Annotated in this window: 51 protein-coding genes and 1 pseudogene (1 of these 52 running past the window's edge); 51 read left to right on the top strand and 1 reads right to left on the bottom strand. The window is 60.6% G+C overall.

The window, feature by feature from the left end:
• The 37 genes from rffA to flhB all read left to right on the top strand — a co-directional run.
• Positions 1 to 999, top strand: the 3' portion of a protein-coding gene (rffA, locus tag HGO40_RS03970; protein WP_250961960.1) for a dTDP-4-amino-4,6-dideoxygalactose transaminase. It extends 153 nt beyond the left edge of the window; only the last 999 of its 1,152 coding nucleotides appear in the window; its start codon lies beyond the left edge, outside the window; the stop codon is at positions 997 to 999.
• A gap of 174 nt (positions 1,000 to 1,173) precedes the next feature.
• On the top strand, positions 1,174 to 1,911 hold the full coding sequence (locus tag HGO40_RS03965; RefSeq protein WP_186704642.1) for a flagellar basal body rod protein FlgF: 738 nt from the start codon (positions 1,174 to 1,176) through the stop codon (positions 1,909 to 1,911).
• Between the two features lie 49 nt (positions 1,912 to 1,960).
• Complete coding sequence (gene flgG / locus HGO40_RS03960) at positions 1,961 to 2,746, top strand: flagellar basal-body rod protein FlgG (protein ID WP_250961959.1); 786 nt, start codon at positions 1,961 to 1,963, stop codon at positions 2,744 to 2,746.
• Positions 2,747 to 2,813: 67 nt separating this feature from the next.
• A complete protein-coding gene (gene flgH / locus HGO40_RS03955) occupies positions 2,814 to 3,509 on the top strand; it encodes a flagellar basal body L-ring protein FlgH (RefSeq protein ID WP_250961958.1) in 696 nt (231 codons plus the stop codon).
• A gap of 45 nt (positions 3,510 to 3,554) precedes the next feature.
• Entirely contained in the window at positions 3,555 to 4,625 is a 1,071-nt protein-coding gene (locus HGO40_RS03950; protein ID WP_250962009.1) for a flagellar basal body P-ring protein FlgI, read from the top strand.
• A gap of 11 nt (positions 4,626 to 4,636) precedes the next feature.
• Entirely contained in the window at positions 4,637 to 5,944 is a 1,308-nt protein-coding gene (gene flgJ / locus HGO40_RS03945) for a flagellar assembly peptidoglycan hydrolase FlgJ (protein ID WP_284738987.1), read from the top strand.
• Between the two features lie 10 nt (positions 5,945 to 5,954).
• Entirely contained in the window at positions 5,955 to 8,021 is a 2,067-nt protein-coding gene (flgK, locus tag HGO40_RS03940; protein ID WP_250961957.1) for a flagellar hook-associated protein FlgK, read from the top strand.
• Between the two features lie 13 nt (positions 8,022 to 8,034).
• Entirely contained in the window at positions 8,035 to 9,600 is a 1,566-nt protein-coding gene (locus tag HGO40_RS03935) for a flagellar hook-associated protein 3 (protein ID WP_250961956.1), read from the top strand.
• Between the two features lie 109 nt (positions 9,601 to 9,709).
• On the top strand, positions 9,710 to 13,291 hold the full coding sequence (locus HGO40_RS03930; protein ID WP_250962007.1) for a glycosyltransferase: 3,582 nt from the start codon (positions 9,710 to 9,712) through the stop codon (positions 13,289 to 13,291).
• Positions 13,292 to 13,354: 63 nt separating this feature from the next.
• On the top strand, positions 13,355 to 16,249 hold the full coding sequence (locus HGO40_RS03925; RefSeq protein ID WP_250961955.1) for a glycosyltransferase family 2 protein: 2,895 nt from the start codon (positions 13,355 to 13,357) through the stop codon (positions 16,247 to 16,249).
• A 344-nt stretch (positions 16,250 to 16,593) separates the two neighbouring features.
• Complete coding sequence (locus tag HGO40_RS03920; RefSeq protein ID WP_207966014.1) at positions 16,594 to 17,520, top strand: ketoacyl-ACP synthase III; 927 nt, start codon at positions 16,594 to 16,596, stop codon at positions 17,518 to 17,520.
• Positions 17,521 to 17,798: 278 nt separating this feature from the next.
• Positions 17,799 to 18,647, top strand: coding sequence for a flagellin domain-containing protein (locus HGO40_RS03915; RefSeq protein WP_250961954.1), 849 nt, complete (start codon positions 17,799 to 17,801; stop codon positions 18,645 to 18,647).
• 72 nt (positions 18,648 to 18,719) lie between these two features.
• Positions 18,720 to 19,085 (top strand): flagellar protein FlaG, encoded by a 366-nt coding sequence (locus tag HGO40_RS03910; RefSeq protein ID WP_207966016.1) that lies wholly within the window; start codon positions 18,720 to 18,722, stop codon positions 19,083 to 19,085.
• 82 nt (positions 19,086 to 19,167) lie between these two features.
• Positions 19,168 to 20,598 (top strand): flagellar filament capping protein FliD, encoded by a 1,431-nt coding sequence (gene fliD, locus HGO40_RS03905; protein ID WP_250961953.1) that lies wholly within the window; start codon positions 19,168 to 19,170, stop codon positions 20,596 to 20,598.
• A gap of 131 nt (positions 20,599 to 20,729) precedes the next feature.
• The gene (gene fliS, locus HGO40_RS03900) at positions 20,730 to 21,125 is read left to right on the top strand and encodes a flagellar export chaperone FliS (RefSeq protein ID WP_250961952.1); all 396 of its coding nucleotides are present in this window, start codon (positions 20,730 to 20,732) and stop codon (positions 21,123 to 21,125) included.
• Between the two features lie 11 nt (positions 21,126 to 21,136).
• On the top strand, positions 21,137 to 21,433 hold the full coding sequence (fliT, locus tag HGO40_RS03895) for a flagellar protein FliT (RefSeq protein ID WP_063322407.1): 297 nt from the start codon (positions 21,137 to 21,139) through the stop codon (positions 21,431 to 21,433).
• A gap of 168 nt (positions 21,434 to 21,601) precedes the next feature.
• Positions 21,602 to 23,077: a sigma-54 dependent transcriptional regulator gene (locus HGO40_RS03890; protein WP_250961951.1), complete on the top strand. Its 1,476-nt coding sequence runs from the start codon at positions 21,602 to 21,604 to the stop codon at positions 23,075 to 23,077.
• 110 nt (positions 23,078 to 23,187) lie between these two features.
• Complete coding sequence (locus tag HGO40_RS03885) at positions 23,188 to 24,396, top strand: sensor histidine kinase (RefSeq protein ID WP_411386817.1); 1,209 nt, start codon at positions 23,188 to 23,190, stop codon at positions 24,394 to 24,396.
• A 5-nt stretch (positions 24,397 to 24,401) separates the two neighbouring features.
• Positions 24,402 to 25,796, top strand: coding sequence for a sigma-54-dependent response regulator transcription factor FleR (gene fleR / locus HGO40_RS03880; protein ID WP_250962005.1), 1,395 nt, complete (start codon positions 24,402 to 24,404; stop codon positions 25,794 to 25,796).
• 224 nt (positions 25,797 to 26,020) lie between these two features.
• The gene (gene fliE, locus HGO40_RS03875; RefSeq protein ID WP_250961950.1) at positions 26,021 to 26,347 is read left to right on the top strand and encodes a flagellar hook-basal body complex protein FliE; all 327 of its coding nucleotides are present in this window, start codon (positions 26,021 to 26,023) and stop codon (positions 26,345 to 26,347) included.
• Between the two features lie 15 nt (positions 26,348 to 26,362).
• Positions 26,363 to 28,147 carry a flagellar basal-body MS-ring/collar protein FliF gene (gene fliF, locus HGO40_RS03870; protein ID WP_250961949.1) on the top strand — a complete coding sequence of 595 codons (1,785 nt, stop codon included), beginning with the start codon at positions 26,363 to 26,365 and terminating at the stop codon, positions 28,145 to 28,147.
• On the top strand, positions 28,140 to 29,159 hold the full coding sequence (gene fliG / locus HGO40_RS03865; RefSeq protein WP_250961948.1) for a flagellar motor switch protein FliG: 1,020 nt from the start codon (positions 28,140 to 28,142) through the stop codon (positions 29,157 to 29,159). The genes fliF and fliG overlap by 8 nt, the downstream gene beginning before the upstream one ends.
• A 7-nt stretch (positions 29,160 to 29,166) precedes the next feature.
• Positions 29,167 to 30,006 (top strand): flagellar assembly protein FliH, encoded by an 840-nt coding sequence (gene fliH / locus HGO40_RS03860; protein WP_250961947.1) that lies wholly within the window; start codon positions 29,167 to 29,169, stop codon positions 30,004 to 30,006.
• The gene (fliI, locus tag HGO40_RS03855; protein WP_186704668.1) at positions 29,996 to 31,354 is read left to right on the top strand and encodes a flagellar protein export ATPase FliI; all 1,359 of its coding nucleotides are present in this window, start codon (positions 29,996 to 29,998) and stop codon (positions 31,352 to 31,354) included. Before fliH ends, fliI begins: the two co-directional genes overlap by 11 nt.
• 6 nt (positions 31,355 to 31,360) lie before the next feature.
• A complete protein-coding gene (gene fliJ / locus HGO40_RS03850; protein ID WP_186704669.1) occupies positions 31,361 to 31,810 on the top strand; it encodes a flagellar export protein FliJ in 450 nt (149 codons plus the stop codon).
• Between the two features lie 102 nt (positions 31,811 to 31,912).
• A complete protein-coding gene (locus HGO40_RS03845; protein WP_186704670.1) occupies positions 31,913 to 32,218 on the top strand; it encodes an STAS domain-containing protein in 306 nt (101 codons plus the stop codon).
• A gap of 5 nt (positions 32,219 to 32,223) precedes the next feature.
• Positions 32,224 to 33,930 (top strand): ATP-binding SpoIIE family protein phosphatase, encoded by a 1,707-nt coding sequence (locus HGO40_RS03840; protein WP_250961946.1) that lies wholly within the window; start codon positions 32,224 to 32,226, stop codon positions 33,928 to 33,930.
• A gap of 31 nt (positions 33,931 to 33,961) precedes the next feature.
• Complete coding sequence (locus tag HGO40_RS03835) at positions 33,962 to 34,306, top strand: Hpt domain-containing protein (protein WP_186728619.1); 345 nt, start codon at positions 33,962 to 33,964, stop codon at positions 34,304 to 34,306.
• 89 nt (positions 34,307 to 34,395) lie between these two features.
• Complete coding sequence (locus HGO40_RS03830) at positions 34,396 to 35,769, top strand: flagellar hook-length control protein FliK (protein ID WP_250961945.1); 1,374 nt, start codon at positions 34,396 to 34,398, stop codon at positions 35,767 to 35,769.
• A 236-nt stretch (positions 35,770 to 36,005) separates the two neighbouring features.
• Positions 36,006 to 36,512 carry a flagellar basal body-associated protein FliL gene (gene fliL / locus HGO40_RS03825; protein ID WP_186704674.1) on the top strand — a complete coding sequence of 169 codons (507 nt, stop codon included), beginning with the start codon at positions 36,006 to 36,008 and terminating at the stop codon, positions 36,510 to 36,512.
• Positions 36,513 to 36,521: 9 nt separating this feature from the next.
• A complete protein-coding gene (gene fliM, locus HGO40_RS03820) occupies positions 36,522 to 37,490 on the top strand; it encodes a flagellar motor switch protein FliM (protein WP_250961944.1) in 969 nt (322 codons plus the stop codon).
• 59 nt (positions 37,491 to 37,549) lie between these two features.
• Entirely contained in the window at positions 37,550 to 38,002 is a 453-nt protein-coding gene (fliN, locus tag HGO40_RS03815) for a flagellar motor switch protein FliN (RefSeq protein WP_250961943.1), read from the top strand.
• Between the two features lie 6 nt (positions 38,003 to 38,008).
• Complete coding sequence (gene fliO, locus HGO40_RS03810) at positions 38,009 to 38,446, top strand: flagellar biosynthetic protein FliO (RefSeq protein ID WP_250961942.1); 438 nt, start codon at positions 38,009 to 38,011, stop codon at positions 38,444 to 38,446.
• The gene (gene fliP / locus HGO40_RS03805) at positions 38,446 to 39,195 is read left to right on the top strand and encodes a flagellar type III secretion system pore protein FliP (RefSeq protein WP_186704677.1); all 750 of its coding nucleotides are present in this window, start codon (positions 38,446 to 38,448) and stop codon (positions 39,193 to 39,195) included. The genes fliO and fliP overlap by 1 nt, the downstream gene beginning before the upstream one ends.
• 23 nt (positions 39,196 to 39,218) lie before the next feature.
• Entirely contained in the window at positions 39,219 to 39,488 is a 270-nt protein-coding gene (fliQ, locus tag HGO40_RS03800; RefSeq protein ID WP_250961941.1) for a flagellar biosynthesis protein FliQ, read from the top strand.
• Between the two features lie 4 nt (positions 39,489 to 39,492).
• Positions 39,493 to 40,275 carry a flagellar biosynthetic protein FliR gene (gene fliR, locus HGO40_RS03795; protein ID WP_250961940.1) on the top strand — a complete coding sequence of 261 codons (783 nt, stop codon included), beginning with the start codon at positions 39,493 to 39,495 and terminating at the stop codon, positions 40,273 to 40,275.
• 3 nt (positions 40,276 to 40,278) lie between these two features.
• Positions 40,279 to 41,415 (top strand): flagellar biosynthesis protein FlhB, encoded by a 1,137-nt coding sequence (gene flhB, locus HGO40_RS03790; protein ID WP_250961939.1) that lies wholly within the window; start codon positions 40,279 to 40,281, stop codon positions 41,413 to 41,415.
• An 18-nt stretch (positions 41,416 to 41,433) separates the two neighbouring features.
• Here flhB and HGO40_RS03785 read toward each other — a convergent pair whose 3' ends face one another.
• The gene (locus HGO40_RS03785; RefSeq protein ID WP_250961938.1) at positions 41,434 to 42,552 is read right to left on the bottom strand and encodes an RHS repeat-associated core domain-containing protein; all 1,119 of its coding nucleotides are present in this window, start codon (positions 42,550 to 42,552) and stop codon (positions 41,434 to 41,436) included.
• Between the two features lie 461 nt (positions 42,553 to 43,013).
• Between HGO40_RS03785 and flhA the strand changes: the two genes are divergently transcribed.
• From flhA to HGO40_RS03715, 14 genes and pseudogenes are all read left to right on the top strand, one after another.
• Positions 43,014 to 45,143 (top strand): flagellar biosynthesis protein FlhA, encoded by a 2,130-nt coding sequence (gene flhA / locus HGO40_RS03780; RefSeq protein WP_250961937.1) that lies wholly within the window; start codon positions 43,014 to 43,016, stop codon positions 45,141 to 45,143.
• An 11-nt stretch (positions 45,144 to 45,154) separates the two neighbouring features.
• Complete coding sequence (gene flhF, locus HGO40_RS03775) at positions 45,155 to 46,504, top strand: flagellar biosynthesis GTPase FlhF (RefSeq protein ID WP_250961936.1); 1,350 nt, start codon at positions 45,155 to 45,157, stop codon at positions 46,502 to 46,504.
• 115 nt (positions 46,505 to 46,619) lie between these two features.
• Positions 46,620 to 47,450: a flagellar synthesis regulator FleN gene (gene fleN / locus HGO40_RS03770; protein ID WP_003184001.1), complete on the top strand. Its 831-nt coding sequence runs from the start codon at positions 46,620 to 46,622 to the stop codon at positions 47,448 to 47,450.
• The gene (gene fliA, locus HGO40_RS03765; RefSeq protein WP_014337177.1) at positions 47,447 to 48,190 is read left to right on the top strand and encodes an RNA polymerase sigma factor FliA; all 744 of its coding nucleotides are present in this window, start codon (positions 47,447 to 47,449) and stop codon (positions 48,188 to 48,190) included. Before fleN ends, fliA begins: the two co-directional genes overlap by 4 nt.
• 167 nt (positions 48,191 to 48,357) lie before the next feature.
• Positions 48,358 to 48,729 carry a chemotaxis response regulator CheY gene (locus tag HGO40_RS03760; RefSeq protein ID WP_064378627.1) on the top strand — a complete coding sequence of 124 codons (372 nt, stop codon included), beginning with the start codon at positions 48,358 to 48,360 and terminating at the stop codon, positions 48,727 to 48,729.
• A gap of 18 nt (positions 48,730 to 48,747) precedes the next feature.
• Positions 48,748 to 49,533: a protein phosphatase CheZ gene (locus HGO40_RS03755; protein ID WP_207966032.1), complete on the top strand. Its 786-nt coding sequence runs from the start codon at positions 48,748 to 48,750 to the stop codon at positions 49,531 to 49,533.
• 28 nt (positions 49,534 to 49,561) lie between these two features.
• A pseudogene (locus HGO40_RS03750) lies at positions 49,562 to 51,823 on the top strand (chemotaxis protein CheA).
• Between the two features lie 48 nt (positions 51,824 to 51,871).
• On the top strand, positions 51,872 to 53,005 hold the full coding sequence (locus tag HGO40_RS03745; RefSeq protein ID WP_250961935.1) for a protein-glutamate methylesterase/protein-glutamine glutaminase: 1,134 nt from the start codon (positions 51,872 to 51,874) through the stop codon (positions 53,003 to 53,005).
• Positions 53,005 to 53,745 (top strand): flagellar motor protein, encoded by a 741-nt coding sequence (locus tag HGO40_RS03740; protein WP_186728626.1) that lies wholly within the window; start codon positions 53,005 to 53,007, stop codon positions 53,743 to 53,745. Before HGO40_RS03745 ends, HGO40_RS03740 begins: the two co-directional genes overlap by 1 nt.
• A gap of 15 nt (positions 53,746 to 53,760) precedes the next feature.
• Entirely contained in the window at positions 53,761 to 54,645 is an 885-nt protein-coding gene (motD, locus tag HGO40_RS03735; protein ID WP_250961934.1) for a flagellar motor protein MotD, read from the top strand.
• Positions 54,646 to 54,694: 49 nt separating this feature from the next.
• Positions 54,695 to 55,486, top strand: coding sequence for a ParA family protein (locus HGO40_RS03730; RefSeq protein ID WP_053120309.1), 792 nt, complete (start codon positions 54,695 to 54,697; stop codon positions 55,484 to 55,486).
• A 197-nt stretch (positions 55,487 to 55,683) separates the two neighbouring features.
• On the top strand, positions 55,684 to 56,559 hold the full coding sequence (locus HGO40_RS03725) for a chemotaxis protein CheW (protein WP_250961933.1): 876 nt from the start codon (positions 55,684 to 55,686) through the stop codon (positions 56,557 to 56,559).
• Between the two features lie 72 nt (positions 56,560 to 56,631).
• The gene (locus HGO40_RS03720) at positions 56,632 to 57,117 is read left to right on the top strand and encodes a chemotaxis protein CheW (RefSeq protein WP_003199144.1); all 486 of its coding nucleotides are present in this window, start codon (positions 56,632 to 56,634) and stop codon (positions 57,115 to 57,117) included.
• 1 nt (position 57,118) lies between these two features.
• Positions 57,119 to 57,514, top strand: a complete 396-nt coding sequence (locus tag HGO40_RS03715) for a DUF2802 domain-containing protein (RefSeq protein ID WP_003183966.1) — start codon at positions 57,119 to 57,121, stop codon at positions 57,512 to 57,514.
• Positions 57,515 to 57,671 lie beyond the last annotated feature (157 nt).

Below are 57,671 nucleotides of genomic sequence, written 5' to 3'. Positions count from 1 at the left end.
ACGGCATTGCTCACCCACTCATGTACGGCTGCGCTGGAAATGGCGGCGTTGCTGCTGGACATCCAGCCTGGCGACGAAGTCATCTTGCCTTCCTATACCTTCGTCTCCACGGCCAATGCCTTTGTGTTACGTGGCGCGGTGCCGGTCTTCGTCGATATTCGTCCTGATACCCTGAACCTCGACGAGCGCCTGATCGAGGCGGCGATAACGTCACGGACCAAGGCTATCGTGCCTGTCCATTACGCCGGTGTGGCCTGCGAGATGGACACTATCCTGGCTATTGCGCATAAGCATGGGCTGGCGGTGGTTGAAGACGCCGCGCAAGGTGTGATGTCAACCTACAAGGGTCAAGCCTTGGGCAGTATCGGAAACCTTGGTGCATTCAGCTTTCACGAAACCAAGAACGTGATCTCGGGAGAGGGTGGGGCGTTGCTGGTCAATGATCCCGCAATGGCATTGCAAGCCGAGATCATCCGCGAAAAAGGTACCGATCGCAGTCGATTCTTCAGGGGCGAGGTAGATAAATACACCTGGCAAGAGGTGGGTTCCTCGTTCCTGCCTGGAGAGATGACGGCTGCCTTCCTCTGGGCCCAGTTGGAAGAGGCGCAAGCCATCACCAATCGCCGCCTGGCGATCTGGGACCGCTACCATGCCGCCTTAGCGGGGCTCGAGCAGCAAGGGTTGCTGCGTCGTCCGATCGTTCCTGAACATTGCCAGCATAATGCTCATATGTATTACGTACTCCTCGCCCCTGGCGTGGAGCGCCAGTTGGTCCTCGAGACGCTCAAGAGCCACGCGATCTATGCGGTGTTCCATTACGTGCCGCTGCATTCATCGCCCGGTGGGGCGCGTTATGGGCGGGTGCATGGCTCGATGGAAATTACCGATGGTTATTCCGAGCGGCTGTTGCGTTTGCCAATGTGGCTCGGCTTAACCACCGATCAGCAAGATCGCGTGGTGGATGTTCTCGGCAGTGCTTTGGCAGCCCTTGCCACTTAGCGGCATGACACCGCCGGTTTTTCGACTTCGGCACATCTGAGCGGTGCTCCCTGAATCCCCCAGGCCCTTTGTTTTCCAGGCCTGGGCCCGCCAGAAAAAAGTTGGTCTGCAAATTGCTTAAGGCTGTGCAACACAGCAGTGGGCGGCAAGCGTCCGGCATGCAGAGGAACGGCAGTGGACAAGTACCTTTATGTGGCAATGACCGGCGCCAGCCAGAACGCACTGGCGCAGCGGGCCCATGCCAACAACCTGGCGAACATCTCCACCAATGGTTTTCAGAAAGACCTGGAGCAGGCGCGCTCGATGCCGGTGTTCGGCGACAGCTTTCCGGCGCGGGCGTTTGCCCTCTCCGAGCGTCCTGCCACCGATTTCACCCCGGGTGCGCTGATCGAGACTGGTCGCGATCTGGATGTGGCGGTCAGCGGGCCGGGCTGGATGGCCGTGCAGAACCCCGATGGCGGTGAAAGCTACGTGCGCACCGGCAGCCTCAATGTCGACGCCCTGGGCGTGCTGCGGGCCGGCAATGGCATGCCGGTGATGGGCAATGGCGGTCCGATCGCCGTGCCACCCGAGCAGAAAATCGAAATCGGCCAGGACGGCACCATCAGCATCCGTGCCATGGGCGAAGGCCCGCGGGTGATGGCGGAAGTGGACCGCATCAAGCTGGTCAACCCGGACCTCAGGACCATGACCAAGGGCCTGGACGGTTCGATCCGGACCAAGGACGGCCAGCCGGCGCCCATCGACGGCAACGTGCAATTGGTTTCCGGGTTCCAAGAGGCGAGCAACGTCAATGCCGTGGATGAAATGACGTCGGTGCTGGCCCTGGCCAAGCAGTTCGAGCTCCACGTCAAGATGATGAACACCGCCAAAGAAGGCGATGAAGCCATGGCTCGGGTCTTGCAGATCTAACTATTAATTACAGCGTCGCGCCGAAAAACAGGCGTACGAGGAGAATCGAATGCTTCCGGCTCTTTGGGTTGCCAAAACAGGTCTGTCCGCCCAGGACACCAACCTTTCTACCATTTCCAACAACTTGGCGAACGTCTCGACCACGGGTTTCAAACGTGATCGCGCCGAGTTCCAGGACTTGCTCTACCAGGTAAAACGCCAGCCAGGCGCCCAATCGACCCAGGACAGCGAATTGCCGTCGGGCCTGCAAGTGGGTACCGGTGTGCGCATTGTCGGCACCCAGAAAAACTTCAACGCCGGCAGCCTGCAAACCACCGAGCAGCCGCTGGACAGGGCCATCGACGGTCGCGGTTTCTTCCAGATCCTGCAGCCGGACGGCACCACGTCCTACACCCGTGACGGTACCTTCCACCTCGACTCCAACGGCCAGATCGTCAACGCCAGCGGTTTCGCCCTGGAACCGGCCATCGTCATCCCGAACGATGCCCAGACTTTCACCGTGGGCCGTGACGGCACCGTGTCCGTCACCGTGGCAGGCAACCCGGCCGCCCAGGTCATCGGCAACCTGCAGACCGCCGACTTCATCAACCCGGCCGGCCTGCAAGCGGTGGGCAACACCCTGTTCCTGGACACCGCTGCCAGCGGCGCCCCGCAAGTCGGCCCCCCGGGCGTGAACGGCTTCGGTACCACGCTGCAGAACACCCTGGAAACCTCCAACGTGAGCACGGTCGAGGAGATGGTCAACATGATCACCACCCAGCGTGCCTACGAGATGAACTCCAAGGTGATCTCCACCGCCGACCAGATGCTCTCGTTCGTTACGCAGAATCTGTAACCGCGTCGTCCGTCATTACGTAGACAGGGCGGCCCCAGGGTCGCCTGCAACACCAAGAGGTAGGGTCATGAAACGCTTCGTATCTGTTCTGGCACTGAGTGGGATTACCGCACTCGCGGGCTGTGTTGCGCCAACGCCACGGCCCAATGACCCGTACTACGCTCCGGTGTTGCCGCGCACGCCGTTGCCGGCTGCCGCCAACAATGGCTCGATCTACCAGGCCGGCTTCGAGCAGAACCTGTATAGCGACCGCAAGGCCTTCCGGGTCGGTGACATCATCACCATCACCCTGAACGAGCGGACCCAGGCCAGCAAGAACGCCAACGCGCAGATCGACAAGACCAGCCAGACCAGCGTCGGCCTCACCTCGCTGTTCGGCTCCAGCCTGACCACCAACAACCCGATCGGTGGCGGCGACCTGAGTCTCAACGCCGGCTACGGTTCCGACCGTGCCACCAAGGGCGACAGCCAGTCCGGCCAGAGCAACAGCCTGACCGGCTCGATCACCGTGACCGTCGCCGATGTGTTGCCCAACGGCATCATCGCCGTGCGCGGCGAGAAGTGGCTGACCCTCAACACGGGTGATGAGCTGGTGCGCATCGCCGGCATGGTTCGCGCCGATGATATTTCCACCGACAACACTGTCCCATCGACCCGCGTGGCCGATGCGCGCATCACCTATTCAGGCACTGGTGCCTTTGCCGATGCGAGTCAGCCAGGTTGGCTCGACCGTTTCTTCCTCAGCCCGAAGTTCCCTTTCTAGGTGGCCCAGTTGAATCTTAAACAGCTGTTGATCGGTGCCCTGGTGATGTCGGCAGCCTTCACCGCTCAAGCCGAGCGTCTGAAGGACATCGCCAGCATTTCCGGCGTGCGTTCCAACCAGTTGATCGGCTACGGCCTGGTCGTGGGCCTGAACGGCACCGGTGACCAGACCACCCAGACCCCGTTCACCCTGCAGACGTTCAACAACATGCTGTCGCAGTTCGGCATCAAGGTGCCGGCCGGCTCCGGCAACGTGCAGTTGAAGAACGTCGCGGCGGTGTCGATCAGTGCCGATCTGCCGGCGTTCGCCAAGCCCGGCCAGCAGGTGGACATCACCGTTTCGTCGATCGGTAACTCCAAGAGCCTGCGTGGCGGCACCTTGTTGCTGACGCCGCTCAAGGGGATCGACGGTAACGTCTACGCCATCGCCCAGGGCAACCTGGTGGTGGGCGGTTTCGATGCCGAGGGTCGCGACGGTTCGAAGATCACCGTCAACGTTCCGTCGGCCGGTCGCATCCCGGGTGGTGCGTCGGTGGAGCGTGCGGTGCCGAGCGGTTTCAACCAGGGCAACAGCCTGACACTGAACCTCAACCGTTCCGATTTCACCACGGCCAAGCGCATCGTCGACAAGATCAACGACATGCTCGGCCCAGGCGTGGCCCAGGCCATCGACGGCGGTTCGATCCGCGTCACCGCGCCACTGGATCCGAGCCAGCGCGGCGACTACCTGTCGATCCTGGAAAACCTCGAAGTCGATCCGGGCCAGGCGGTGGCGAAAGTCATCATCAACTCGCGCACCGGCACCATCGTGATCGGCCAGAACGTCAAGGTTTCCCCGGCCGCCGTGACCCACGGCAGCTTGACCGTGACCATCACCGAAGACCCGATCGTCAGCCAACCGGGGCCATTGTCCAACGGCCAGACCGCCGTGGTCCCGCGTTCGCGGGTCAATGCCGAACAGGCAGCCAAGCCGATGTTCAAGTTCGGCCCGGGCACGACCCTGGATGAAATCGTTCGGGCGGTGAACCAGGTCGGCGCGGCGCCGGGCGACTTGATGGCCATTCTTGAAGCCTTGAAGCAGGCCGGCGCGTTGCAAGCCGACCTGATCGTGATTTAAGGAAAGCGGTCATGGTGGATATGCGCAAAGGCGCCTTGATCAGCGGGGATTCGGGGTCCTACTCGGACCTGAATCGCCTGAACCAGCTCAAGGTCGGCGACAAGAACAGCGAAGGCAACCTGCGCAAAGTGGCGCAGGAATTCGAGTCGCTGTTCCTCGGCGAAATGCTCAAGTCCATGCGTTCGGCCACCGAGGCCCTGGGCAAGGACAATCCGATGAACACGCCGGAAGCCAAGCAATACCAGGAAATGTACGACCAGCAGTTGGCCGTTTCCATGTCCCGCGAAGGCGGTGGTATCGGCCTGGCCGATGTGCTGTTGCGCCAGATGTCGAAGAACAAGCCGTTGGTGTCCGGCGAGGCGGCGACATTGTCGGCTGCCAAGCAGCAAGAAGCGCAGGACAATGTCACCAAGGCACCAGTGCCGACGCCAGTGGCGGCCGGGACCCTGCCTACCGATGGGCCGTTGTCGCGTACCAGTGGCCAGCGTCCGTTGTGGGCTTCGCGGGCCGTAAATGCACCGCAAGGGGCCGAGGGCGTCCACCGTAACGACATGGAACTGCTCAACCAGCGGCGCCTGGCCCTGCCACCGAAACTGGCTGACCGCCTGCTCGCCGGGCTGGTACCTTCGGCAGCGGCCAATGCCGATGCCCCTGCGCAGAACCTGCTGCCGGATCGCGCCATCGCCGCGGTCAAGCCGGCCACCGGCGAACTGGCCAATGGCGACTGGCTGGCCGCGCTCAAGGCGTCCGAGCCCAAAGGCGACATGCAGGTCTATGGTCGCGCCGTGGCCCAGCCACCGCTGGCGCCAGCGCGCAAGGCCTTCCGCGATGCCGATGAATTCGTCAATGCCATGCTGCCGATGGCCAAGGAAGCCGCCGACCGCATCGGTGTCGCCCCACGTTACCTGGTGGCCCAGGCCGCCTTGGAAACCGGTTGGGGCAAATCGGTCATGCGCCAGCCCGATGGCAGCAGCAGCCACAACCTGTTCGGCATCAAGGCCAGCGCCAATTGGAAGGGCGATTCGGCGCGGGCGATCACCAGCGAATTCCGCAATGGCGAGATGGTCAAGGAGACGGCCGAGTTCCGTTCCTACGCCTCGTACCGCGACAGTTTCCATGACTTGGTCAATCTGCTGCAAAGCAACAGCCGCTATCAAGAAGTGCTGAAGTCGGCCGATAAACCGGAACAGTTTGTACGCGAGTTGCAGAAGGCCGGTTACGCCACCGACCCGAACTACGCCAGCAAGATTTCGAACATAGCCCGGCAGATGACGAGTTACCAGAACTACGCATCGGCTGGTGCCACCACGACTTTATAAGGTCTGAACCATGAGTTTGCTCAATATCGGGATGTCGGGTCTGTCCGCAAGCCAGACCGCACTGGTGACCACGGGTAACAACATCGCCAACGTCGATACCGCCGGGTATTCGCGTCAGCAGACCGTGCAGACCACCAAGGCGTCGAACCAGTACGGCAACGTGTTCATCGGTTCCGGCACGACCCTGGCCGATGTGCGCCGGGTGTATAACTCGTATCTTGAAGCGCAACTGAAGACCACCACCTCGCTCAACAGCGATGCGGCGGCCTACCAAGGGCAGATCACGCCGCTTGACTCGCTGCTGTCGGACAGCGGCACCGGCCTCAACGGCGCGCTGACCAAGTTTTTCGCCTCGGTGCAGAACGTCAACGCCAAGCCGGGCGACGATGCGTCCCGCCAGTTGCTGCTCAGCGATGCCCAGGCCTTGAGCAACCGTTTCAACTCGGTTGCCAGCCAGCTGACCGCGCAGAACGACAACATCAACGGCAACCTGTCGAACATGGTCGACCAGATCAACAGCCTGGCCACCACCGTCGCCCAGCTGAACAAGAAAATCGCCGAAGTCTCCAATTCTGGTGGCGCGCCGAACGATTTGCTCGACGCACGCAGCGAAACCATTCGCCAACTGTCGACCTTCACCGGCACCCAGATCGTCGAGAACGGCAGCAGCCTGGACATCTACCTCGGTTCCGGCCAGCCGCTGGTGATGGGCAACATCACCAATAAACTCGAAGCGGTGCCGGACAAGAACGATCCGGGGCGCATTGGCATCCAGCTCAACAGCGGCTCCAGCGTCATGGACCTCACCCAGGTGATGACCGGTGGCGAGATCGGTGGCCTGATGCGCTACCGCAGCACCGTGCTCGACCCGGCCATGAACGAGCTGGGCCGCGTGGCACTGGTTGTCGCCGATCAGATGAACAGCATCCAGGCCTCGGGCATCGACAAGAACGGTGCGTTTGGTTCCAACCTGTTCAGCAGCATCAACAGCGCCGCGCAGATGAGCCAGCGCAGCGTCGCCTCGCTGGGCAACAGCGCAGGCTCCGGCAACTTCAACGTGTCCATCGAAGACACCGGCAAGCTGACCACCAACGACTACAAGATCACCTTCACCAGCGGCACCAACTACACCGTACAGCGCCTGCCTGATAACACCTCCCTGGGCGCATTCAGCACGACGACCACGCCAGCGCCGGTCGTCGATGGCTTCTCGCTGACCTTCGCCAATGGCACCGCGGCCGCCGGCGATTCGTTCAAGATCACCCCGACCCGCAACGCGGCGGACAGCATCAAGACCGAGATGACCGACTCCAAGCGGCTGGCGATTGCTGCCCCGCTGGGCGCCGCCATCGCGCCGGGCGGCAGCGGCACGCTGACCATCCCGGCCAGCGGCCAGCCGACCATGACCACCAAGCTGGACATCTACGACGAAGCCACCACCAGCATCATCCAGAACGGCATCAAGAATTCGATGCCGGTCAAAGTGGTGTTCGGCGCGACCTCGACTGATGGCACCAGCCAGGCCTACCGGCTGCTCGATGCCCAGGGCGGCTTGATCAGCAGCGGCACGATCAAGCCCGGCCAGAGCAACACGCTGAACTTGAGTGTTCCGCTCAAGGATGCCACCGGTGCCCCGATCATGGATTCGTCCGTACCGCCGATGCAGCGCACCGTCACGTTCGACATGTCCATCGCCGGGGCGCCGTCCGAAGGTTCAGGTATCAACATCAGCCTCAGCCAGCCCGGCAGCCTGGACAACCGTAACGGTACGATCCTGGCCGGCTTGCAGACCGCCAAGACCGTCGACACCGACTCCGCCAGCAAAGGCATTTCCCTGAACGATGCCTATGGCAAATTGGTGGAAGGGGTCGGCGCCAAGGCCGCCCAGGGCAAGCTGGACAGCGCCGCCACTGGCGCAATCCTGGACAACGCCAAGAACGCCCGCGACTCGTTGTCGGGCGTGGACCTGGATGAAGAAACCGGCAACCTGGTCAAGTTCCAGCAGTACTACACCGCGTCTTCGCAGATCATCAAGGCTGCGCAACAAATCTTCAGCACATTGATCAACAGTCTTTAAGGAGCCGTAGCCCATGCGCATTTCCACCTCTCAGTTTTACGAAAGCACGGCTGCGAACTACCAGAAGAACTTCGCCAAGGTGGTCAAGACCAGCGAGGAAGCCAGCAGCCTGGTGCGCGTGAACACCGCCGCGGATGATCCGGTGGGTGCTTCGCGTCTGCTGCAATTGGGCAACCAGGCTTCGATGCTTTCCCAGTACGAAGCCAACGTCACCACCATCAAGGCCACCCTGGGCACCACCGAAGCGGTCATGACCAGCATCGGCAACGTGCTGCAGCGCGCCAAGGAATTGGCCGTGAGTGCCGGCAACGCCGCCTACACCGACGCAGACCGTCAGGCGGTCGCTTCGGAGTTGGGCTCGATCGAAGATCAATTGCTGAGCCTGATGAACACCAAGGATGAAAACGGCAAGTACATCTTTGCCGGCTCCAAGGGCGATGTCGTACCGTTCACCCGCAACGATGACGGCACCTACAGCTACAACGGCGACCAAGTCACCCTGGACCTGCCGATTGGCGACACCATGTCGATGGCCACCAACAGCACTGGCTGGGAAGTGTTCCAGCAAGCGGTCAACACCAGCCGCACCCAAGTCACCATGACCGCGCCGGCGGTGGATGATGGTCGCGTGGTGCTGACCAACGGCCAGGTCTCGTCCAGCGTCAGCTACAATAGCCAGTTCCGTGGTGGCGAGCCTTACACGGTGGAATTCGTCAGCGGGACCCAGTTGAAAATCACCGACTCGGGCGGCAACGATGTGACTGCCGAAGCCAGCAAGGGCGGGACTATTGATCCCAACAGCCAAGCCGGCCAGACCGTGAGCTTTCGCGGCGTCGACTTGACCTTGAACGTCAACCTTCATGCGGGTGATGTTGCCGGCACGATCTTGCCCGGCCATACCTTCACCCTGGCCGCCAAACCTGATTCGTTCACACCGGCTCGCAGCCCGGGCAACGCCACGGCGACCCAAATCACGGGCAGCGCAATTACCGATCCGGCGACCTACCATGCCAGCTTCCCGACGAGCTCGGCGGTGCTGAAGTTTACCAGTGCCACGGACTTCGACCTGTACGCCGCGCCACTGACCGCGGACAGCAAACCGGTGTCCAGCGGCACCCTGGCGGGCAGCGTCGCCACCGCATCCGGCGTGAGTTTCACGCTCAATGGTGCCCCGGCCGCCAATGATCAGTTCAGCATCGCGGTCAATACCCACGAGACGCAGAACGTCCTGGACACCGTGAACCAATTGCGCACTGCATTGAACACTCCTGCCAATGGCGACAACATCGCCATCCAGAACCTGAATGCGGCACTGGCTTCGGCGATCGGTAACCTGGCCAGTGGTACCGACCACTTGACCAGTGCATTGAGTTCGGTCGGTGGTCGCGGCCAGTCGCTCGATACCCAAAGCGATACCAATCAGAGCTTTGTCCTGGCCAACTCGCAGACCCAGTCGGCGATTCGTGATTCCGACCCGGCCGAGGTGATGACGCGCCTGACCTTGCAGCAGACTATGCTTCAAGCGTCGCAGTTGGCGTTCAGCAAGATCGCTCAATTGGGCTTGTTCAACAAAGTGTGATCCAGGGCCGGGACCGTGACGCTATAAGCGGTCCCTGACCCGTTCCTAGTACGATTCAGGACGTCCTGCTCTCGCCCGAGTTGGCGCCCACCGGTTGAGAGCCATGCGTGTGAAATCAGCTCCTCTTGTCAGCATCGCCATCCCCGCGTACCACCCACGCTTTTTCCGCCTTGCCTTGCTAAGCGCGCTCGAGCAGACCTACCAGAACCTTGAGATTGTCATCTGCGACGATTGCCGCACCGATGGCATCGAGCAGATTGTCCGGGAGCTTGGCGCGAACGCCAAGGTTGAGGTGCGTTACCTGCGCAATCCGAGCCGGCTGGGGTTCCAGCAGAACCTGTTGCGCTGTCTGGAAGAGTCCCGGGGCGAGTTCATCAAGTTTCTGTGCGATGACGACCAGTTGCTGGCGTTCTGCGTCAGTCAACAGGCGGCCATCCTGCAGGAGCATGCGCAAGTATCGCTAGTGATCAACAAGCATCATTTAATCGATGCCGACAACTATGCCTTGCCGATTCGCGTTGAAAACACCGGCATTACGCAGTTCGATGCATTGTTCAACGGCACAGACATGCTGGCGTATTTTGAAAAAACCACCCGGAATATCCTCGGCGGGTTGAGTGGTGCGTTGATGCGCCGCGCCGATGTCGAGGACTTGCTGCCAGCGTTGGCCCAGCCCGGTGAAGGGTTCGAGGCAGTCCTCGATTTTGCCTTGTTCATCTGCCTGTTGCGCCGGGGCAATCTGGTCCAGCTTTACGCCGAGGGAAGTGGCCAGCGGTTGCATCCGGAGCGCCTGGCGCGTCAGGCCAAGATGCTTGAAGCGGCCACGGTAGAACTGACCTGGCTCAAGGAAATGCTGGCCCAGCGCAGTGGCGATCCGGCGCCTGCCAGTGGCTGGGTGCGTTACCAGACACTGGGCCAGCCCAAGGAGCCAGGGGCGCCCGAGTGGGAAGAAATCAATGTCTACTCGATCATCGCGACTCGCCAGGGCGTCATTGGCTCGCAAGTCGGCACGGACATCGAAAGCTACGCAGACCTCTATGTGCAGTGGTTGGCGTGTCGGCATTTCAGTCCATTGCGCAAGCAAGTCTTGTCGCGGCAGATCGCTCGCTGGGCCTATCGTCCGAGGATCGTCCCCGTTGTCATTGACGAGCAGGACGATCCTTATGCGCTGAGTGTTACCCTGCAGAGCATCGCTGCCCAAGCCTATGCCTGCGAATCGGTGCTGCTGCTGTCCAATGGTCGCCAGCCGGTGGATAACCATGTCCTGCGACTTGGCCTGCAAGCGGACTGGGCGCAGCAGCTCAATGGGCTGCTGCCTCAACTGGATGGCGCCGATTGGTTCTACCTGCTGCGTGCCGGCGATCGCTTGACCGAGTCTACGCTGCTGATCATGGCCGACCGGATTGTCGGTTCGCCGGGTGTAGCCTGTTTCTACAGCGATGAAGGCGCGCTGTTGGATGACAAGTCGGTGGAGCCAATCTTCAAGCCCGACTTCAACCTCGACCTGATGCGCGGTTATCCCTATGTGGGGCGGACACTGGCGTTCGAGCGTGCCCGATTTCTGTCCTCGGGTGGATTCGATTCGAGCCTGGGCGAATTGGCGCCCCAAGACTTGATCTGGCGACTGGTGGAAACGGATGGGCCGCAGGTCATCGGCCACATTCCGGAAGTCCAAGTCGAGTCGACGTTTTCGTTTGCCCAATGGTTGTCCTTGCCGAAAGTCATCGAGCAAAACGCCGAACTGATCGGCGCTCATCTACAGCGTATTGGCGTGCCGCACCAGCTGCACCCAGGGCCGCTGCTGGCGTTGATTCCGCGCATCGAATACCTGTTCGCCGAGCGACCGCTGGTGTCGATTGTCATCAGCGTCAAGGATGACCTGGGCGCGCTGGAGCGTTGCGTCAACAGCCTGATCAGTACGACTGCGTATCCACATTACGAAATCATCATTGTCGATAACGCCAGTGAGAACGCCGAGCTACAACATTGGCTGCGGGCCATGGCGGAGCTGGGCAGTGAGAAGTTGCGGATATTCCTGCATCCGGGAAGCGCCAGCGAAGCGGTGATACGCAATTTCGCCGCACAGCATGCCCGCGGCGAATACCTGTTGTTGCTCAATCCCAACTGCATCGTGCTGGAAGCCGCCTGGCTGGAAGAGTTGCTCAATCATGGGCAGCGTCCCGAGGTCGGTATCGTGGGGCCTCGCACACTCAACCAGCAAGGCCGGGTCATCGACTCCGGCATGATCATGGGACTGGGTGGGTTGGCGGGCAGGGCCTTTGTCAACGAGTCGGTAACGTCTGGCGGCTATATGCAACGCTTGCAGACGGTGCAGAACTGGAGCGCTGTCGGCGATCACTGCCTATTGGTGCGCAAGCAGGTTCTACAGGAGGCCGGTGGGTTCGATGAGTCGATCACCACGCAGCGCATCAACTCCCTGGAGTTGTGCCAGCAGGTCGGCAAAAACGGTTACCTGATCGTCACCACGCCTTACAGTGATGTCGTGTTGGCGCCCGGCGTGGAAGCCAGTCGTGATTCTGCGTGGAAGCAGCGGCTGGAGCAGGAACAAGAGGCGTTTTATCAGCGCTGGTTGCCCAGGATCGCCAACGATCCGGCCTACAACCGTAACCTGACCCTGACCGGGAAAAGCTTCAGTCTTGAGCCCGGACCACGCACCGGCTGGAATCCGTTGATTACCCGCAACGTCCCTTCGATCCTGGGGATGGCGGTCAATACCTCGGCGGTGGGGCATTACCGGGTCAGCCAACCGTTATTCGAACTGGAAGCGGCGGGTCGAATCGTGGGGCGTGTGGCCTACGATACGCCCTCGATCATCGACATCGAGCGCCAGTCACCGGATGTGATCATCCTTCAGGGCCGCTATAACGTGGGTAAGTTCAAGGACATCACTCAAGTCAAGACTTACTCCAACGCCATGCGCATCTATGAATTGGATGACTACATCGCCAGGGTCCCGGAAAAAAACGAACACCGCCGCAACATGCCGGACAACCTTGAGGACATGTTGCGCCGAGGGATCGGCCTGTGTGATCGGGTCGTGGTGTCCACGCATCCGCTGGCGGACGTCTTGTCGAGCATGCACCACGACATCCGCGTGGTGCCGAACATGCTGGCTGCCGGTCTGTGGAACTCGCTCAGAAGCCAGCGTGCAACCTCGAGCAAGCCGCGTATCGGTTGGGGCGGCGGCACCAGCCATCGTGGCGACTTGGAGCTTATTGCCGATGTCGTACGTGAACTGGCTGACGAAGTCGAATGGGTTTTCTTTGGCATGTGCCCTGATTTGCTCAAGCCCTATATCCATGAGTTTCATCCTGGCGTGAGCCTGGCGGCTTATCCGGCAAAGCTGGCCAGCCTGAATCTCGACCTGGCCTTGGCGCCGTTGGAATTCCATATTTTCAACGACTGCAAAAGCAACCTTCGCCTGTTGGAATACGGTGCGTGCGGCTACCCGGGCATTTGTTCGGATACCGAGGCTTACCGGGGGCACCTGCCTTGTACCCGGGTGCTCACCAACAGCACCGAAGAATGGCTGGAGGCCATCCGCATGCACCTGGCGGATCCGATTGCCAGTTACCGGATGGGCGACGAATTACGTGAAGTGGTGCTGCGCGACTTTATCTTGCGCGGCGATAACCTGCAGTACTGGGCCAATGGTTGGCTACCGGATTGATGAGTTGCAACCGCGAAACTCCCGGTGTCGCTGATGCGACCATCCACTCGTTAAGGAATGAATATGCTAAGCAATGCCCCAACAGGATCGACTGCGACGTTGAATGAACGGTTTACCCTGGTGCTGCTCGCTCACGACCAGTCGACTGCCCTGCGGCGGGCGTTGCGCCACTATCATGACAGTTCGTTCGCGGTGCTGGTGATCGACTCATCGAGCCAGATCAACGCTGATATCACGGCAGCATTCCCCGGCGTGCAACACCTGCACGCCCCCACGGCCATCGGTTTCGGCGACAAGGTTCGCCAGGCCATCGAGCGAGTCGCCACACCTTACCTGGCGATTGCCGATGCCGAGAGTTTCCTGCTGCCCCAAGCGCTCGAACAAGCGTTGAGTTTCCTCGAAGCACACGCCGAATACAGTGTCTGCCAAGGCTACAGCCTCGCCTTCGAGGCCCATGCCGACCGTGTCGACTATTACCTGCTCGATCGCAAGGGTTGTGAGGATTATTCCGGCGCAGCGGCCGAAGCCCGGCTCGCTGTGTTTGCCGAGGATTGCCCATCATTGGTCAATGCCCTCACGCGCACTGAAACCCTGCGGCGCAGTTACGCTTCGCTACCTGTCGGTTTTGATTCGCGGTTGCAGGAGGCCGGCCATTGCTTTGGCTTGGTGGCGGATGCAAAGGTTCGCTTGCTGGACATCCCCTATGGTGTACACGAGCGCAGTCGCGTGGCGAAGCCAGGGAACCCAGTGGGCACGGCGCCTGGTACCGAGGACTTGCGAGCAGTCGCTGAACAGGAACGCATGAGCGCGATTCTGGCCGACGCCTTGGGCATGGATGCTTCGTCACTGGTGCATGTCCGGGCCATACTCAAGAAATTGGGCGAGCGTTCGGTGCCGCAGGCTGGAAAAGTGTTCGAGTCGACCTGGGATTCGCGGCGTGGCGAACCGGTTCGGCGTTTCGAGCCGACGCAATACGTCGAGTTGCCCTTTTACAACCAGGCTTTTTTCGACGCGCTCTCTTCACTGGAATTCCTGCTTCATGCGGCGCCAAGCGGGCAGGTGCAGTTGAAGGAGTTGGAAGCCGTCATGCTCAAGCAGAAGGAGCTGTCTCGTCCCCAGCGCAACACCGACGCCGTGCCGCTCGATGAACGGCTGGCGAGGGCTTTCCTGAGCTATGCCTTCAACCAGGATCTGGTAAAGCAGCTGCATGAGGTCATGCAGGCCAAGGGTGACATGCGCTATGTGCAAATGATCCAGGCCTGGGAACAACGACTCAAGGCCGCAGCGTTTGAAAATACCGCGAGGTTGTTCGAGGCCACGCCCTCCGGTCAATTGCTGCGCTGGCTCGAGGCGCGTGAACCAAGCGCCAGTGAAGGCCAAAAAGTGTCCAAATACCTGGCGGCTCGCAACGGGGGCCCGACGTTTGGCATTTTGATCCTGGATCTGGAAGCCGACATCTTCAAGATGCAGGCCACCTTCGACAGCGTCATCAATGGCTATTGCCGGGCGTTCAAGATCGTTGTGTTCACCACCGGCGACCTTCCAGCCGAGACCACACCGCAGAGTGTCCTGCATTTCGTCAAAGTCAACGAAAGCAATTACGTCGACAAAATCAATCAGGTTGTCAGCCAGAGCGATTGCGATTGGCTGGTCATGGCCGAGGCCGGTGATGAATTGACGCCAAGCGGTTTGTTCCGCGCAGGTGTGGAATTGCTGGCCGCGCCACAATGCCAGGCCGTGGCAATGGACGAGTTCCAGCGCCAGCCCGACGGGACACTGGCCGATGTCTTCCGGCCAGGGTTCAACCTTGACTTGCTGCAAAGTGCCCCGGCCTTGATGGCCCGTCATTGGCTGATACGCCGCGAGACACTGGTGAAACTTGGCGGGTACTCGCGCGAGTTCAAGAATGCGATGGAATTCGACTTGCTGTTGCGTCTGATCGAGCAGGACGGCCTGGAGGGGCTTGCGCATCTGGATGAACCCCTGCTGATTTGCCAGGCCCCTGCTGTGGAAGACAACGCCGATGAGCGCAAGACGTTGCTGCGCCACCTGGCGGTTCGCGGTTATCAAGCTGCCGTGAGCGCGGTCGTGCCGGGTACGCATAAACTCGAGTACCGCTTTGCCGAACGCCCCCTGGTGTCGATCATCGTCCATGGCATGGTCGATCCGGCGACGCTACAACGTTGCCTGCTCAGCGTACTGCAGCGCACCCGATATCAACGCTACGAAGTATTGGTCCCTACCGGGGCGGCAAATCATCCCGTACTGCGCACCTGGCTAGATGGCCAGGGGCACCAGGTCAGTCGCGTTCGGTTATTGGATATCGAGCCGGGCGTTGCGACGGGCTCCTGGATCAACGCTGCCAGCCAGGAGGCCAAGGGCGACTATCTGGTTACCCTGGCGGCCGACAGCGAAGTGCTCAACGTCAACTGGATCGAATCGCTGCTCAATCAAGCCTTGCGTCCGGAAGTCGGTGTGGTCGGCGCCAAACTGGTCGAGCGCGATGGACGCATCACTCAGGCTGGCCTGATTCTGGGCTTGAATGAAGAAGTCGGCTCGGCCTTCATCGGCGAGCCGAAGACCGCCAGGGGCTACATGAACCGGTTGGTGGTCGAGCAGAATTGTTCGGCGGTGTCTTTTGCCTGCTTGATGATTTCCAAGCAGTTGTTTAACGCTGCTGACGGTATAGACAGCGGTCTGTTCGACGATGCCTTGGGCGACGTTGACCTGTGCCTCAGGGTCGGCCAGGCCGGGTACCTGACGGTATGGACGCCACACGTGCAGGTCATCCAGCCCGGCGTGCTGGCGAGTACGCCAGCGGCGCGTGCGGCGCTGCGTGAGAAGTGGTCCGAGGCGCTCGCCCAGGATCGCTTCTACAACGGGAACCTGGCGTTGCAAGGCGCTGGTTTCACCCTGGGACCGGTGCGCAACGTACCCTGGACCGACTTGCTCAACTGATCTACCGGATAGCCCCGCCTTGCGGGGCTTTTCATCGATGCCAGCAGATAAAAACCTGTCGGTATCCATCGCGAATTACGCTGCTATCTCCGAGTTTTCTATCCGCTGTCCTATGCCCGTGTGGCAAATGACACGGCTTCGTTTGTCATGAAAAAATGCCTTTGCAGAACAAAACGGCGTGACGCATAGGTCATAAAGTGCATCTTCACTGTATTGTATTCCCCGGAGTGGAGGCCTGTTCGTTCGCCGAACAAGGCGTCCGCCCCTTTGGAATCAACCATTTTTGAAGCGCCCCTGAGCTTTTGGGGGTGAACCTAGTCGCAGTACATGATCGGGAAGCCATGATGATTGGCATAAAAAGCATAGCGAGTTATGTGCCGACCGCTGGTGTGGATAACTACGCTCAGGGTGCCAAATTCGAGAAGGATGAAGAATTCATCCTTGGCAAGATTGGTTCGGCGTTCCTGCCGCGCAAAGACGCTGACCAGGAAACCTCGGACCTGTGTGTCGAAGCAGTGAATGCATTGTTCGCCAACAACCCGCAGCTTTCGCGCGAATCCATCGACGCGTTGATCGTCGTCACCCAGAACGGTGATGAAGAAGGCCTGCCGCACACGGCCGCCATCGTGCAGGACAAACTGGGGTTGCCGACCCATGTGGCGGCGTTCGATATATCGCTGGGTTGTTCGGGCTACGTATACGGCATTTATGCCCTGAAAGGCTTCATGGAGGCCGCTGGGTTGAAGAACGGGTTGCTGGTGACCGCCGACCCGTATTCGAAAATCGTCGACCCTGAAGACCGCAACACCACCATGCTGTTCGGCGATGCCGCCACCGCCACGTGGATGGCCGAAGACGCCAGTTGGCAGTTGGGCAAGGCCAAGTTCGGCACCGACGGTTCCGGCGCGCCACACCTGAAGGTCAGCGACGGTGTGTTCTTCATGAACGGTCGCCAGGTGTTCAACTTTGCCTTGCTGAAAGTACCGGCTCATTTGCACGAACTGCTGAATGAATCCTCATTGCAAGCCAGCGACATCGACGCATTCTGCATTCACCAGGGCAGTGCGGCGATTGTCGATGCCGTGGCGCGGCGTTTCGAGGGTGAGCCTGAGAAATTCATCAAGGACATGGTCGAGACTGGCAATACCGTGTCGTCGAGCATTCCGCTGCTGCTGGAAAAGCACGTCCTGGATGCTGACTGGAAGCGTGTGGCGATCAGTGGTTTTGGTGTAGGCCTGTCGTGGGGCTCGGCGATTCTGTATCGCGATTGACTCATTCACGTTCTTTTCAATAGCGCTTCAGGCTGGCCTGTGGCGCTTTTTTTTGCGTGCGATTTTATCCTGCGGTTTCTTGACGCCATTTTTCGGGCTTCAGCCCAGGGCTAAACCCTTGTTTTGCAAGGAGTGGCAGTCTGCTAGCAAATATTTTGAAAAAAGCCCTCAAGCAAGTTCCTAATCCGACGATAACTATTACGAAGGTTCTCTAGGCCACACCCCCGGCGGTTGCCAAGGGCCGGAAGCCGCAGTACCCAACCAACGAGGAATTCGTCATGGCTTTAACAGTAAACACCAACACCACTTCGCTGAACGTTCAGAAGAACCTCAACCGTGCTTCCGACGCTCTCTCCACTTCGATGACTCGCCTGTCTTCCGGCCTGAAAATCAACAGCGCCAAAGACGCCGCCGCCGGCCTGCAGATCGCTACCCGCATGACCTCGCAAAATCGCGGTCAGACCATGGCGATCAAAAACGCCAACGACGGTATCTCCATGGCGCAGACCGCTGAAGGCGCGATGCAAGAGCAGACCAACATTCTGCAACGTATGCGTGAACTGGCCATCCAGTCCCGTAACGATAGCAACAGCGCAGATGACCGTATCGCTCTGAACAAAGAGTTCTCGCAGATGAGCGACGAACTGACCCGTATCGCCAACAGCACCAACCTGAACGGCAAGAACCTGCTCGACGGTACTGCTAGCACCATGACCTTCCAGGTCGGCTCGAACACTGGTGCTGACAACCAGATCTCCCTGACCTTGAGCGCCAGCTTCGACGCTGCAGCCCTGGGTGTTGCCTCGGCAATCACCATCGTTGGTTCCGACAGCGCTGTTGCTGAAACCAACTTCTCGGCCGCCATGGACGCAATCACCAGCGCGATCGATACCATCAACAGTGCTCGTGCCGACCTCGGTGCTGCACAAAACCGTTTCGCCAGCACTATCTCCAACCTGCAGAACATCAACGAAAACGCCAGTGCTGCACTGGGTCGCGTACAAGATACCGACTTCGCTGCTGAAACTGCGCAACTGACCAAGCAGCAGACTCTGCAACAAGCGTCTACCTCGGTTCTGGCCCAGGCCAACCAACTGCCATCCGCTGTACTGAAGCTGCTTCAGTAATAGCCGGATGAGTTTTAGCGGGGGAGTGCGCTTGCGTGCTCTCTCGCTTTTTCCGTTCAAGAGGTGATGGACATGGATATGAGCGTGAAGCTGAACTTGTCTTATCCAGCGGCGAAGCCGACACCTACCGTGGCCGACAAGCCCGTGGAGAAGCCTCGAGCCGAGGTAGCTACCGTGACCCCGGTTAAGGAAGCGCCTAAAGACGCTGCTGCCGAGCAGGACAAACTCAAGAAAGCCGTTCAGGAAATCGAGAAGTTCGTCCAGTCGGTCAAGCGCAATCTGGAGTTCTCTATTGACGAGCCTTCAGGCAAAGTAGTGGTCAAAGTGATTGCCAGTGGTTCCGGTGAAGTGATTCGCCAGATCCCGAACGAAGAAGTCCTGAAACTGGCCAACAGTTTGAATGATGCAAACAGCTTGTTGTTCAGCGCCGAAGCCTGACAACCGGCACGAATTTTGTTGTTATGTTCTTTTGGGCGTTGTAAAGGCCAAAAAGCCGGCGACATACTGAAGGGAGTCCCACATGGCAAGTCCAATTCTACCTGGCTTGGGTCTAGGCTCCGGCCTTGATACCGGCGCTATCGTCAAGGCGCTGGTCGATTCCGACAAGGCCGCCAAGCAAGGTCAGATCACCCGCGCGACGCCGACGACTACCAACAGTATCTCCGGGGTGGGATCCCTGAAGTCGTTGTTGGCAGCTTTCAACACCGCCATGAAGGACTTGTCCAGCACAACGACCCCGCAATTCTCGGGTTTTGCTGCGACATCCTCAGCTCCCGGCGTCCTCACGGCTACCGCCAGCAACTCGGCGGTGAATGGCACTTACGCAATCAAAGTCACTAATCTGGCCACTGCGTCCAAGGTCACTTCGGCGGCCTTTGCGGGTGGTACGACCAGTGCCATTCCCACGGGTACGATGACCATCTCGCAGGGGGGTAACAACTACAACCTCAATGTGCCGGATGGCTCCACCTTGCAATCGGTTCGCGACGCGATCAACGCCGACTCGTCGCTCAAGGCGGCCGGTGTCAGTGCAAACATCATCACCGACTCTTTCGGTTCTCGCCTGGTGCTGGGTTCAACCACGACCGGCGCAGGTTCCGATATTTCGGTGAGTGGCATTGCGGGCCTGGAAATCGATGGCACGAACGTTGTGGGTGCCAACAATACTGCGTTGACGGCCACTTCGGCGGGTGCCATCGGTGCTCTGGCCCAGGATGCCAACTTCACCGTCGATGGCATGGTGCTGACCAGCAAGAGCAATACGGTCAGCACGGCAATTTCCGGGCTGACGTTGAATTTGCTCGGAGTAGCGGACGGCGGGACTTCAACCGTTACCGTGGCGCCCAACAACGATGGCCTGAAAGCCTCGATCCAGAAATTCGTCGATGCCTATAACGCGATCGCCAATAGCATCACCGCACTGACCAAGCCGTCGCTTGACGCTGATGGGAAGTTGACGGTGCCGGCAAAATTGACCGGTGACGCGTTGCCTCGCTCGCTGCTGGCGGCGATTCGAACGCCGTTGTCTGAAACCGGCGCTGGCGACAAGCTGACGTCGCTGGCCCAGTTGGGTAGTACCACCGATCAGAAGACGGGAGCGTTGAACTTCAATACCGTCAAGTTCACCGAAGCGATGAACGATAAAAAGCTCAGCGGTGAAGTCCAGACGTTGTTCACGGGCACCAACGGCTTGCTGGAGCGCATGGGCAAGGCGGTCGAACCCTTCAGCCAGACGGGTGGCATCCTCGATCAGCGGAACACGGTGTTGACCAGGAACCAGACCCGCCTGAAGAACGATCAGGAGGCTCTGGATCGTCGGGTCGTGACCCTGACCGCTGTGCTGACTAAAAAGTACAACGATATGGACACTCTGGTCGGCAAGTTGAAGGCCACTGCCAGCAACATCACTTCGATGTTCGAGGCGATGACGGCACAGCAGAAAAACAGCTGATCTAGACTGACGAAAAAAAGCCCGGCAACGTTTTGACAACGTTCCGGGCTTTCGGCTTTCCGGCCTAAAGTTTTTTGACACGGCGTCGATACGCTGTTTATACGAACCGAAGTTTTTTGATGAGGTAGAACATGAATCCGATGTTGGCCCTTCGCCAATACCAGAAGATTGGCGCCCAGGCGCAAACCTCCGAAGCCAGTCCCCATCGCCTTGTGCAGATGCTCATGGAAGGTGGGCTGGACCGTATTGCCCAGGCCAAGGGCGCGATGGAGCGCAAGGATATTGCAAGCAGAGGCATTCTGATCAGCAAGGCCATCGGCATTGTCGGTGGCTTGCGTGAAGGCCTGGACCTGGAAAACCAGGCTGAGTCGGTCGCTGAACTGGATGCTCTTTACGCTTACATGATGAAACGTCTGGCCGAAGCCAACGTCAAGGCCGATCCGAAGATCCTCGACGAAGTCGCCGATCTGCTTCGCACGGTCAAGGAAGGCTGGGATGCCATTGCCGCACCTGGTCCGCAATTCTAAGGAGTGCTCTCATGAGTCTTGTCCTGCAGCGAATCGAACAAACCCGTGACGCCTTGGTCGATGCCTTGGCCGAGCGTAACTGGGAGGCCATCGGTCAGTTGGACCTGGCGTGCCGTTCCTGCATGGAAGACGTCTTGGGTGAGCCTCAGGTGGACGAGGCGGCGTTGCGGATCAATCTTGAGGAATTGCTGGGGGTGTATCGGCAATTACTGGAGGCGGCGACAGGAGAGCGTCAGGCGATCGTCGATGAGATGCAGCAGATCCATCAAGCACAGAACGCTGCAAAGGTTTACCATCTGTTTGGTTAATGCTCAGTTAATCCGAGTCCGTTGCGCCATAAATTTGACTGTGCACGGTTTTTTGACTTAACTAGTAACTGTTTACAGATTTCAGGCGTCTACAGGCATAACAAGTCTGCAAGCGTCTAGCTTGCCCCCTATTTCGGGCATTGGGTTGACTAGGGAAGTTGCTATTGCATGTGGCGTGAAACCAAAATTCTCCTGATCGATGACGATAGCGTCCGCCGCCGCGACCTGGCGGTGATCCTGAATTTTCTTGGCGAAGAAAATTTACCCTGCGGAAGCCATGATTGGCAGCAGGCCGTCGGCTCATTGTCGTCCAGTCGTGAAGTCATTTGTGTCCTTATCGGGACCGTAAATGCTCCCGCAACGCTTTTGGGCTTGCTAAAGACACTCTCAACCTGGGATGAGTTCCTTCCGGTTTTGTTAATGGGCGAAAATTCTTCCCTTGACTTGCCTGAGGACCAGCGTCGCCGGGTACTTTCCACCCTCGAAATGCCGCCCAGCTACAGCAAGCTGCTCGATTCGCTGCATCGCGCCCAGGTTTACCGCGAGATGTACGATCAGGCCCGCGAGCGTGGCCGGCATCGCGAACCCAACCTGTTCCGCAGCCTCGTCGGCACCAGCCGGGCGATCCAGCATGTGCGCCAGATGATGCAGCAGGTCGCCGACACCGACGCCAGCGTACTGATCCTGGGCGAATCGGGTACCGGCAAGGAAGTGGTTGCGCGTAACCTGCATTACCATTCCAAGCGCCGCGAAGCGCCGTTCGTGCCGGTCAACTGTGGCGCGATCCCGGCCGAGTTGCTGGAGAGCGAACTGTTTGGTCATGAGAAGGGTGCATTCACTGGTGCAATCACCAGCCGCGCCGGACGTTTCGAACTGGCCAACGGCGGCACGCTGTTTCTCGACGAAATCGGCGACATGCCGCTGCCGATGCAGGTCAAGCTGTTGCGCGTCCTGCAGGAACGCACCTTCGAGCGCGTGGGCAGCAACAAGACCCAGAGCGGCGATGTGCGCATCATTGCCGCCACGCACAAGAACCTTGAAAGCATGATCGAGGTCGGCAGTTTCCGCGAAGATCTCTATTACCGCCTCAACGTTTTCCCGATCGAGATGGCGCCACTGCGTGAGCGCGTCGAAGACATCCCGTTGCTGATGAACGAGCTGATCTCGCGCATGGAGCACGAAAAGCGCGGTTCGATCCGCTTCAACTCGGCGGCGATCATGTCCCTGTGCCGCCATGGCTGGCCGGGCAACGTTCGTGAGTTGGCCAACCTGGTGGAGCGCATGGCGATCATGCACCCGTACGGGGTGATCGGCGTGAACGAACTGCCGAAGAAATTCCGCTACGTCGACGATGAAGACGAGCAAATGGTCGACAGCCTGCGCAGCGACCTGGAAGAACGGGTGGCGATCAACGGCCACACGCCGGACTTCACCGCCAATGCCTTGTTGCCGCCCGAAGGCTTGGACCTCAAGGATTACCTGGGAGGCCTTGAACAAGGGCTGATCCAGCAGGCCCTGGACGATGCCAACGGCATCGTGGCCCGCGCGGCGGAACGCCTGCGCATCCGCCGTACCACCTTGGTGGAGAAGATGCGCAAGTACGGCATGAGCCGTCGCGAAGGAGATGAACAGGCGGATGATTGACGCCTGTTTTCCAACCGCCTGATTTTCAGGCGGTTTTTTTTCGGCACGGGTATTGCTATATCCCTCGCAACGTTCCGTTTAACTGACGGTCAGCCAAGCGAGAGAGCACGATGACCCAAGCCGCCCAGATGTCGCCTGTCCCCGAGCCGGGACACCTGCCGTCCGCCGAACAGGCGAGCCGGCTTGGACTTGAGCAGGCATTTTCGCTGTTCAACCAGATGTCCAGCCAACTGACGGATTCCTACAGCCTGCTCGAAGCCCGGGTCACCGAGCTCAAGGGTGAGTTGGCCGTGGTCAGCGCCCAGCGCATGCAGGAGCTGGCGGAAAAAGAACGGCTGGCCAATCGGCTGCAGAATCTCCTCGACCTGTTGCCGGGTGGCGTCATCGTCATCGATGCCCACGGTTTCGTGCGCGAAGCCAACCCGGCGGCCTGCGAATTGCTCGGCCTGCCGTTGGAAGGCGAGCTGTGGCGGCACGTTATCGCCCGCTGCTTTGCGCCCCGGGAAGACGACGGCCATGAGGTGTCCCTCAAGGACGGTCGCCGCCTGTCCATCTCGACGCGCTCGCTGGATGCCGAGCCTGGGCAATTGGTGTTGCTCAACGACTTGACTGAAACCCGTCACCTGCAAGACCAATTGGCGCGCCATGAGCGCCTGTCCTCCCTGGGGCGGATGGTGGCCTCGCTGGCTCACCAGATTCGTACCCCGCTTTCCGCCGCGCTGCTTTACGCCAGTCATCTGACCGAGCAGCAATTGCCAGTGGAAACCCAGCAACGCTTTGCTGGGCGCTTGAAAGAGCGCCTGCACGAGCTGGAACACCAAGTGCGCGACATGCTGGTGTTCGCCCGCGGCGAGCTGCCGTTGACCGACCGCGTCAGCCCCAAGGCCTTGCTGCAATCGCTGCAAGCCGCGGCATTGACCCATGTGCAGCAATTGCCGATCCGCTGGCAGTGCGACAGCCATGCCGGCGAAGTGTTGTGCAATCGCGACACGCTGGTGGGAGCGGTGTTGAACCTGATCGAAAACGCGATCCAGGCCAGCGGCGGCGACGTCCGGCTGAAAGTGCACTTATACACACGAGACAACACCTTGCGCCTGTCGGTCAGCGACAACGGTAGTGGTATAGAGCCGGCGGTGCTGGCGCGCCTGGGCGAGCCATTCTTTACCACCAAGACCACCGGCACTGGCCTGGGCCTGACCGTGGTCAAGGCCGTGGCCCGTGCCCACCAGGGAGAATTGCAGCTGCGCTCGCGGCTGGGCCGTGGCACCTGCGCGACGGTGTGCTTGCCGCTGTTTTCCAACACGCCGGGGGTGGAATGAACGCAATGGCGATCAAGGTGTTGCTGGTTGAGGATGATCGGGCCCTGCGCGAGGCGCTGGCCGATACGCTGGTGCTGGCCGGGCACGATTACGCCGCCGTCGGTTCGGCGGAAGAAGCGCTGTTGGCGGTCGGCCGGGAAGCGTTCAGCCTGGTGGTCAGTGACGTCAACATGCCGGGCATGGATGGTCATCAGTTGCTGGGTCTGTTGCGCGCCCGTCAGCCGCAACTGCCGGTCTTGCTGATGACGGCCCACGGGGCCGTCGAGCGAGCGGTGGATGCCATGCGCCAGGGCGCAGCGGATTACCTGGTCAAGCCGTTCGAGCCCAAGGCGCTGCTGGACCTGGTCGCACGTCATGCCTTGGGCAGTCTTGCGGTGGAGGGCGAAGGCCCGGTGGCCATCGAACCGGCTAGCGCGCAGTTGCTGGAATTGGCCGCGCGGGTGGCCCGCAGCGATTCGACGGTGCTGATTTCCGGCGAATCCGGTACGGGCAAGGAAGTACTGGCCCGCTACATCCATCAACAATCCCGGCGTGCCGGGGAACCGTTTATCGCCATCAATTGCGCGGCGATTCCCGACAACATGCTCGAGGCGACACTGTTCGGCCACGAAAAAGGCTCGTTCACTGGCGCCATTGCCGCCCAGGCCGGCAAGTTCGAGCAGGCCGACGGTGGCACGATCCTGCTCGATGAAATTTCCGAAATGCCCTTGGGCCTGCAAGCCAAGCTGTTGCGGGTATTGCAGGAGCGGGAAGTGGAACGGGTTGGTGCCCGCAAGCCCATCAGCCTGGACATCCGCGTGGTGGCGACCACCAACCGCGACCTGGCCGGCGAAGTGGCGGCGGGGCGTTTTCGTGAAGACCTCTATTACCGCCTGTCGGTATTTCCGCTGGCCTGGCGTCCGTTGCGCGAGCGCACCGCCGATATCCTGCCACTGGCCGAGCGGCTGTTGAACAAACACGTCAATAAAATGAAGCATGCGGCGGCCCGGCTTTCAGCCGAGGCCCGGGCTTGTCTGGTTGCCTACCCGTGGCCGGGCAATGTCCGAGAGCTGGATAACGCCATCCAGCGGGCCCTGATCCTGCAGCAGGGCGGTTTGATCCAGCCGGAGGATTTCTGCCTGGCCGGGCCGGTGGCCTGTGCGCCATTGCCGACCCTGGCACCGGTACCCGCCGCAACCACTGCGCCGTCGGTGGATAGGGAGGGCGATTCGGTGGGGGCTTTGGGGGACGACCTGCGGCGCCGCGAGTTCCAGATGATCATCGATACCCTGCGCGCCGAGCGCGGTCGTCGCAAAGAGGCGGCCGAACGCCTGGGCATCAGCCCACGCACCCTGCGCTACAAGCTGGCGCAAATGCGCGACGCCGGCATGGATGTCGAGGCCTATCTGTTCGCCAGTTGAATAAGCACCAGCAATCCCTGTGGGAGCGAGCTTGCTCGCGATAGCGGTGGGTCAGTCAAGTCGAGGTCGGGTGTGATGGGGTTATCGCGAGCAAGCTCGCTCCCACAGGGGGGCTGTGCGCGCATTTGTTTTCTATCGCCATGGAGCTGGCACCCTTGTTGCTAATACCTACGTACCCGCTGAGTAAGTGTCAAAAAAACGCGGGCCGCCAGAGAGAGTAGACCATGAGCCAAGGTATTGAATTTAATCGGTTGATGCTGGACATGCGGGCCATGCAAATGGACGCCATGGCCCAGCCTAAATCGGTCGCGGTCCCCCAGGTGGGTGGCAGCAGCTTTTCCGACATGCTCGGTCAGGCCGTCAATAAAGTGAACGATACCCAGCAGGCTTCGAACCAGTTGGCCAGTGCTTTCGAGATTGGCAAAAGTGGCGTCGACCTGACGGACGTAATGATCTCCTCGCAGAAAGCCACTGTCTCGTTTCAGGCGCTGACCCAGGTTCGCAACAAACTGGTTCAGGCCTACCAAGACATCATGCAGATGCCGGGTTAAGGAAATTATTGAGTCATGGCAGAAGCAGCCGTTGATAACGTTCCAGCCAAGGCCACTCCGGTAGACGGCAAACCGCCGTTGTTCGGTCTGTCCTTCCTGGAAAATCTCTCCGAGATGACCATGCTGCGTCAGGTCGGCCTGTTGGTCGGCCTGGCTGCCAGCGTGGCGATTGGTTTCGCCGTGGTGTTGTGGTCCCAGCAGCCAGACTACCGTCCGTTGTACGGTAGCCTGGAGGGCATGGATGCCAAGCAAGTCATGGAAACCCTGGCTTCTGCCGACATTCCTTACACCGTCGAACCCAACTCTGGCGCCTTGCTGGTCAAGGCCGACGACGTCGCGCGTGCGCGCCTCAAGCTCGCCGCCGCTGGCGTGACGCCGACCGACGGCAACATCGGTTTCGAGATCCTCGACAAGGATCAGGGCCTGGGTACCAGCCAGTTCATGGAAGCGACCCGTTATCGTCGCGGCCTGGAAGGTGAGCTGGCACGGACCATTTCCAGCCTGAACAACGTCAAGGGTGCGCGTGTGCACCTGGCGATTCCGAAAAGCTCGGTGTTCGTGCGCGATGAGCGCAAGCCGAGCGCTTCGGTATTGGTCGAACTGTATTCCGGCCGCTCCCTTGAGCCAGGCCAGGTCGTTGCCATTATCAATCTGGTGGCGACCAGCGTACCCGAGCTGAGCAAGTCGCAGATCACTGTGGTCGACCAGAAGGGCAACCTGCTGGCCGACCAGGCGGAAAATTCCGAACTGACCATGGCCGGCAAGCAATACGACTACAGCCGCCGCATGGAAGGCATGTTCACCCAGCGGGTACATAACATTCTGCAACCCATCCTGGGCAATGGTCGCTACAAGGCCGAAGTCTCCGCGGATGTGGATTTCAGCGCCGTCGAATCGACTTCCGAGCAGTTCAACCCGGATCAACCGGCGTTGCGCAGCGAGCAGTCGGTGAACGAGCAGCGTACCGCCAGCAATGGTCCGCAGGGCGTGCCCGGTGCCCTGAGCAACCAGCCGCCGTCGCCGGCCAGCGCGCCGCAAACCACCGGTGGTGCTACGGCGGCCGCCGGCATGGTGCAGCCAGGCCAGCCGCTGATCGATGCCAATGGCCAGCAAATCATGGATCCGGCCACCGGCCAGCCGATGCTCGCGCCGTACCCGGCCGACAAGCGTCAGCAATCGACCAAGAACTTCGAGCTCGACCGTTCCATCAGCCACACCAAGCAGCAGCAGGGCCGTTTGAATCGCCTGTCGGTCGCCGTGGTGGTGGACGACCAGGTCAAGGTCAACCCTGCCAACGGCGAAACCAGCCGTGCGCCGTGGACCGCCGACGAGTTGGCGCGCTTTACTCGCCTGGTGCAGGACGCGGTTGGTTTCGACGCCAGCCGTGGCGACAGCGTCAGTGTGATCAACGTGCCGTTCTCCCTGGAGCGCGGTGAAGAAATCGCCGACATTCCGTTTTATTCGCAACCCTGGTTCTGGGATGTGGTCAAGCAAGTATTGGGTGTGTTGTTCATCCTGATACTGGTCTTCGGTGTACTGCGTCCGGTGCTCAACAACATCACCGGTGGCGGCAAGAACAAGCAGTTGGCAGGCTTGGGCGATGTCGAGCTGGGAGGCATGGGCGGCCTGGATGGCGAATTGGCCAACGATCGCGTCAGCCTCGGCGGGCCGCAGAGCATCCTGCTGCCAAGCCCGAGCGAAGGCTACGACGCTCAGTTGAACGCCATCAAGAGTCTGGTGGCAGAAGACCCGGGTCGTGTGGCCCAGGTCGTGAAAGAGTGGATTAACGCAGATGAGTGATAATCGAGCCGCTGTTGCCAAATTGTCCCGGGTCGACAAAGCCGCGATCCTGCTGCTGTCCCTGGGTTCGACCGACGCCGCCCAAGTGCTGCGTCACATGGGGCCCAAAGAGGTCCAGCGCGTGGGCGTGGCCATGGCGCAAATGGGCAACGTGCACCGTGAGCAGGTCGAGCAGGTGATGAGCGAGTTCGTCGACATCGTCGGCGATCAGACCAGCCTGGGCGTCGGTTCCGATGACTACGTGCGCAAGATGCTGACCCAGGCACTGGGCGAGGACAAGGCCAACGGCCTCATCGCCCGGATCCTGTTGGGTGGCAACACCAGCGGCCTGGACAGCCTCAAGTGGATGGAGCCGCGGGCGGTTGCCGACGTGATCCGTTACGAGCACCCGCAGATCCAGGCGATCGTGGTGGCTTACCTCGACCCGGACCAGGCAGGTGAAGTGCTCGGCAACTTCGATCACAAGGTGCGCCTGGACATCATCCTGCGGGTGTCGTCGCTCAACACCGTGCAGCCGGCGGCCCTGAAAGAATTGAACCAGATTCTCGAGAAGCAGTTCTCGGGCAACTCCAACGCCTCGCGCACCACCTTGGGTGGCATCAAGCGCGCGGCGGACATCATGAACTTCCTCGACAGTTCGATCGAAGGTCAGCTGATGGACTCGATCCGCGAAGTCGACGAAGACCTGTCCGGTCAGATCGAAGACCTCATGTTCGTGTTCAACAACCTGTCCGATGTCGACGACCGTGGCATCCAGGCGCTGTTGCGCGAAGTGTCGTCCGACGTGCTGGTGCTGGCCCTCAAGGGTTCGGACGAAGGCGTCAAGGAAAAGATCTTCAAGAACATGTCCAAACGGGCGGCCGAACTGTTGCGCGACGACCTCGAGGCCAAGGGCCCGGTGCGCGTCAGCGACGTGGAAACCGCACAGAAGGAAATCCTCACCATCGCCCGCCGCATGGCCGAAGCCGGGGAGATCGTTCTCGGTGGCAAGGGCGGCGAAGAGATGATCTAAGGTCGTTATGTCTGCCAAGAGTGATGAAGCACCCAGCGACCTGATTCGCGGCCGAGACGTCAGTAATTTCGACGTCTGGTCGCTGCCCAGCTTCGACCCCCACGTGCCCGAGCCTGAGCCGGAGCCCGTGGAGGAACTGCCGGAGATGGAGGAGGTGCCGCTGGAAGAAGTCCAGCCGCTGACCCTCGAGGAAGTCGAGAGCATTCGCCAGGAAGCCTATAACGAAGGCTTCGCCGTGGGCGAAAAGGAAGGCTTCCACAGCCCCCCGCTCAAGGTCCGCCAGGAAGCCGATGTGGCGTTGACGGCCAAGCTTCGTGCGGTGGAATCGCTGATGCTCAACCTGTTCGACCCCATTGCCGAGCAGGACACCCAGATCGAGAAATCCCTGGTGGGTTTGGTGCAACACATCGCCAAACAAGTGATCCAGCGCGAACTGGCCATCGATTCGACCCAGATCGAACAGGTCATGCGTGAAGCGCTCAAGCTGTTGCCGTTGGGCGTGGGCAATGTGCGGCTGTACATCAATCCCCAGGATTTCGAACTGGTCAAGGCCCTGCGCGAGCGCCATGAGGAAACCTGGCGCATCGTCGAGGATGCGACGCTGCTGCCGGGCGGTTGTCGGGTGGAAACCGAACACAGCCGCATCGACGCCACGGTTGAAACACGCATCAGCCAGATCATGGCCAAATTGTTCGACCAGCTACACGAACAGGCCCTGCACCCGGCCGCCGCCGACCTGAGCCTGGAGTTGCCGGACGAACTCCAAGGTGACGTGGCGACGGTCGAGGAGGAATTGGACGTGCCTGAATTGGATACTTCTGCACTGGACAGCCGCGATGCGCCTTGAGCGAACCAGCTTCGGCAAGCGCCTGGGCAGCTACGCCGAGGCCAGTGAGCTGGCCGGCCAGCCGATCCTGGAGGGTCGCTTGCTGCGCATGGTTGGCTTGACCCTCGAAGCCGAGGGCCTGCGTGCCGCCATGGGCAGCCGCTGCATGGTAATCAACGACGACAGCTACCATCCGGTGCAGGTCGAAGCCGAAGTCATGGGTTTTTCCGGCAGCAAGGTTTTCTTGATGCCGGTGGGCAGTGTCGCCGGCATCGCCCCCGGCGCGCGCGTGGTGCCCCTGGCCGACAACGGACGCCTGCCCATGGGCATGAGCATGCTCGGACGCGTGCTGGACGGGGCCGGACGGGCCTTGGACGGCAAGGGCGGCATGAAGGCCGAAGACTGGGTGCCGATGGACGGCCCGACGATCAACCCCCTCAAGCGTGACCCCATCAGCGTGCCGCTGGACGTGGGCATTCGTTGCATCAACGGTTTATTGACGGTCGGTCGCGGCCAGCGCCTGGGCCTGTTTGCCGGTACCGGCGTAGGTAAGAGTGTGCTGCTGGGCATGATGACCCGCTTCACCGAAGCCGACATTATCGTAGTAGGGCTGATCGGCGAGCGGGGCCGTGAGGTCAAGGAATTCATCGAGCACATCCTCGGCGAGGAAGGGCTCAAGCGTTCGGTCGTGGTGGCTTCGCCTGCGGACGATGCACCGCTGATGCGTATGCGGGCGGCGATGTATTGCACCCGTATCGCCGAGTATTTCCGCGACAAGGGCAAGAACGTCCTGTTGCTGATGGATTCGCTCACTCGTTTCGCCCAGGCCCAGCGGGAAATCGCCCTGGCCATCGGCGAGCCGCCGGCCACCAAGGGTTATCCGCCTTCGGTGTTCGCCAAGCTGCCGAAACTGGTCGAGCGCGCCGGCAATGCGGAAAAGGGCGGCGGTTCCATCACCGCGTTCTATACCGTGCTGTCCGAAGGTGACGACCAGCAAGACCCCATCGCCGACTCGGCCCGGGGCGTACTCGACGGCCACATCGTGCTGTCCAGGCGCCTGGCCGAAGAAGGGCACTACCCGGCCATCGACATCGAGGCGTCCATCAGTCGGGTCATGCCGTCGGTGATCAGTGCCGAGCATATGAGGCGTGCCCAGCAGTTCAAGCAATATTGGTCGCGCTACCAGCAAAGCCGCGATTTGATCAGCGTCGGCGCCTATGTACCTGGTGGTGACCGCGAGACCGACACCGCCATCAGCCTTTACCCGGCGATGGCCGTTTATCTGCGCCAGAGCCTGAACGACAATATCGGCATGGGTGCCAGCGAAGCGCACCTGCAGACGATTTTCGCTCCGGTCGCTGGCGGATAACCGACCATGGCCACAAGTCGTGCGGCACGCCTGGCGCCCGTGGTGGACATGGCGGAAAAGGCCGAGAAGACCGCCGTCCAGCGCCTGGCGTATTTCCAGGGGCAAGTGGCCGTTGCCGAGAGCAAGCTGGCAGACCTCGAAAATTTTCGACTCGAATACCAGGAGCAGTGGATCGCCCGTGGCGCCCATGGGGTGTCGGGGCAGTGGTTGTTGGGTTACCAAGGATTTCTTGCGCAACTGGGCACTGCCATCGATCAGCAGCGCCAGAGCCTGGTCTGGCACCAGAACAACCTGGAGAAGGCCCGCCAGAGCTGGCAAGAAGCATTCGCCCGGGTCGAAGGGCTGCGCAAACTGGTGCAGCGCTATATCGATGAGGCGCGGCAACTGGAAGACAAGCGCGAACAGAAACTGCTCGATGAATTGTCCCAGCGCCTGCCGCGGCAGAATCCCTACTGATGGGAAACGAGGATTTTGTCGGATGAACGAGGCAAAACCTTGCTCAGACCTTTACCAGATGCTACACCTTGTACACGTATGTCCATGACAAGGAAGCCGATCATGTCAGTCGTTACCGAAGTATCCCCCGATGGGCATAAGCTGACGATCTCGATCAAGGGTCGATTCGATTTCGGGCGGCATCAGGAGTTTCGTGAGTCCTATGAGCGGCTCCACAAGAAACCTGACTCCATCGTGGTGGATTTGAAAGAAGCCACTTACCTCGACAGTTCCGCCTTAGGCATGCTCCTGCTGTTGCGCGATCATGCCGGTGGCGACCAGTCGGATATCCGCGTCGTCAACAGCAGCAGCGACGTCAAGAAAATCCTCGCGATCTCCAATTTCGACAAGCTGTTCGACATCAGTTGATCGCCATGCAATCGTCGTCGGAGCCACTGACGGTCCTGATTGCCGAAGACAGCGCCGCTGATCGACTGCTGCTGTCGACCATTGTCCGCCGCCAGGGCCATCATGTGCTCACGGCGGCCGATGGCGCCGAAGCGGTCGATGTCTATCTGCAACAGCGTCCGCACCTGGTGCTGATGGATGCGATGATGCCGGTGATGGACGGCTTCGAAGCGGCGCAGAAAATCAAACAGTTGGCCGGGGACCAGTTGGTCCCGATCATTTTCCTCACCTCGCTGACTGAGAGCGAAGCCCTGGCCCGTTGCCTGGAAGCAGGCGGCGACGATTTCCTGGCAAAACCCTACAACCAAGTGATCCTGACGGCCAAGATCAAGGCCATGGACCGCTTGCGCCGGTTGCAGGCCACGGTGGTGGAGCAGCGCGACCAGATCGCCCGGCACCATGATTACCTGCTCAACGAACAACGGGTCGCCAAGGCCGTGTTCGACAAGATCGCCCACTCCGGTTGCCTGAGCGCGCCGAACATCCGTTATTTGCAATCACCCTACGCCTTGTTCAACGGCGACCTGCTGCTGGCCGCGTTCAACCCGGCCGGCGACATGCACATCCTGTTGGGGGATTTCACCGGGCATGGCCTGCCGGCGGCGGTCGGCGCGATGCCCCTGGCGGAAGTGTTCTACGGGATGACGGCCAAGGGCTATGGGCTGGCGCAAATCCTGCGGGAGATGAATGCCAAGCTCAAACGCATCCTGCCAGTGGATATGTTCTGCTGCGCGACGCTGTTATGCCTGAGCTTCCAGCGCTGTACGGTGGAGATCTGGAACGGCGGCATGCCCGATGGTTACCTGCATGACAGCCTCAGCGGCGTGCGCACGCCCTTACCGGCGCGACACCTGCCATTGGGCGTGCTCACCCCGCAGTTGTTCGATGACCGCACCGAAGTGCATCCGATGTCGCTGGGGGATCGGGTGTTCCTGCTGTCCGATGGTGTCATCGAGACCAGTGACCGCGATGACCAGCCGTTTGGCGTGGAGCGGTTGCAGCAGGTGTTTTCGGCCAACCGTGAACCCGACCGTCTTTTTGAGGATATCCAGCAGGCGCTGCTGGATTTTCGTGGTGAGGCCCGTGACGACTTCAGCATGGTCGAGGTGCGGCTGGTCGCTCCGACGCAACTCAATCCACCACCACCGGTCTATTCCGATAGCGGCCAGTCCAGCCCGCTGGATTGGTCGGTGAGTTTCGAGTTCCGTGCGCAGACGCTCAAGCGCTTCAACCCGATGCCCTACCTGTTGCAATTGCTGCTGGAGGTGCATGGGCTCAGGGCGCAGAGCGGCGCGCTTTACAGCGTCATGTCGGAGCTCTACTCCAATGCCCTGGATCACGGGGTGCTGGGCCTCGATTCGAGTCTCAAGCGTGATGCAGCGGGTTTCGCCCGCTACTACAGGGAGCGCAATACACGCCTGGATGAGTTGAGCGACGGTTACGTGCGGGTGCACTTGCACGTTTCGCCAAACGGCGAGGGCGGTCGCCTGGCCATCGAAGTCGAAGACAGTGGCGAAGGGTTCGATGTCGCCCGGGTGCTGGCACGGCCCGTGGACAGTGATCGATTGTCGGGACGCGGCGTGAGCCTGGTTCGCCAACTGAGCCACCAGGCCAGTTGGTCAGACGATGGTCGTAGTGCGCGCGTGGAGTTTTTCTGGGAGGCTCTGGCATAATTGGGGCCATTCTTGATCAGGGAGCGAACAAGTGAACGAGATTCATCTGGACCGCGACGTGCTTAGCACGTTGAAGGAAGTCATGGAGGAGGGGTATCCGGAGTTGCTGGATACGTTTCTCAACGACTCCGAGGCTCGCTTGCGCGTGCTGCATGAAGCACGGGACGCTGAAAAACTGAGCGCCACCGCCCACAGCTTCAAGGGCAGCAGCAGCAACATGGGCGCCATTCGCCTGGCCGAGTTGTGCGGCGAGCTGGAACAGCGTGCCAAGCAGCCGTCCTTGGGCGGCATCGAAAACCTGGTCAACGAAATCGACAGCGAATTTGCCCATGTCCGCAAGCTGTGCCGGGAAGAGCGTGAAGGTTTCCACTGCTGAGATTTGACGGTCGGGTAAAACGTTGGCCCGTGCCTTGCATTGCCTAGTCTCGACTGTACCTATGATTCCAGTGCAGCGGAGACCTTTTTATGCCCGTCACCCCTAATTCATTGCTTCAGGCCTCCGTCCAGGCCAAGCCCCAGGCCGCCGTCAATTCACCGGCAGCCGCCCCGGACCTCGGGGATAGAGCCTCCAGCTTCGCTCAAGTCTTCGCCAAGCAGGCGCCTGCCAAAGCAGCGGCGGCCCCTGAGCCCGTGGTGAAACCGGCGCGCGACAAGGCCGCTGACAACACCGTCAAAAAAGACGCCGGCAACGAAACCCCTGCCGCCCCGGAACCGACGGTTGCCGATAGCGGCAAACCCTTGCCCGCGGACAAAGCGGCTAGCACCGACGACAAAGCGGCCAGCGATAACGATGCCGACGCGGCTGAAGCGCCGGTGGCGGATGCGGCACCGGTCGATCCGAGCCTCGACCCAGGCGCGCTGACGGACATGGCGGTGCCGGTCGCGACAGCCCCGGCCGAACCTGTCCCCGTGGTGGTCACGGCTGAGGCTCAGGTAACGACTGCGGTCGCGGCACCGGTTGTCCCATTGGCCGCACCGGCCCAACCTGCGGTTCCGGTCGTCGATCCAGCCTTCGACCCACAAGCCGATCCGCTCGACGCATTGCCCGCCTTGCGCTTGGCGATGGAGCAGAGCGGTCATGTTTCCGCCAGCAGCCAGGCACAGCCCAAGAGCGCTGCCCCGGCGTCGCTCGACGGCGAGCCGACTTCAGCGCAGACCTTCGCCGCCGGCATGGCCAGCATGCTCAGCGTGCAAGCCGACCAGAACAGCACCGAGTCCGGCAGCCAGGGTGGCGACAAGGCCTTCGGCGGCTTGATCAGCGAGGGTCTCAAGGACTTGAGCGCCGCGTCCAGTGACACCCGCGTAGACGATTTCGCCACCCGCCTGGCTGCACTGACCCAGGCCGCCACGCCCAAAACCGCCAACGCGGTGCCGGTCAATCACCCTATCGCGATGAACCAGAGCGGTTGGACCGAAGAGGTGGTGAACCGGGTGATGTACCTGTCCAGCGTCAATCTCAAGGCGGCCGACATCCAATTGCAGCCCGCCGAACTCGGGCGCCTGGATATCCGGGTGAACATGGAGCCGGACCAGCAGACCCAGGTCACCTTCATGAGCGCCCACTCCGGCGTTCGCGAAGCCCTCGAAGGCCAGATGCATCGCCTGCGGGACAGTTTTGCCCAGCAGGGCATGGGCCAGGTCGACGTCAGCGTGTCGGACCAATCCCGTGGTTCGCAGAACCAGGAGCAGCAAGCCCAGCAGCAGGCCCGGGCGGGGCGTTCGACATCTTCCGGTGGACCGGTGGATGCCGGGGATGAAGCCACTGCGGCCAGCATCGCTGAAGTGGCCGCCAGCACGACCAGCGTCATCGGCACCAGCGCGGTCGACTACTACGCCTGATCCAACGCAGCTCACCCCTGTGGGAGCGAGCTTGCTCGCGATAGCGGATGGTCAGTCACCTTTGCAGGGGCTGGTCCACCGCCGCTATCGCGAGCAAGCTCGCTCCCACATTGGTTTTTATGGGTTCTGTAGATCGCATCTGCCTCGTCATCCTGAGTACCGACACTTCTGGCATAACACTTGCTCCAGCCTTGCCGTGCAACAGTGAAAACCCCGATTAGTGACGGATTATTGGCATGGCGAAGAGCGAAGCAGCAGCTGTAAAAGACCCTGCAACCAAAGGCAAACTCAAGCTGATCATCATGATCGTGGTGGGTTTGCTCCTGGCGATCGGCGTGTCCGTGGGGGCAACCTGGTATTTCATGCACAGCGCTCAAAGCAAGCCGGCGGCGGCAGCGGCCGAAGTCGCGCCAGTGGGCAAGCAGCCGGCGATTTTCGAACCGATGGCGCCGGCCTTCGTGGCCAACTACACCGTGAACGGTCGCCAACGCTACATGCAGGTCAGCATTACTTTGCAGGGTCGCAACCAGGCTGACCTGGAAGCGCTTCGGGTGCACATGCCGTTGATTCGCAACAACCTGGTGATGCTGTTTTCCGGACAGAGTTTCGACACCCTGGCCACCCCCGTCGGCCAGGAAATGCTGCGCCAGAAAGCCACGGCCAGCGTGCAGGAAGTGGCTCAGAAAGAGCTCGGCAAAGTGGTGATCGAACAGTTGCTCTTCACTAACTTCGTATTGCAGTAGGAACACGACATGGCCGTGCAGGACCTGCTGTCCCAGGACGAAATCGATGCGCTGTTGCATGGTGTCGACGACGGTCTGGTACAGACCGAAAACGCTGCTGAACCGGGCAGCGTCAAAAGCTACGACCTGACCAGCCAGGATCGCATCGTTCGCGGACGCATGCCGACCCTGGAAATGATCAACGAGCGTTTCGCCCGGTACACCCGCATCAGCATGTTCAACATGCTGCGTCGCTCGGCCGATGTGGCCGTGGGTGGCGTGCAGGTGATGAAGTTCGGCGAGTACGTGCATTCGCTGTACGTGCCCACCAGCCTCAACCTGGTGAAGATCAAGCCGTTGCGCGGCACTGCGTTGTTCATCCTCGACGCCAAACTGGTGTTCAAGCTGGTGGACAACTTCTTCGGCGGCGACGGTCGTCACGCCAAGATCGAAGGTCGCGAATTCACCCCGACCGAGCTGCGAGTGGTGCGCATGGTGCTGGAGCAGGCCTTCATCGATTTGAAGGAAGCCTGGCAGGCGATCATGGAAGTGAACTTCGAGTACATCAACTCGGAAGTGAACCCGGCCATGGCCAACATCGTCGGGCCGAGCGAAGCCATCGTGGTCTCGACCTTCCACATCGAACTCGATGGCGGTGGCGGCGACCTGCACGTGACCATGCCGTATTCGATGATCGAGCCGGTGCGGGAAATGCTCGTCGCCGGTTTCCAGTCGGACCTCGACGACCAGGACGAGCGCTGGATCAACGCCTTGCGCCAGGACGTGCTCGACGTCGATGTGCCGATCGGCGCGACGGTCGCCCGGCGCCCACTGCGCCTGCGGGACATCTTGCACATGCAGCCGGGTGACATCATTCCGGTCGAGATGCCCGACGAAATGATCATGCGCGCCAATGGCGTACCGGCCTTCAAGGTCAAGATGGGCTCTCACAAAGGCAACCTGGCGTTGCAGGTGATCGAGCCGATCGAACGCCGCTGAGCGGTGTCGAATTTTTAAGGTTGCGTTTCTAACTGATTTTTGCCCGCCGAGGACAAATGATGGCTAACGATATGAACACCCAGGATGACCAGGCGCTGGCCGACGAGTGGGCCGCGGCCCTGGAAGAAACCGGCGATGCCGGGCAGGCTGACATCGATGCCTTGCTGGCCGCCGATAGCGGTAACCACGGCTCCAATCGCTTGCCGATGGAAGAGTTTGGCAGCGTGCCCAAGAGCAATGAACAGGTGACGCTGGACGGGCCGAACCTGGACGTGATCCTCGACATTCCGGTGTCCATCTCCATGGAAGTGGGCAGCACCGATATCAACATCCGCAACCTGCTGCAGCTCAACCAGGGCTCGGTGATCGAGCTGGACCGCCTGGCCGGCGAGCCGCTCGACGTGCTGGTCAACGGCACCTTGATCGCCCATGGCGAAGTGGTGGTGGTCAACGAGAAGTTCGGCATTCGCCTGACGGACGTGATCAGCCCGAGCGAACGCATCAAGAAGTAGCGCTGAGTGAAAGGTTTCCTCGCCGCAGCGTCGATGCTGCCCTTGAGCGTGCTGGCGGCCGAACCGGTTACCACGGCGGCCGTTGCGCCGGCGTCGGGCACGGGTATCGCCGGGCCACTGGCGCACCTGGTGCTCGGCTTGCTGCTGGTGCTGGGCTTGATCTTCTTTCTCGCCTGGTTGGTGCGGCGCGTGCAACAGGCGGGGCCTGCGGGCAAGGGCCAGGTCATCGACATCGTCGGTTCCCGTGCGCTCGGGCCGCGCGACCGGCTGGTGCTGGTGCAGGTCGGCAACGAGCAGATCCTGCTGGGCCTGAGCCCGGGCACCATCACTGCGTTGCACGTCCTCAAGGAGCCGGTACAGGTACCCTCCACCGAGTCGGCCAGCCCCGAATTTGCCCAGCGCCTCATGGAGCTGCTGGGGAAAGACCAGAAGGATAAAAAGTAATGCCGTTGCGCATTCTGTTGGCATTGGCCCTGATGCTGGCCGCACCGTTGGCGTTCGCCGCGGACCCGCTATCGATCCCGGCGATCACCCTGGGAACCAACGCCGAAGGGGCCCAGGAATATTCGGTCAGCTTGCAGATCCTGCTGATCATGACCGCGCTGAGTTTCATTCCGGCGTTCGTCATGCTGATGACCAGCTTCACCCGGATCATCATTGTCTTTTCGATCCTGCGCCAGGCCCTGGGCCTGCAACAGACCCCTTCGAACCAGATCCTCACCGGCATGGCGCTGTTCCTGACCATGTTCATCATGGCGCCTGTGTTCGACCGGGTGAACCGGGATGCGCTGCAGCCTTACCTGGCGGAACAACTCAGCGCCCAGGATGCCGTGGCCAAGGCCCAGGTGCCGATCAAGGACTTCATGCTGGCCCAGACTCGCAGCAGCGACTTGGAATTGTTCATGCGCCTGTCCAAGCGCACCGACATCCCGAGTGCCGACCAGGCACCGCTGACCATCCTGGTGCCGGCGTTCGTGACGTCCGAGCTGAAGACCGCGTTCCAGATCGGTTTCATGATTTTCATCCCGTTCCTGATCATCGACCTGGTGGTCGCCAGCGTACTGATGGCCATGGGTATGATGATGCTCTCGCCGCTGATCATTTCCCTGCCGTTCAAGATCATGCTGTTTGTATTGGTGGATGGCTGGGCGCTGATCATCGGTACCCTGGCGGGCAGTTTCGGCGGTGTTTAGGCCTCTTGTGCGGGTAGGACGATATGACGCCTGAAGTAGCGGTAGACCTGTTTCGTGAAGCGCTCTGGCTGACGGCTTCGATGGTTGCCATCCTGGTGATCCCCAGCCTGCTGGTGGGCTTGCTGGTGGCGATGTTCCAGGCCGCGACCCAGATCAACGAACAGACCTTGAGCTTCCTGCCGCGCCTGCTGGTAATGCTGGTGACGTTGATCGTCGCCGGCCCCTGGATGGTACAGACCTTCATGGAATACATCCTGCAGTTGTACGGCAGTATTCCGCAGTTGATCGGCTGACCCCATGTCGATGCTCGAGCTGACGGACACCCAGATCAGCACGTGGGTGGCATCGTTCATCCTGCCGCTGTTTCGCGTCACCGCGGTGCTGATGAGCATGCCGATCTTCGGCACGACACTGGTGCCACCTCGGGTGCGTTTGTACTTCGCCCTGGCGATCACGGTGGTTATCGCGCCCGGGCTGCCACCGATGCCGCCGGTCAATGCCCTGGACCTCAGCGCGCTGATGCTGGTGGCCGAGCAGATTCTCATCGGTGCCTTGATGGGGTTCTCGTTGCAGCTGTTTTTCCAGGCCTTTGTGGTGGCCGGGCAAATCATTTCGATCCAGATGGGCATGGCCTTCGCGTCCATGATCGACCCCACCAACGGCGTCAACACCGCGGTGATCGGCCAGTTCCTGACGATGCTGGTGACCCTGTTGTTCCTCGCCATGAACGGGCATCTGGTGGTGTTCGAGGTCTTGACCGAGAGCTTTACCACCATGCCGGTGGGCAGTGCGTTCCTGATCAATCACTTCTGGGAAATCGCTGGCAAGCTCGGCTGGGTCATGGGTGCCGCGATGGTGCTGGTATTGCCGGCGATCACCGCGTTGCTGGTGGTCAACATCGCGTTTGGCGTAATGACTCGCGCGGCGCCGCAACTGAATATCTTCTCCATTGGTTTCCCTCTGACCCTGGTGCTGGGCATGGTGATCTTCTGGATCAGTCTGGGGGATATCCTCAACCAGTATCAGCCGCTGGCCACCCAGGCCTTGCAGCTTTTACGTGACATGGCACAGGCGCGCTGAACCATGGCCGAGAGCGAGAGTGGTCAGGACAAGACAGAAGACCCCACGGAAAAGCGCCTGCGCGAGTCCCGGGAAAAGGGCGAGATTGCCCGCTCCAAGGAACTCAATACGCTGGCGGTGATGCTGGCAGGAGCGGGTGGGTTGTTGATTTATGGCGGCGGGTTGGCCTTGGACCTGCTGGAAATCATGCGCCTGAATTTCTCCCTGCCTCGCGAAGTACTGCTCTCTCCGGGGTCCATGGCCCAGCATCTGCTGCACTCGGGCAAGATCGCGATCCTGGCGGTGCAGCCGATCCTGATCTGCCTGTTGCTGGCTGCGGTGATCGGCCCGATTTCCCTGGGCGGCTGGCTGTTCGCCGCCGGAAGCCTGGCCCCCAAGTTCAGCCGGATGAATCCGGCCGCCGGCCTCAAGCGCATGTTTTCCACCACGGCGCTGATGGAGTTGCTCAAGGCATTCGGGAAGTTCCTGCTGGTTCTGTTCGTTGCGCTGACGGTGTTGCAGGCCGACATCGACGATCTGCTGCGCATTGCTCACGAACCGCTGGAACAGGCCATTATCCACAGTGTGCAGTTAGTGGGCTGGAGCACATTGTGGATGGCCTGCGGCTTGATCCTGATTGCCGCCATCGACGTGCCGATCCAACTCTATCAGAGCAAGCAAAAGCTGTTGATGACCAAGCAGGAAGTGCGCGACGAGCACAAGGATGCGGAAGGCAAGCCGGAGGTCAAGCAGCGCATTCGTCAGTTGCAGCGCGAGGTCTCCCAGCGGCGGATGATGGCGGCGATCCCTGACGCCGACGTGGTCATCACCAACCCGACCCACTACGCCGTCGCCCTCAAGTACGACCCCGAAAAAGGCACCGCTCCCGTGTTGCTGGCCAAGGGCAGTGACTTCCTGGCACTGAAGATCCGCGAGATCGCCGTGGCCAATGAAGTGATGCTGCTCGAATCCCCGGCGTTGGCGCGATCAATCTATTACTCCACCGAACTCGACCAGGAAATCCCTGGGGGCCTGTATTTGGCTGTTGCGCAGGTATTGGCCTACGTCTACCAGATCCGCCAGCACCGCGCCGGCAAGGGCAAACGCCCCGAACCGCTCAAGGATTTGCCGATTCCGCCGGATTTGCGGCGGGATGTTTGATGGGGTTTCAGTGGAGGCTTATTCGAACCCGAGGCGAAGACCGAGGGGCGCTAAAAAGTCCGATTCCCATCTACCATCGCTGTGGAAGCCACTGAGGGAATAATAAGATTCACTACGTCTAATTTCATACTTCCACTTTTCCAGCGCAAACATATTGATTCCTCGTACCTTGCTCGCTTCGCTTAGGGATCCTATAAGATTGATTTTGCCCGTATCTGGCATTCCGGGGCTTTGAAGACGTGATACTGTTTTCCTATCCTGCAAGTAATTAAAAAAATTGACTCGGGAGAGATGGTCAATCTTGTTCTGGAAGAGGCGCGTATATTTACGTGGATCGAAAGTATTCGGAAGGATTGAAAAGGCCGCTTCTTCAAGTCTTTGCGGGAGGGTGGATAGTATGGTTTTTTTATGTATTGTTTCAATTCCCTCCGTCGCCCGCCATGGACGTTGGATAGTTGTTTTAACTACATAATAACCTTTTGGAGGGAGGGAGAACTTATTGATTACAATCTCGGGCCCCCTTAAATTAAATACGACCTCGGGCCCGCTTAAATGAATTCTCGGGCGAGCAGGAAAAAGAGCCGCGCTCACCCAACGCCAGAGAGAACTGATCCCCATCCTTCCGTTCGGGTCGCTCCTGTTTATTGGATCACCTGAACAATATGCATAAGAGTTTATCCCGCCCTTGCCAAACGGACTCAATTTGTCCGAACTATTAAACCGCATCAAAACCGGATTGAACGCCCGATAACCATTCCCCAGCAAATAATGCCCGGTCACCGGGTCCGGTCGTTCTCCATTGAAGCCGAGCAGGCTCAAAAAACCGTTGCCGATAGTTCGATTGCCATAAGGTGAATAGGCATGGGACTGCCTTTCATTGGCGGAAACGGCATGCAATACCGAGCGTTGCTGATCGGTCGCCAACAGTGTTCCTTGCTTTGCGCTGCCTTGGGTTTCGCTCTGGGCCAGCAATTGATCGCCATGTTGAACAATTGACCGGCTGATGGCTCCTTCGATTTCTGTCGCCAGGCGAGACATGCAATAAAACCGCTGGACAGGCGCGAGAGTCATCACGGAGTGGCAGGTGAGGCGATCCAGTGGGTCATAGCGGTAAGTGCAGAGGCGCGTGGCTGACATGGTCGATGCTCCGTTCGGGTGAGGCTCCGTTGGATTATCGGGGTTGGGATGCAGAGGGGGAACTAGCAGAATGGTTAGGTTTGCCCGTGGCGAGGGAGCTTGCTCCCGCTCGGTTGCGCAGCGACCGCCATAACGCAGGTGTGTCTGATGTTTCGTATTCGAGTGGTTTCGGGGCCGTTTCGCGACCCAGCGGGAGCAAGCTCCCTCGCCACAGATTCGTCGTTTGCCTTAGGTGAACAGCATGACCCTGTGGGAGCGAGCCTGCTCGCGAATGCGGTAATCCAGTCTATGCAAATGTTGACTGACAAATTGCAATCGCGAGCAGGCTCGCTCCCACAAAGTTGAATGTGCGTCAGCCGCTCTATTCCCGCCTCCGGCAAAAGTTGGAAGGCTTCTTGCAATACCCCGCCTGCGCCCCCTCCGGGCGTCAAAAGTTTGCTTCACAGGAACGGGGAATATTGGTGGATCGCTCTCAGTTACTCAGCTCTGCACGCAGCAATGTCGTAGACCTCAGCCGGGGTAATCTGGGCGTGCCGCTGTTGCTGCTGGTCATGCTCGCCATGATGATGCTGCCGGTGCCGCCGTTCCTGCTGGACGTGTTCTTCACGTTCAACATCGCCCTGTCGATCGTGGTGCTGCTGGTGTGCGTCTACGCCCTGCGGCCGCTGGATTTCGCGGTGTTCCCGACCATCCTGCTGGTGGCCACGCTGTTGCGCCTGGCGCTGAACGTGGCGTCCACCCGGGTGGTGATGATTCATGGCCAAGAAGGCCACGCCGCCGCCGGTAAGGTGATCCAGGCCTTTGGCGAAGTGGTGATCGGCGGTAACTACGTGGTCGGTATCGTGGTCTTCGCCATCCTGATGATCATCAACTTCGTCGTGGTGACCAAGGGCGCCGGGCGGATTTCCGAGGTAAGCGCGCGTTTCACCCTCGATGCGATGCCCGGCAAACAGATGGCGATCGACGCCGACCTCAACGCCGGCCTGATCGACCAGAGCCAGGCCAAGCTGCGCCGCCTGGAAGTGGCCCAGGAAGCCGAGTTCTACGGCTCCATGGACGGTGCCAGCAAATTCGTGCGCGGTGACGCCATCGCCGGCCTGTTGATTCTGTTCATCAACCTGATCGGCGGCATGGCCGTCGGTATCTTCCAGCATGGCATGACCTTCGGTGACGCTGGCAGGGTCTACGCCTTGTTGACCATCGGTGACGGTTTGGTGGCGCAATTGCCATCACTGTTGTTATCCACAGCCGCCGCGATCATGGTGACCCGTGCTTCGGGCTCCGAGGACATGGGCAAGCAGCTCAGTCGACAAATGTTCGCCTCGCCCAAGGCCCTGGCTGTTGCCGCCGGCCTGATGGCGGTGCTGGGCCTGGTGCCTGGCATGCCGCATTTTTCCTTCCTGAGCATGGCGGCCCTGGCAGCTGGCGGTGCCTACCTGTTCTGGAAGAAGCAGAACGTGCAGAAAGTCCAGGCCCTGCAAGAGGTCAAGCGCCAGCAGGAACTGCTGCCGTCGCCGGCCCGTGCCATGGAAACCAAGGAATTGGGCTGGGATGACGTGACGCCATTCGACATGATCGGCCTGGAAGTCGGTTATCGCCTGATTCCTTTGGTCGACCGCAACCAGGGTGGTCAGTTGCTGGCGCGGATCAAGGGGGTGCGCAAGAAGCTCTCCCAGGACCTGGGCTTCTTGATGCCCACTGTGCACATCCGCGACAACCTCGACCTGGCGCCGAGCGCCTATCGTCTGACACTGATGGGCGTGATCCTGGCCGAAGCCGAGATCTACCCCGACCGCGAGCTGGCGATCAACCCTGGCCAGGTCTACGGCAGCCTCAACGGCATCACCGCCAAGGATCCGGCTTTTGGCCTGGAGGCGGTGTGGATCGAAATCAGTCAGCGGGCCCAGGCCCAGTCCCTCGGCTACACCGTGGTGGACGCCAGTACCGTGGTGGCGACCCACTTGAACCAGATTCTGTACAAGCACTCCAGCGAGTTGATTGGCCACGAAGAAGTCCAGCAACTCCTGCAAGTACTGGCCAAAGGCTCGCCGAAGCTGGCTGAAGAGTTGGTGCCGGGCGTGGTTTCGTTGTCGCAGTTGCTCAAGGTGCTGCAAGCGTTGTTGGCCGAACAAGTGCCCGTGCGCGACATACGCAGTATTGCCGAAGCCATCGCCAACAACGCGTCCAAGAGTCAAGATACCGCCGCCCTGGTGGCCGCGGTTCGGGTCGGCGTATCCCGTGCAATCGTCCAAAGCATTGTAGGCACTGAGTCTGAGCTGCCTGTTATCACCTTGGAGCCAAGGTTGGAACAGATATTGCTCAATAGTCTGCAGAAGGCAGGACAAGGCTCGGAAGAGGGTGTTCTGCTGGAGCCAAGCATGGCCGAGAAGCTGCAGCGTTCGCTGATCGAGGCAGCCCAGCGGCAAGAGATGCAAGGCCAACCGGTGATCCTGCTGGTGGCCGGTCCGATTCGCGCGATGCTCTCGCGATTCGGACGCCTCGCGGTCCCGGGGCTGCATGTGCTGGCGTACCAGGAAATACCGGACAACAAGCAAGTGACCATCGTTGCGACAGTAGGGCCCAACGGCTGAGGTAGTGGTTTATGCAAGTGAAGCGTTTTTTCGCCGCAGACATGCGTCAGGCCATGAAACTGGTTCGTGACGAGCTGGGCGCTGAAGCAGCCATCATTGGCAACCGTCGTATCGCCGGCGGTGTCGAGCTGCCGGCGGCCCTGGATTACAAATTGTCGGCGCTGGCGCCACGGGTTCCGAACATGGAACTTGAAGATGAGCTGCGCAAGACTCAATCGCGCATCGCCAGCGCCCAGGCCGAACTGAGCCTGCGCAGCAGCGAAGGCGAAGGTGCGCCGGGCATCAATCGTCAATTGTTCGCCGGTCAACCGCTGACCGCCGGCCTGCCGTTGACCGCCGCCGAACCGCTGATGGAACAGGTCCAGGCCGAACCGCGTCGTCCAGAGCCGGCACCTGCCGCGCCAGCCCGTGGGCTTGACCCGCGCGCCCTGGACTCGATGCGCTTCGAACTCAACAGCCTGCGCGAGCTGATGGAAGTCCAGCTCGGCTCCCTGGCCTGGAACCAGCTGCAAGGCAGCCGTCCGGCCCAGGCCAACCTGTGGCGTCGCCTGCAACGCATCGGCCTGTCCGGCCCGTTGTCCCGCGACCTGCTGGCGCTGATCAATGGTATCGAAGAGCCGCGCCAAGCCTGGCGCATGTTGCTGGCGCACCTGGCACGCATGATTGCCACGCCGGAAGTCGAGCCGCTGGAAGAGGGCGGGGTCATTGCCATGGTCGGTCCTGCCGGCATGGGCAAGACCACCACCCTGGCCAAGCTCGCCGCCCGTTATGTACTCAAGTACGGCGCCCAGAGCATCGCCCTGGTAAGCATGGACAGTTTCCGTATCGGTGCCCAGGAACAACTCAAGACCCTGGGCCGCATCCTCAATGTGTCGGTGACCCATGTGGATCCGGGCCAATCCCTGGCCCAGGCGCTGGAGCCGCTGCTGCGCAAACGCGTCGTGCTGATCGATACCGCCGGCCTGCAAGCCAGCGATCCGGCCCTGCGCATGCAGCTCGAAAGCCTGGCCGGACGCGGTATCAAGTCAAAAAATTATCTCGTGTTGGCAACCACCAGCCAAAAACAGGTTCTAACCGCCGCATATCACAGCTACAAACGCTGCGGGCTGGCCGGCTGCATCCTGACTAAGCTGGACGAAACGGCAAGCCTGGGCGAGGTGTTGAGCCTGGCGATCGGTCATGAACTGCCGGTGGCCTACCTGACCGATGGGCCGCGGATCCCGGATGATTTGCATCTGCCGCGCCGTCATCAATTGGTCAGTCGTGCCGTAAGTGTGCAAATGCAGGAAGAACCCAGCGAGGAAGCCATGGCTGACATGTTCGCTGACATCTACCACAGCCCGACCAAGCAGGTCGGCTGAGGTAATCATGAATATTTTTTGTACCTACATCGATGGTCTGCCATGCATTGTTCCGTATGCGAACGCGCAGCCAGTAATGTGGCCTCCGTCTAAGAAGACAAGGTAAAGAACGAACATGGGCAGCATGCATCCCGTACAGGTGATCGCGGTGACCGGCGGCAAAGGTGGCGTCGGGAAGACTAACGTGTCAGTGAACTTGTCCCTGGCTCTGGCAGAGCTTGGCCGACGGGTCATGCTGCTGGACGCCGACCTGGGCCTGGCGAACGTCGACGTGTTGTTGGGGCTTACCCCCAAACGCACCCTGGCGGACGTGATCGAAGGCCGTTGCGAACTGCGCGACGTGCTGTTGCAGGGGCCGGGCGGGATTCGCATCGTGCCGGCTGCCTCCGGCACCCAGAGCATGGTTCACCTGACCCCGGCGCAGCACGCGGGCCTGATCCAGGCGTTCAGCGACATCGGCGACAACCTCGATGTGCTGGTGATCGACACCGCGGCCGGCATCGGCGACTCGGTCGTCAGTTTCGTGCGCGCCGCCCAGGAAGTGCTGCTGGTGGTCTGCGACGAACCGACGTCCATCACCGACGCCTATGCCCTGATCAAACTGCTTAACCGCGACTATGGCATGAACCGCTTCCGCGTCCTGGCCAACATGGCCCAGAGCCCGCAGGAAGGACGCAACCTGTTCGCCAAATTGACGAAGGTCACCGATCGCTTCCTGGACGTCGCCCTACAATACGTCGGTGCAGTGCCTTACGACGAAAGCGTGCGCAAGGCCGTCCAGAAGCAACGTGCCGTTTATGAAGCCTTTCCACGTTCCAAATGCGCGCTGGCGTTCAAGGCGATCGCCCAGAAGGTCGATACCTGGCCACTACCGGCCAACCCCCGCGGGCATCTGGAGTTTTTCGTCGAGCGTCTTGTGCAACAAACAGCAGGGCCCGTGTTATGACAGCCAGCGGTTACAACCATCTCTACAAAAAATCGGCACGGGACGCCCAATACGAATTGATCGAGCGTTATGCGCCACTGGTCAAGCGTATCGCCTATCACTTGCTGGCGCGGTTGCCAGCCAGTGTCCAGGTCGAGGATTTGATCCAGGCCGGCATGATCGGCCTGCTTGAAGTGTCGAACAAATACGACGCCAGCAAGGGCGCCAGTTTCGAGACCTATGCCGGTATTCGCATTCGTGGGGCGATGCTCGATGAAGTCCGCAAGGGTGATTGGGCGCCGCGTTCGGTGCACCGCAATACCCGCATGGTCAGTGACGCGATTCGGGCAATCGAAGCTAAAACTGGGCGTGACGCTAAAGATCACGAGGTTGCGGCCGAACTCCAGTTGAGTCTCGATGATTATTACGGGATTTTGAACGATACCTTGGGCAGTCGCCTGTTCAGCTTCGACGACCTCTTGCAGGACGGCGAGCACGAAGGGCTGCATGAGGATAACGCGAGTGCTCACATGGAGCCGTCACGTGACCTGGAAGATGAACGTTTCCAGAGCGCGCTGGCGGATGCGATTGCCAATTTGCCGGAACGTGAGCGACTGGTCTTGGCGCTGTACTACGACGAAGAGCTGAACCTCAAGGAAATCGGTGAGGTCCTGGGGGTCAGCGAATCTCGGGTCAGCCAGTTACACAGCCAGTGCGCGGCCCGCTTGCGGGGCCGTTTGGGGGAGTGGCGAGCGCGCTGACAGGCAGTGTGGGGACACTGCGAGCGGGACTGGCATGGCGTTGCCGGGTCAGTTTCCATCCGTTGTGCTCCAGACCGTTGTCGAGTGTTGTGCCGGAATTGATTGAAATGGCGCGTCCAGGTGCTGGGCGCGTTTAAGACTGCTTGGAGGTCGAATTGGACAAGAACATGAAAATCCTCATCGTTGATGACTTCTCAACGATGCGGCGGATCATAAAAAACCTGTTGCGTGACCTTGGGTTCACCAACACGGTCGAGGCGGATGATGGCGTCACAGCCATTCCGGTCCTCAACAGCGGGAGCATCGACTTTCTGGTGACTGACTGGAACATGCCCGGCATGACCGGTATCGACTTGCTGCGCCATGTGCGCGCCGACGAAAAACTCAAGCACCTCCCGGTGCTGATGGTGACTGCCGAAGCCAAGCGCGAGCAGATCATCGAAGCGGCCCAGGCCGGTGTAAACGGCTATGTGGTCAAGCCCTTCACGGCCCAGGCGTTGAAAGAGAAGATCGAAAAAATCTTCGAACGCATCGGTTAACGGCGCCACGGGGGAGCTATGGACAACGAATCTTCAATGGGCGATTTCGAATCGACCCTGAAAAAACATGCCCGCGAACTGGTCGACAGCCTTGAAAAAGGTCGCTTTGGCGATGCGGTTCAAATGATCCATGAGCTCAACCAGACCCGTGACCGTGGTCTGTATCAGGAAGTGGGCAAGCTCACGCGTGAACTGCACAGCGCGATTGTCAATTTCCAGATCGACCCGCACATGCCGCAGGCCGAGGAAGTCTCGCAGATCACCGACGCCACCGAGCGCCTGGGCTATGTGGTCAAGCTGACCGAGGCGGCGGCCAACCGCACCATGGACCTGGTGGAAAGCGCTACGCCGCTGGTCAATGGCCTGAGTGAAGAGGCCCAGGCCTTGAGCACCGACTGGGGCCGGTTCATGCGTCGCGAAGTCGGTGCTGAAGAATTTCGGGAGCTGGCCCGTCGGGTCGACGGTTTCCTGACGCGCAGCAGCAGCGAAAACCGCGCCGTGGCCAGCAACCTCAACGACATTCTGCTGGCCCAGGACTATCAAGACCTGACCGGCCAGGTGATCAAGCGTGTGACCCAACTGGTCACCGAAGTGGAAAGCAACCTGCTCAAACTGGTGCTGATGGCTAGCCAGGTCGACCGCTTTGCAGGCATCGAACACGACCGTGAAGCGATGCTTGCCGAAAAAGATCCACAAAAACATCTCTCTCAGGGTGAAGGTCCGCAAATTCATGCCGATAAAAGAGAAGACGTTATGTCCGGTCAGGACGATGTGGACGATTTGCTGTCCAGCCTTGGATTTTGATTTAGCCCTATTTTAGGAGCAGCCATTAATGAGCTTCGGCGCCGATGAAGAGATCCTTCAGGATTTCCTGGTTGAGGCCGGCGAGATTCTAGAGCAACTGTCCGAACAGCTGGTCGAGCTGGAAAGCCGACCTGATGATGCGGATCTGCTCAATGCAATTTTTCGCGGTTTCCACACTGTAAAAGGAGGCGCCGGCTTCCTCCAGCTCAACGAGCTGGTGGAGTGCTGTCACATTGCCGAGAACGTGTTCGACATCCTGCGCAAGGGTGAGCGTCGCGTTGATTCGGAATTGATGGACGTGGTGCTCGAAGCGCTGGATGCGGTCAACAGCATGTTCAGCGAAGTGCGTGAGCGCTCGCCGATTACCCCAGCCACCCCCGAGCTGCTCGCCGCGCTGGCACGCCTGGCCGAGCCGCAATCGGCTGACGAAGCCGCGCCGGTTGCCGAGGCGGTGGTTGAAGAACCGGTCGCCGAGGAATCGGGCGACATCACCGATAACGAATTTGAACAGTTGCTGGACTCCCTGAGTGCCGTCAAGGCCCAGGCCGAAGCGCCGGCCGCTCAGGTTGCGCCGGCTGCACCGGCCAGCAATGGGGCTGGCAGCGACGAAATCACCGATGCCGAGTTCGAGTCGCTGCTCGCCCAGCTTCACGGCAAGGGCCAGTTCGCGCCAGATGCCGTTGTCCCGCCAGCAGCCCCGGCCGCCCCGAAAGCGGCGGGCGACAGCTCGGACATCACCGACGACGAATTCGAAGCCTTGCTCGACCAGTTGCATGGCAAGGGCACCTTTGCCGTTGACGCCCTGGACTCGGCCATCGCTTCCGCGCCGACGCCAGCCAAGCCGGCTGCCGCCGCGGCTGGCAGCGACCTGATCAGCGATCATGAATTCGAATCGCTGCTCGACGAACTGCACGGCAAAGGCAAGTTCACAGAAGTCGGGAAGGCCACGGCTGCCCCTGCTGCCGGCACCACCGCCACTGCTGCGCCAGCGGCCAAGGCCGCGCCTAAACCCGCCGCCAAGGCACCTGAGCCCAAGGCCGAGCCCGCCAAGCCTGCCGCCGCCCCGGCGCCTGCCCGTGCTGCGGCGGCTGCGCCGCCAGCGGAAAAACCGGCCAGCGAAGCCGAGACCACCGTTCGGGTCGATACCGCGCGCCTGGACGAGATCATGAACATGGGCGGCGAACTGGTGCTGGTGCGTAACCGCCTGGTGCGCCTGGGCCTCAACAGCCAGGACGAAGCCATGTCCAAGGCTGTGTCGAACCTCGACGTGGTCACGGCCGATTTGCAGACTGCGGTCATGAAGACGCGGATGCAGCCGATCAAGAAAGTTTTCGGGCGCTTCCCGCGCCTGGTTCGCGACCTGGCTCGCCAGCTCAAGAAAGAAATCAACCTGGAACTGGTGGGTGAAGAGACCGACCTCGACAAGAACCTTGTCGAGGCCCTGGCCGACCCGCTGGTCCACTTGGTGCGCAACGCGGTCGACCACGGCATCGAGTCGCCGGAAGAACGCGAAGCCTCGGGCAAGGTCCGCAGCGGCAAGGTGATCCTGGCCGCCGAGCAGGAGGGCGACCACATCCTGCTGTCGATCTCCGATGACGGCAAAGGCATGGACCCGAACGTGTTGCGTGCCATCGCGGTGAAACGCGGTGTGATGGACAAGGATGCCGCCGACCGCCTGAGCGACACCGAGTGCTACAACCTGATCTTCGCCCCGGGTTTCTCGACCAAGACCGAGATCTCCGACGTGTCGGGCCGTGGCGTGGGCATGGACGTGGTGAAAACCAAGATTTCCCAGCTCAACGGTTCGATCAATATCTACTCGTCCTAGGGCCAGGGCTCGAAGATCGTCATCAAGGTCCCGCTGACTTTGGCGATCATGCCGACGCTCATGGTGATGCTGGGCAACCAGGCCTTCGCCTTCCCGTTGGTCAACGTCAACGAGATTTTCCACCTCGACCTGTCGCGCACCAACGTGGTCGATGGCCAGGAAGTGGTCATCGTGCGGGACAAGGCGCTGCCGCTGTTCTACCTCAAGCGCTGGCTGGTCAGCTCCGCTGCTCACGTCGAGCAGGGCGAAGGCCACGTGGTGATCCTTTCGGTGGGCACCCAGCGGATCGGCTTTGTCGTCGACCAGTTGGTGGGCCAGGAAGAAGTGGTCATCAAGCCGTTGGGCAAGATGCTCCAGGGCACCCCGGGCATGTCCGGCGCCACCATCACCGGCGACGGCCGCATCGCGTTGATTCTCGATGTGCCAAGCATGCTCAAGCGTTACGCCGCCCGGCGTATTTGATTCTGGAGGGGAGCGGCCCAGGGCCGCGCCTCGTCTAACGGAGTGTTTATGGTAGTTAAAGTCCTGGTGGTGGACGATTCGGGGTTTTTCCGTCGCCGCGTCTCGGAAATTCTTTCAGCGGACACGAGTATTCAGGTCGTCGGTACCGCGACTAACGGCAAAGAGGCGATCGATCAGGCCCTGGCACTCAAGCCGGACGTGATCACCATGGACTACGAGATGCCGATGATGGACGGCATCACGGCCGTGCGGCATATCATGCAGCGCTGCCCGACCCCGGTCTTGATGTTTTCCTCCCTGACCCATGAAGGCGCCCGGGTGACCCTCGATGCGCTGGACGCCGGGGCGGTGGATTTCCTGCCGAAGAATTTCGAAGACATTTCGCGCAACCCGGACAAGGTCCGGCAGTTGCTGTGCGAAAAGGTCCACAGCATTTCCCGCAGCAATCGCCGTGTCAGTGCCTACAGCGCGCCGGCACCCGCCCCGGTTGCGGCGCCAAGCCCGGCGCCTGCGCCGACGGTTTCGAGCAGCTTCAATCCTGCACCGGTGCGTAGCGCCCCGGCACCTGCGCCGACGCGTTCGGCGCCTGCCAGTGCATCGTCGCCGGCACCCAAGCGCAAAGCCTACAAGCTGGTGGCGATCGGCACGTCCACCGGCGGCCCGGTGGCGCTGCAACGGGTCCTGACTCAATTGCCCGCCAACTTCCCGGCCCCCATCGTGCTGATCCAGCACATGCCGGCGGCGTTCACCAAGGCATTTGCCGAGCGCTTGGACAAGCTCTGCAACATCAGCGTCAAGGAAGCCGAGGATGGCGACATCCTGCGTCCCGGCCTGGCGTTGCTGGCACCGGGTGGCAAGCAGATGATGATCGACGGCCGCGGCGCGGTGAAAATCCTGCCGGGCGATGAGCGTCTGAACTACAAGCCTTGTGTGGACATTACCTTCGGTTCCGCCGCCAAGTCCTACGGCGACAAAGTTTTGGCAGTGGTGCTGACCGGCATGGGCGCTGACGGTCGCGAAGGCGCGCGCCTGCTCAAGCAGGGCGGCAGTGCGATCTGGGCCCAGGACGAAGCCAGTTGCGTGATCTACGGCATGCCCATGGCGATCGTGAAAGCTGATCTTGCCGACGCGGTGTACGGATTGGACGACATCGGTCGACACCTGGTCGAGGCCTGCATTTAATGGATGTGCTCAGCCTGATTGGCATCACCATGGCGTTTGTCGCCATCATTGGCGGCAATTACCTGGAAGGCGGTCATCTGGGCGCGCTGGCCAACGGTCCGGCGGCGTTGATCGTGATCGGCGGCACCATTGGCGCGGCGCTGTTGCAATCGCCGATGAGTGCTTTCAAGCGCGCCATGCAGGTGCTGATCTGGATTCTGTTCCCGCCCCGTGTCGACCTGGCCGGTGGCATCGACCGCGTGGTGAACTGGAGCCTGACCGCTCGCAAGGAAGGCTTGCTGGGCCTGGAAGGGGTGGCCGATGCCGAACCCGACAGCTACTCGCGCAAAGGCCTGCAATTGTTGGTGGACGGTGCCGAGCCGGAAGCCATCCGCAGCATCCTGGAGGTGGATTTCTACACCCAGGAAAGCCGCGACATCGAGGCGGCCAAGGTCTTCGAAAGCATGGGCGGCTACGCGCCGACCATTGGCATCATCGGTGCGGTGATGGGCCTGATCCATGTGATGGGCAACCTGGCCGATCCGTCGCAACTGGGCAGCGGCATCGCCGTGGCATTCGTCGCTACGATCTACGGCGTGGCGAGCGCCAACCTGGTGTTGTTGCCGATCGCGGCCAAGCTCAAGTCCATCGCGTTGCGCCAGTCGCGCTATCGCGAAATGCTGCTGGAAGGGATCCTGTCGATCGCCGAGGGTGAGAACCCGCGCTCCATTGAATTGAAGCTCCAGGGCTTCATGGACTGATGGGGGATATGGAGCATGGCACGTCGCAGGCATCGTGAAGAACACGTCAACCATGAACGCTGGCTGGTTTCCTACGCCGACTTCATCACGCTGCTGTTCGCTTTTTTCGTGGTCATGTATTCGATTTCGTCAGTCAACGAAGGCAAGTACAAAGTCATTTCCGAGGCGTTGATCGGGGTCTTCACTGACTCCGACCGGGCTCTCAAGCCCATTCCGATCGGCGAGGAGCGGCCCAAGACCACCACGCCGGCCAAACCCTTGGTCAAGGACAGCGAGCAGGTCGACGCCGGTGTCGCCGGCAGTAGCGATCCGTTGAAAAGCATCGCCGACGACATCAGCGCGGCGTTCGGCGACCTGATCAGCTCGAACCAGATGACCGTGCGCGGCAACGAGCTGTGGGTCGAGATCGAACTCAATTCCAGCCTGTTGTTCGGTAGCGGCGACGCCATGCCCAGCGACATGGCGTTCAACATCATCGATAAGGTCGCGGCGATCCTCAAGCCGTTCGACAACCCGATCCACGTCGAAGGCTTCACCGACGACCAGCCGATCCGTACTGCGCAGTATCCGACTAACTGGGAACTGTCCTCGGCCCGCTCGGCGAGCATCGTGCGCATGCTGGCGATGCAGGGGCTCAATCCCGGGCGCTTGGCATCGGTGGGGTATGGCGAGTTCCAGCCGGTGGCCAACAACGCCACCGCCGAGGGGCGTGCGCGCAAGCGTCGCGTAATATTGGGGGTGTCGCGCAACCTCGATGTGCGTCGCAGCCTGACCGGTACCGGTACGGCCAATGCAACCCCGGACGCGGCATTGAAGCGGGCTGGCACACAAACTGCACCGGCACCTGTCAAGTCGCCGGGAAGACAGAGTGCCGTCAATTCTCCGTCACCCGCTTTATAACCGAGCTATTTCTCGGTCGAGCCTGTTTCGGCCGGGAGGAACGATCCGAATGAGAGTCTGGGCAGTCGCCAATCAAAAAGGTGGTGTGGGCAAGACCACATCTTCCATCGCTTTAGCCGGGTTGCTGGCCGAGGCGGGCAAGCGCGTGGTCATCGTCGATCTGGACCCCCACGGCTCGATGACCAGTTATTTCGGCTACGATCCCGACAGCCTGGAGCACAGCAACTACGACCTGTTCCTGCACAAGGGCGTGGTGCCCGAGGGCCTGCCGGGGCAGTTGCTGTTGTCCACCAGCGACGAGCGGATTTCCCTGTTGCCGTCGAGCACCGCCCTGGCCACCCTGGAGCGACAGTCGCCCGGACAGAGCGGCCTGGGCCTGGTGATCGCCAAGAGTCTGGCGCAGCTGTGGCAGGATTTCGATTACGCGATCATCGACAGCCCGCCGTTGCTGGGTTTGCTGATGGTCAATGCCCTGGCGGCCAGCCAGCAGTTGGTGATCCCGGTGCAGACCGAGCATTTGGCGGTCAAGGGCCTGGAGCGCATGGTCAATACCCTGGCGATGGTCAATCGTTCGCGCAAGCAGACGCTGGCCTTCAACATCGTGCCGACCCTGTTCGACCGTCGCACCCAGGCGTCCCTGGGCACCCTGCGTGTCTTGCGGGACATGTACCCGGAGGACATCTGGCAAGGCTATATCCCCGTTGATACGCGCCTGCGCGATGCCAGCCGTGCCGGTGTGACCCCTTCGCAATTCGATGGCAAGAGCCGTGGCGTACTGGCTTACCGGGCGCTGCTCAAGCACCTGCTGGCCCAACAGCTTGTTCCGCAGCAGGTGGCCTGATTGAAATTTCTGTATGCGGGAGCAGGCGTTGTAGGAGCTGGCGCAGCCTGCGATCTTTCAGTGAGCATGGATATTCCGGAGATCAAGATCAAAGGATCGCAGCCTTCGGCAGCTCCTACTCGGATGTCTGACAGTTTTGCGAGCTCAAGTCTCATGGCATTCATGCCGATAACCTCTTCAAGTGGCGCACTGTTCCCATGAGCCGCCCGATAAAGACAACCTCGCGTCCGCAAATGGCCCTGCAGTCCTATCTGGATGGGCTGTTGCAGGAAGCGACCGAAGAACTACCACCGCCGCCAAGCGTGATCGAGGCGTTGCCCGACCCCGTCGAAGCCGAGGGTGTGCTGGATGAATTTCAAGCGGCCGTGCTCGAAGAGCAGGCCCGTGATGCACGCAAACCAGTGGTGGCTGCGGCGGTCGAAACACCGCTCATCAAACCTCAACTGGCGGTGATGCAAGCACCAGCGCCGATCCTGGCGCCGGTCTCGACCGTTGCCCCGTTGCTGCAGAGCCTGGTGACGCCGGTGGTGGAAGTCCACTTGCCGCCGAGCAGTCCGCCGCCTCCGGTGCCGGGCGTCGACCGTCCGGCCTGGGCTGCCGAGCCGTTCGAGTGGTTGCTGTTCGATGGGGCCGGGTTGACCCTGGCGGTGCCGCTGGTCTGCCGGGGGTCGATCTACTCCCTGGCCGGGCAGGAATTGACGCCGTTGTTTGGCCAGCCAGAATGGTTCCTCGGGATCCTGCCGAGCCAGGCCGGCAACCTGAAGGTGCTGGATACGGCGCGTTGGGTGATGCCGGACCGTTATCGCGACGACTTTCGCCAGGGCTTGCAATACGTGATTTCGGTGCAAGGTTATGAGTGGGGATTGGCGGTGCACCAGGTCAGCCGTTCGCTGCGCCTGGACCCGAACGAGATCAAGTGGCGCAGCCGTCGAGGGCAACGGCCATGGCTGGCCGGTACCGTGATCGAGCACATGTGCGCCTTGCTGGACGTTTCCGAACTGGCGGAGTTGATCGCCAGCGGCGGGGCAAAACACTTGGGCGGCAGCAAGAAGCCGGTCCAGAAACCGAAATAAGACAACCGGTGGCGCGCAGCGTCGCCGGACAGAATACACGCCGCCACAGGCGGTTTTTCGAGGGGTCAGGGTATGAATGATAAGGCGTCGTCTCAAAAGGGTTCTGAAGATCCGATTCTGCAATGGGTGACCTTCAAGCTCGATAACGAAACCTACGGCATCAACGTGATGCGCGTTCAGGAAGTGCTGCGCTATACCGAGATCGCCCCGGTACCGGGTGCACCGAGCTATGTGCTGGGCATCATCAACCTGCGCGGCAACGTGGTCACCGTGATCGATACCCGTCAGCGCTTCGGCCTGATGAACGCCGAGATCAGCGACAACACCCGGATCGTCATCATCGAAGCCGACAAGCAAGTGGTTGGCATCATGGTCGACAGCGTCGCCGAAGTGGTTTACCTGCGTCAGTCGGAAATCGAAACCGCGCCGAACGTGGGTAACGAAGAGTCCGCCAAGTTCATTCAGGGCGTGTGCAACAAGAACAACGAGTTGCTGATTCTGGTTGAACTGGACAAGATGATGAGCGAAGAAGAGTGGTCGGAACTGGAGAGTATCTGATTTGATTCTTGAGGTAGCTGTCATTGTCCTGTTCCTTTTCTGGGCAGGCACGCTGGCGATGTTCTTGGCATACATACGTGGCCAGCGGCAGATCGCCGCTCAGCAGGCCCAGGGCGATGCGCTGCGCGACCAGCGCATCAAGGACCTGGCCAAGCGCGTCGACGATTACCAGAACGGCACCGTGCGCATGGGCGAAGCGCTCCATGAGCTGCGTGCCGTGGTCGCGCCGTTGCCGGACAAACTCGCCCAGTTGGAACAGCGCGACCCCTCCAGCCTGTCCTTCGCCCAGGCCGCCCGCCTGGTGGGCATGGGCGCCAGCGTCGACGAACTGACCCAAGCCTGCGGCCTGACCCAGGCCGAGGCGGAGTTGATGAGCAAGCTGCACAAGGGCGGCTGATCGCTTTACTCCGATCGAAATGTGGGGAGCGAGCTTGCTCGCGATAGCGGTGTGGCAGTCGATAGAAATGTCGGGTGTGACCCCCGGTGTCAGGCTAGTTGTCGCCTCTCCAAATTCCTAAAAGCATTTCGGGGGCGGCAAGAGTATGGTCATGCCT

It is taken from the genome of Pseudomonas sp. CG7 (assembly GCF_023701885.1).
Classification (GTDB): Bacteria; Pseudomonadota; Gammaproteobacteria; order Pseudomonadales; family Pseudomonadaceae; genus Aquipseudomonas; species Aquipseudomonas zanjanensis.
This window is presented reverse-complemented; position numbering and strand designations above follow the sequence as displayed.

Bases quoted from the DNA above. Each gene is read 5' to 3' on its own strand.
- flgG (WP_250961959.1), top strand. From the start codon at position 1,961: ATGCTTCCGGCTCTTTGGGTTGCCAAAACAGGTCTGTCCGCCCAGGAC.
- flgH (WP_250961958.1), top strand. From the start codon at position 2,814: ATGAAACGCTTCGTATCTGTTCTGGCACTGAGTGGGATTACCGCACTC.
- HGO40_RS03950 (WP_250962009.1), top strand. From the start codon at position 3,555: ATGTCGGCAGCCTTCACCGCTCAAGCCGAGCGTCTGAAGGACATCGCC.
- flgJ (WP_284738987.1), top strand. From the start codon at position 4,637: ATGGTGGATATGCGCAAAGGCGCCTTGATCAGCGGGGATTCGGGGTCC.
- flgK (WP_250961957.1), top strand. From the start codon at position 5,955: ATGAGTTTGCTCAATATCGGGATGTCGGGTCTGTCCGCAAGCCAGACC.
- HGO40_RS03935 (WP_250961956.1), top strand. From the start codon at position 8,035: ATGCGCATTTCCACCTCTCAGTTTTACGAAAGCACGGCTGCGAACTAC.
- HGO40_RS03925 (WP_250961955.1), top strand. From the start codon at position 13,355: ATGCTAAGCAATGCCCCAACAGGATCGACTGCGACGTTGAATGAACGG.
- HGO40_RS03920 (WP_207966014.1), top strand. From the start codon at position 16,594: ATGATTGGCATAAAAAGCATAGCGAGTTATGTGCCGACCGCTGGTGTG.
- HGO40_RS03915 (WP_250961954.1), top strand. From the start codon at position 17,799: ATGGCTTTAACAGTAAACACCAACACCACTTCGCTGAACGTTCAGAAG.
- HGO40_RS03910 (WP_207966016.1), top strand. From the start codon at position 18,720: ATGGATATGAGCGTGAAGCTGAACTTGTCTTATCCAGCGGCGAAGCCG.
- fliD (WP_250961953.1), top strand. From the start codon at position 19,168: ATGGCAAGTCCAATTCTACCTGGCTTGGGTCTAGGCTCCGGCCTTGAT.
- fliS (WP_250961952.1), top strand. From the start codon at position 20,730: ATGAATCCGATGTTGGCCCTTCGCCAATACCAGAAGATTGGCGCCCAG.
- fliT (WP_063322407.1), top strand. From the start codon at position 21,137: ATGAGTCTTGTCCTGCAGCGAATCGAACAAACCCGTGACGCCTTGGTC.
- HGO40_RS03890 (WP_250961951.1), top strand. From the start codon at position 21,602: ATGTGGCGTGAAACCAAAATTCTCCTGATCGATGACGATAGCGTCCGC.
- HGO40_RS03885 (WP_411386817.1), top strand. From the start codon at position 23,188: ATGACCCAAGCCGCCCAGATGTCGCCTGTCCCCGAGCCGGGACACCTG.
- fleR (WP_250962005.1), top strand. From the start codon at position 24,402: ATGGCGATCAAGGTGTTGCTGGTTGAGGATGATCGGGCCCTGCGCGAG.
- fliE (WP_250961950.1), top strand. From the start codon at position 26,021: ATGAGCCAAGGTATTGAATTTAATCGGTTGATGCTGGACATGCGGGCC.
- fliF (WP_250961949.1), top strand. From the start codon at position 26,363: ATGGCAGAAGCAGCCGTTGATAACGTTCCAGCCAAGGCCACTCCGGTA.
- fliG (WP_250961948.1), top strand. From the start codon at position 28,140: ATGAGTGATAATCGAGCCGCTGTTGCCAAATTGTCCCGGGTCGACAAA.
- fliH (WP_250961947.1), top strand. From the start codon at position 29,167: ATGTCTGCCAAGAGTGATGAAGCACCCAGCGACCTGATTCGCGGCCGA.
- fliI (WP_186704668.1), top strand. From the start codon at position 29,996: ATGCGCCTTGAGCGAACCAGCTTCGGCAAGCGCCTGGGCAGCTACGCC.
- fliJ (WP_186704669.1), top strand. From the start codon at position 31,361: ATGGCCACAAGTCGTGCGGCACGCCTGGCGCCCGTGGTGGACATGGCG.
- HGO40_RS03845 (WP_186704670.1), top strand. From the start codon at position 31,913: ATGTCAGTCGTTACCGAAGTATCCCCCGATGGGCATAAGCTGACGATC.
- HGO40_RS03840 (WP_250961946.1), top strand. From the start codon at position 32,224: ATGCAATCGTCGTCGGAGCCACTGACGGTCCTGATTGCCGAAGACAGC.
- HGO40_RS03830 (WP_250961945.1), top strand. From the start codon at position 34,396: ATGCCCGTCACCCCTAATTCATTGCTTCAGGCCTCCGTCCAGGCCAAG.
- fliL (WP_186704674.1), top strand. From the start codon at position 36,006: ATGGCGAAGAGCGAAGCAGCAGCTGTAAAAGACCCTGCAACCAAAGGC.
- fliM (WP_250961944.1), top strand. From the start codon at position 36,522: ATGGCCGTGCAGGACCTGCTGTCCCAGGACGAAATCGATGCGCTGTTG.
- fliN (WP_250961943.1), top strand. From the start codon at position 37,550: ATGGCTAACGATATGAACACCCAGGATGACCAGGCGCTGGCCGACGAG.
- fliP (WP_186704677.1), top strand. From the start codon at position 38,446: ATGCCGTTGCGCATTCTGTTGGCATTGGCCCTGATGCTGGCCGCACCG.
- fliQ (WP_250961941.1), top strand. From the start codon at position 39,219: ATGACGCCTGAAGTAGCGGTAGACCTGTTTCGTGAAGCGCTCTGGCTG.
- fliR (WP_250961940.1), top strand. From the start codon at position 39,493: ATGTCGATGCTCGAGCTGACGGACACCCAGATCAGCACGTGGGTGGCA.
- flhB (WP_250961939.1), top strand. From the start codon at position 40,279: ATGGCCGAGAGCGAGAGTGGTCAGGACAAGACAGAAGACCCCACGGAA.
- HGO40_RS03785 (WP_250961938.1), bottom strand. From the start codon at position 42,552: ATGTCAGCCACGCGCCTCTGCACTTACCGCTATGACCCACTGGATCGC.
- flhF (WP_250961936.1), top strand. From the start codon at position 45,155: ATGCAAGTGAAGCGTTTTTTCGCCGCAGACATGCGTCAGGCCATGAAA.
- fleN (WP_003184001.1), top strand. From the start codon at position 46,620: ATGGGCAGCATGCATCCCGTACAGGTGATCGCGGTGACCGGCGGCAAA.
- fliA (WP_014337177.1), top strand. From the start codon at position 47,447: ATGACAGCCAGCGGTTACAACCATCTCTACAAAAAATCGGCACGGGAC.
- HGO40_RS03760 (WP_064378627.1), top strand. From the start codon at position 48,358: ATGAAAATCCTCATCGTTGATGACTTCTCAACGATGCGGCGGATCATA.
- HGO40_RS03755 (WP_207966032.1), top strand. From the start codon at position 48,748: ATGGACAACGAATCTTCAATGGGCGATTTCGAATCGACCCTGAAAAAA.
- HGO40_RS03745 (WP_250961935.1), top strand. From the start codon at position 51,872: ATGGTAGTTAAAGTCCTGGTGGTGGACGATTCGGGGTTTTTCCGTCGC.
- HGO40_RS03740 (WP_186728626.1), top strand. From the start codon at position 53,005: ATGGATGTGCTCAGCCTGATTGGCATCACCATGGCGTTTGTCGCCATC.
- motD (WP_250961934.1), top strand. From the start codon at position 53,761: ATGGCACGTCGCAGGCATCGTGAAGAACACGTCAACCATGAACGCTGG.
- HGO40_RS03730 (WP_053120309.1), top strand. From the start codon at position 54,695: ATGAGAGTCTGGGCAGTCGCCAATCAAAAAGGTGGTGTGGGCAAGACC.
- HGO40_RS03725 (WP_250961933.1), top strand. From the start codon at position 55,684: ATGAGCCGCCCGATAAAGACAACCTCGCGTCCGCAAATGGCCCTGCAG.
- HGO40_RS03720 (WP_003199144.1), top strand. From the start codon at position 56,632: ATGAATGATAAGGCGTCGTCTCAAAAGGGTTCTGAAGATCCGATTCTG.